Origin of the sequence: Pseudodesulfovibrio thermohalotolerans, from assembly GCF_021353295.2 — a bacterium.
Taxonomy (GTDB): Bacteria; Desulfobacterota; Desulfovibrionia; order Desulfovibrionales; family Desulfovibrionaceae; genus Pseudodesulfovibrio; species Pseudodesulfovibrio thermohalotolerans.
Window position 1 is genome coordinate 3,303,253 of sequence record NZ_CP120635.1, and the last position, 57,109, is coordinate 3,360,361.

At 60.6% G+C, this 57,109-nt stretch carries 54 protein-coding genes, 1 tRNA gene, 1 pseudogene and 1 riboswitch (2 of these 57 running past the window's edge); of the genes and pseudogenes, 31 read left to right on the top strand and 25 right to left on the bottom strand.

The features are described 5' to 3' along the window. The 3 genes from LF599_RS15505 to LF599_RS15515 all read left to right on the top strand — a co-directional run. A protein-coding gene (locus tag LF599_RS15505; protein ID WP_279521417.1) for a molybdopterin-containing oxidoreductase family protein crosses the window boundary here: on the top strand, positions 1-772 show its 3' end. 1,253 nt of this gene lie to the left of the window's left edge; the window shows 772 of its 2,025 coding nt (coding positions 1,254-2,025); the start codon falls outside the window, past its left edge; the stop codon is at positions 770-772. A 102-nt stretch (positions 773-874) separates the two neighbouring features. Next, positions 875-2,140, top strand: a complete 1,266-nt coding sequence (locus LF599_RS15510) for an alpha/beta fold hydrolase (protein ID WP_279521418.1) — start codon at positions 875-877, stop codon at positions 2,138-2,140. Next, positions 2,137-2,937 carry an MlaA family lipoprotein gene (locus tag LF599_RS15515; protein WP_279521419.1) on the top strand — a complete coding sequence of 267 codons (801 nt, stop codon included), beginning with the start codon at positions 2,137-2,139 and terminating at the stop codon, positions 2,935-2,937. Before LF599_RS15510 ends, LF599_RS15515 begins: the two co-directional genes overlap by 4 nt. 94 nt (positions 2,938-3,031) lie before the next feature. On the opposite strand, the gene LF599_RS15520 is transcribed toward LF599_RS15515, so the two are convergent. Then, positions 3,032-3,871 (bottom strand): LysR substrate-binding domain-containing protein, encoded by an 840-nt coding sequence (locus LF599_RS15520; protein WP_279521420.1) that lies wholly within the window; start codon positions 3,869-3,871, stop codon positions 3,032-3,034. Positions 3,872-3,983: 112 nt separating this feature from the next. Here LF599_RS15520 and LF599_RS15525 point away from each other — a divergent pair, with 112 nt between their 5' ends. Beyond that, entirely contained in the window at positions 3,984-4,562 is a 579-nt protein-coding gene (locus LF599_RS15525; RefSeq protein ID WP_279521421.1) for a flavodoxin family protein, read from the top strand. Between the two features lie 79 nt (positions 4,563-4,641). Here the strand turns inward: LF599_RS15525 and LF599_RS15530 are convergent, their stop codons facing one another. The 5 genes from LF599_RS15530 to lepA all read right to left on the bottom strand — a co-directional run bounded on the left by LF599_RS15530 (position 4,642) and on the right by lepA (position 11,252). Continuing rightward, the gene (locus LF599_RS15530; protein ID WP_279521422.1) at positions 4,642-6,063 is read right to left on the bottom strand and encodes a carbon starvation CstA family protein; all 1,422 of its coding nucleotides are present in this window, start codon (positions 6,061-6,063) and stop codon (positions 4,642-4,644) included. 136 nt (positions 6,064-6,199) lie between these two features. Next, positions 6,200-7,900, bottom strand: a complete 1,701-nt coding sequence (locus tag LF599_RS15535; protein WP_279521423.1) for a LytS/YhcK type 5TM receptor domain-containing protein — start codon at positions 7,898-7,900, stop codon at positions 6,200-6,202. A 9-nt stretch (positions 7,901-7,909) separates the two neighbouring features. Next, positions 7,910-8,689 (bottom strand): LytR/AlgR family response regulator transcription factor, encoded by a 780-nt coding sequence (locus LF599_RS15540; RefSeq protein WP_279521424.1) that lies wholly within the window; start codon positions 8,687-8,689, stop codon positions 7,910-7,912. Positions 8,690-8,801: 112 nt separating this feature from the next. Continuing rightward, positions 8,802-9,422, bottom strand: coding sequence for a signal peptidase I (gene lepB / locus LF599_RS15545; protein WP_269942968.1), 621 nt, complete (start codon positions 9,420-9,422; stop codon positions 8,802-8,804). Positions 9,423-9,446: 24 nt separating this feature from the next. Continuing rightward, positions 9,447-11,252, bottom strand: coding sequence for a translation elongation factor 4 (gene lepA, locus LF599_RS15550; RefSeq protein ID WP_269942969.1), 1,806 nt, complete (start codon positions 11,250-11,252; stop codon positions 9,447-9,449). Positions 11,253-11,607: 355 nt separating this feature from the next. Between lepA and cfa the strand changes: the two genes are divergently transcribed. Continuing rightward, entirely contained in the window at positions 11,608-12,762 is a 1,155-nt protein-coding gene (cfa, locus tag LF599_RS15555; RefSeq protein WP_279521425.1) for a cyclopropane fatty acyl phospholipid synthase, read from the top strand. 367 nt (positions 12,763-13,129) lie between these two features. Here cfa and LF599_RS15560 read toward each other — a convergent pair whose 3' ends face one another. Further along, positions 13,130-13,618, bottom strand: a complete 489-nt coding sequence (locus LF599_RS15560; protein WP_269942970.1) for a PocR ligand-binding domain-containing protein — start codon at positions 13,616-13,618, stop codon at positions 13,130-13,132. Positions 13,619-13,762: 144 nt separating this feature from the next. Here LF599_RS15560 and LF599_RS15565 point away from each other — a divergent pair, with 144 nt between their 5' ends. The 6 genes from LF599_RS15565 (at position 13,763) to LF599_RS15590 (ending at position 19,183) form a co-directional block, all read left to right on the top strand. After that, positions 13,763-14,638 (top strand): YitT family protein, encoded by an 876-nt coding sequence (locus LF599_RS15565; protein WP_269942971.1) that lies wholly within the window; start codon positions 13,763-13,765, stop codon positions 14,636-14,638. Beyond that, the gene (locus LF599_RS15570; protein WP_279521426.1) at positions 14,639-15,463 is read left to right on the top strand and encodes an SAM hydrolase/SAM-dependent halogenase family protein; all 825 of its coding nucleotides are present in this window, start codon (positions 14,639-14,641) and stop codon (positions 15,461-15,463) included. It begins immediately after the preceding gene. 1 nt (position 15,464) lies between these two features. Then, positions 15,465-16,196: an adenosylcobinamide-GDP ribazoletransferase gene (locus tag LF599_RS15575; RefSeq protein WP_269942972.1), complete on the top strand. Its 732-nt coding sequence runs from the start codon at positions 15,465-15,467 to the stop codon at positions 16,194-16,196. 134 nt (positions 16,197-16,330) lie between these two features. Beyond that, positions 16,331-16,765 (top strand): hypothetical protein, encoded by a 435-nt coding sequence (locus LF599_RS15580; protein ID WP_279521427.1) that lies wholly within the window; start codon positions 16,331-16,333, stop codon positions 16,763-16,765. A 144-nt stretch (positions 16,766-16,909) separates the two neighbouring features. Continuing rightward, entirely contained in the window at positions 16,910-17,887 is a 978-nt protein-coding gene (gene sppA, locus LF599_RS15585; RefSeq protein WP_279521428.1) for a signal peptide peptidase SppA, read from the top strand. Between the two features lie 105 nt (positions 17,888-17,992). Continuing rightward, positions 17,993-19,183: a pyridoxal phosphate-dependent aminotransferase gene (locus LF599_RS15590; RefSeq protein ID WP_279521429.1), complete on the top strand. Its 1,191-nt coding sequence runs from the start codon at positions 17,993-17,995 to the stop codon at positions 19,181-19,183. Positions 19,184-19,811: 628 nt separating this feature from the next. Here the strand turns inward: LF599_RS15590 and ilvD are convergent. Both ilvD and ribB read right to left on the bottom strand, forming a co-directional pair. Beyond that, entirely contained in the window at positions 19,812-21,473 is a 1,662-nt protein-coding gene (gene ilvD, locus LF599_RS15595) for a dihydroxy-acid dehydratase (protein WP_279521430.1), read from the bottom strand. 293 nt (positions 21,474-21,766) lie between these two features. After that, on the bottom strand, positions 21,767-22,423 hold the full coding sequence (gene ribB, locus LF599_RS15600; RefSeq protein WP_269943022.1) for a 3,4-dihydroxy-2-butanone-4-phosphate synthase: 657 nt from the start codon (positions 22,421-22,423) through the stop codon (positions 21,767-21,769). Positions 22,424-22,549: 126 nt separating this feature from the next. Beyond that, a riboswitch (FMN riboswitch) is annotated at positions 22,550-22,697 on the bottom strand. A gap of 145 nt (positions 22,698-22,842) precedes the next feature. Between ribB and LF599_RS15605 the strand changes: the two genes are divergently transcribed. The 5 genes from LF599_RS15605 (at position 22,843) to LF599_RS15625 (ending at position 26,854) form a co-directional block, all read left to right on the top strand. Next, a complete protein-coding gene (locus LF599_RS15605) occupies positions 22,843-23,199 on the top strand; it encodes a hydrogenase maturation nickel metallochaperone HypA/HybF (RefSeq protein WP_269942975.1) in 357 nt (118 codons plus the stop codon). A 15-nt stretch (positions 23,200-23,214) separates the two neighbouring features. Next, complete coding sequence (gene hypB / locus LF599_RS15610; protein WP_279521431.1) at positions 23,215-23,874, top strand: hydrogenase nickel incorporation protein HypB; 660 nt, start codon at positions 23,215-23,217, stop codon at positions 23,872-23,874. Positions 23,875-24,028: 154 nt separating this feature from the next. Beyond that, positions 24,029-25,360, top strand: a complete 1,332-nt coding sequence (locus LF599_RS15615) for a sigma-54 interaction domain-containing protein (protein ID WP_279521432.1) — start codon at positions 24,029-24,031, stop codon at positions 25,358-25,360. Positions 25,361-25,515: 155 nt separating this feature from the next. Next, the gene (locus tag LF599_RS15620; protein ID WP_279521433.1) at positions 25,516-25,866 is read left to right on the top strand and encodes a NifB/NifX family molybdenum-iron cluster-binding protein; all 351 of its coding nucleotides are present in this window, start codon (positions 25,516-25,518) and stop codon (positions 25,864-25,866) included. Between the two features lie 112 nt (positions 25,867-25,978). After that, positions 25,979-26,854: an Mrp/NBP35 family ATP-binding protein gene (locus LF599_RS15625; RefSeq protein WP_279521434.1), complete on the top strand. Its 876-nt coding sequence runs from the start codon at positions 25,979-25,981 to the stop codon at positions 26,852-26,854. Between the two features lie 134 nt (positions 26,855-26,988). Here LF599_RS15625 and LF599_RS15630 read toward each other — a convergent pair whose 3' ends face one another. Beyond that, complete coding sequence (locus tag LF599_RS15630; protein ID WP_279521435.1) at positions 26,989-28,080, bottom strand: N-acetylneuraminate synthase family protein; 1,092 nt, start codon at positions 28,078-28,080, stop codon at positions 26,989-26,991. Positions 28,081-28,082: 2 nt separating this feature from the next. Then, complete coding sequence (locus tag LF599_RS15635) at positions 28,083-28,730, bottom strand: winged helix-turn-helix transcriptional regulator (protein ID WP_279521436.1); 648 nt, start codon at positions 28,728-28,730, stop codon at positions 28,083-28,085. Positions 28,731-29,245: 515 nt separating this feature from the next. On the opposite strand from LF599_RS15635, the gene LF599_RS15640 reads away from it, so the two are divergent. The 7 genes from LF599_RS15640 (at position 29,246) to LF599_RS15670 (ending at position 36,938) form a co-directional block, all read left to right on the top strand. Continuing rightward, a complete protein-coding gene (locus LF599_RS15640; RefSeq protein ID WP_279521437.1) occupies positions 29,246-30,982 on the top strand; it encodes a long-chain-fatty-acid--CoA ligase in 1,737 nt (578 codons plus the stop codon). 346 nt (positions 30,983-31,328) lie between these two features. Beyond that, a complete protein-coding gene (locus tag LF599_RS15645) occupies positions 31,329-32,504 on the top strand; it encodes an ABC transporter substrate-binding protein (RefSeq protein WP_279521438.1) in 1,176 nt (391 codons plus the stop codon). 117 nt (positions 32,505-32,621) lie between these two features. Then, complete coding sequence (locus LF599_RS15650) at positions 32,622-33,533, top strand: branched-chain amino acid ABC transporter permease (protein ID WP_279521439.1); 912 nt, start codon at positions 32,622-32,624, stop codon at positions 33,531-33,533. 16 nt (positions 33,534-33,549) lie between these two features. Then, complete coding sequence (locus tag LF599_RS15655; protein WP_279521440.1) at positions 33,550-34,644, top strand: branched-chain amino acid ABC transporter permease; 1,095 nt, start codon at positions 33,550-33,552, stop codon at positions 34,642-34,644. 10 nt (positions 34,645-34,654) lie between these two features. Then, a complete protein-coding gene (locus LF599_RS15660) occupies positions 34,655-35,422 on the top strand; it encodes an ABC transporter ATP-binding protein (protein ID WP_279521441.1) in 768 nt (255 codons plus the stop codon). Further along, entirely contained in the window at positions 35,419-36,156 is a 738-nt protein-coding gene (locus LF599_RS15665) for an ABC transporter ATP-binding protein (protein WP_279521442.1), read from the top strand. The genes LF599_RS15660 and LF599_RS15665 overlap by 4 nt, the downstream gene beginning before the upstream one ends. Positions 36,157-36,320: 164 nt before the next feature. Further along, the gene (locus tag LF599_RS15670) at positions 36,321-36,938 is read left to right on the top strand and encodes an SH3 domain-containing protein (protein ID WP_279521443.1); all 618 of its coding nucleotides are present in this window, start codon (positions 36,321-36,323) and stop codon (positions 36,936-36,938) included. A gap of 192 nt (positions 36,939-37,130) precedes the next feature. On the opposite strand, the gene LF599_RS15675 is transcribed toward LF599_RS15670, so the two are convergent. From LF599_RS15675 to dsrA, 7 genes are all read right to left on the bottom strand, one after another. Further along, on the bottom strand, positions 37,131-37,625 hold the full coding sequence (locus tag LF599_RS15675; protein ID WP_279521444.1) for a peptidylprolyl isomerase: 495 nt from the start codon (positions 37,623-37,625) through the stop codon (positions 37,131-37,133). Between the two features lie 104 nt (positions 37,626-37,729). After that, positions 37,730-38,083: a hypothetical protein gene (locus LF599_RS15680; protein ID WP_269942981.1), complete on the bottom strand. Its 354-nt coding sequence runs from the start codon at positions 38,081-38,083 to the stop codon at positions 37,730-37,732. 4 nt (positions 38,084-38,087) lie between these two features. Continuing rightward, positions 38,088-39,218 carry a DegT/DnrJ/EryC1/StrS family aminotransferase gene (locus LF599_RS15685; protein ID WP_279521445.1) on the bottom strand — a complete coding sequence of 377 codons (1,131 nt, stop codon included), beginning with the start codon at positions 39,216-39,218 and terminating at the stop codon, positions 38,088-38,090. Positions 39,219-39,305: 87 nt separating this feature from the next. Next, on the bottom strand, positions 39,306-40,670 hold the full coding sequence (locus LF599_RS15690; RefSeq protein ID WP_404823720.1) for a cobyrinate a,c-diamide synthase: 1,365 nt from the start codon (positions 40,668-40,670) through the stop codon (positions 39,306-39,308). 115 nt (positions 40,671-40,785) lie between these two features. Beyond that, positions 40,786-41,034, bottom strand: a complete 249-nt coding sequence (locus LF599_RS15695; RefSeq protein WP_269942982.1) for a dissimilatory sulfite reductase D family protein — start codon at positions 41,032-41,034, stop codon at positions 40,786-40,788. Between the two features lie 65 nt (positions 41,035-41,099). Further along, on the bottom strand, positions 41,100-42,245 hold the full coding sequence (gene dsrB, locus LF599_RS15700) for a dissimilatory-type sulfite reductase subunit beta (RefSeq protein ID WP_279521447.1): 1,146 nt from the start codon (positions 42,243-42,245) through the stop codon (positions 41,100-41,102). 18 nt (positions 42,246-42,263) lie between these two features. Next, a complete protein-coding gene (dsrA, locus tag LF599_RS15705; protein ID WP_279521448.1) occupies positions 42,264-43,583 on the bottom strand; it encodes a dissimilatory-type sulfite reductase subunit alpha in 1,320 nt (439 codons plus the stop codon). Between the two features lie 376 nt (positions 43,584-43,959). On the opposite strand from dsrA, the gene LF599_RS15710 reads away from it, so the two are divergent. Both LF599_RS15710 and LF599_RS15715 read left to right on the top strand, forming a co-directional pair. Continuing rightward, positions 43,960-44,628 carry a YkgJ family cysteine cluster protein gene (locus LF599_RS15710; protein WP_279521449.1) on the top strand — a complete coding sequence of 223 codons (669 nt, stop codon included), beginning with the start codon at positions 43,960-43,962 and terminating at the stop codon, positions 44,626-44,628. 11 nt (positions 44,629-44,639) lie between these two features. Beyond that, positions 44,640-44,894, top strand: coding sequence for a hypothetical protein (locus LF599_RS15715; protein WP_269942984.1), 255 nt, complete (start codon positions 44,640-44,642; stop codon positions 44,892-44,894). 340 nt (positions 44,895-45,234) lie between these two features. Here the strand turns inward: LF599_RS15715 and LF599_RS15720 are convergent, their stop codons facing one another. The 3 genes from LF599_RS15720 to LF599_RS15730 all read right to left on the bottom strand — a co-directional run bounded on the left by LF599_RS15720 (position 45,235) and on the right by LF599_RS15730 (position 47,345). After that, positions 45,235-45,669: a Fur family transcriptional regulator gene (locus tag LF599_RS15720; RefSeq protein ID WP_279521450.1), complete on the bottom strand. Its 435-nt coding sequence runs from the start codon at positions 45,667-45,669 to the stop codon at positions 45,235-45,237. Between the two features lie 21 nt (positions 45,670-45,690). Beyond that, a complete protein-coding gene (locus LF599_RS15725) occupies positions 45,691-46,659 on the bottom strand; it encodes a metal ABC transporter solute-binding protein, Zn/Mn family (RefSeq protein WP_279521451.1) in 969 nt (322 codons plus the stop codon). A 191-nt stretch (positions 46,660-46,850) separates the two neighbouring features. Further along, a complete protein-coding gene (locus LF599_RS15730) occupies positions 46,851-47,345 on the bottom strand; it encodes a GlcG/HbpS family heme-binding protein (RefSeq protein WP_269942989.1) in 495 nt (164 codons plus the stop codon). A gap of 366 nt (positions 47,346-47,711) precedes the next feature. Between LF599_RS15730 and LF599_RS15735 the strand changes: the two genes are divergently transcribed. The 5 genes and pseudogenes from LF599_RS15735 to LF599_RS15755 all read left to right on the top strand — a co-directional run bounded on the left by LF599_RS15735 (position 47,712) and on the right by LF599_RS15755 (position 53,897). Further along, positions 47,712-49,001: an acetamidase/formamidase family protein gene (locus LF599_RS15735; protein ID WP_279521452.1), complete on the top strand. Its 1,290-nt coding sequence runs from the start codon at positions 47,712-47,714 to the stop codon at positions 48,999-49,001. Positions 49,002-49,424: 423 nt separating this feature from the next. Continuing rightward, the gene (locus LF599_RS15740; protein ID WP_279521453.1) at positions 49,425-49,718 is read left to right on the top strand and encodes a type II toxin-antitoxin system HigB family toxin; all 294 of its coding nucleotides are present in this window, start codon (positions 49,425-49,427) and stop codon (positions 49,716-49,718) included. A 2-nt stretch (positions 49,719-49,720) separates the two neighbouring features. Continuing rightward, complete coding sequence (locus tag LF599_RS15745) at positions 49,721-50,896, top strand: ImmA/IrrE family metallo-endopeptidase (RefSeq protein WP_279521454.1); 1,176 nt, start codon at positions 49,721-49,723, stop codon at positions 50,894-50,896. A 395-nt stretch (positions 50,897-51,291) separates the two neighbouring features. Further along, positions 51,292-52,457: pseudogene (locus LF599_RS15750) on the top strand (IS3 family transposase). A 378-nt stretch (positions 52,458-52,835) separates the two neighbouring features. Beyond that, on the top strand, positions 52,836-53,897 hold the full coding sequence (locus LF599_RS15755; protein ID WP_269942321.1) for an IS110 family RNA-guided transposase: 1,062 nt from the start codon (positions 52,836-52,838) through the stop codon (positions 53,895-53,897). Positions 53,898-54,159: 262 nt separating this feature from the next. Here LF599_RS15755 and LF599_RS15760 read toward each other — a convergent pair. Further along, positions 54,160-54,246, bottom strand: a tRNA-Leu gene (locus LF599_RS15760). 184 nt (positions 54,247-54,430) lie between these two features. On the opposite strand from LF599_RS15760, the gene LF599_RS15765 reads away from it, so the two are divergent. Next, entirely contained in the window at positions 54,431-55,114 is a 684-nt protein-coding gene (locus LF599_RS15765) for a DUF554 domain-containing protein (RefSeq protein ID WP_269942995.1), read from the top strand. Between the two features lie 118 nt (positions 55,115-55,232). Here LF599_RS15765 and LF599_RS15770 read toward each other — a convergent pair whose 3' ends face one another. From LF599_RS15770 to LF599_RS15780, 3 genes are all read right to left on the bottom strand, one after another. Further along, on the bottom strand, positions 55,233-55,739 hold the full coding sequence (locus LF599_RS15770) for a hypothetical protein (protein ID WP_279521455.1): 507 nt from the start codon (positions 55,737-55,739) through the stop codon (positions 55,233-55,235). A 127-nt stretch (positions 55,740-55,866) separates the two neighbouring features. Continuing rightward, positions 55,867-56,775, bottom strand: a complete 909-nt coding sequence (locus tag LF599_RS15775; RefSeq protein ID WP_279521456.1) for an AEC family transporter — start codon at positions 56,773-56,775, stop codon at positions 55,867-55,869. Between the two features lie 75 nt (positions 56,776-56,850). Further along, positions 56,851-57,109, bottom strand: the final stretch of a protein-coding gene (locus LF599_RS15780; protein WP_279521457.1) for an N-acyl homoserine lactonase family protein. 491 nt of this gene lie beyond the right edge of the window; only the last 259 of its 750 coding nucleotides appear in the window; its start codon lies off the right edge, out of view; its stop codon occupies positions 56,851-56,853.

A 57,109-nucleotide genomic window follows, 5' to 3' on the forward strand; every position in this document is an offset into this window, starting at 1 on the left:
GGGCGCGAGCTTCCTGGAGACGGGCGACATCTACCGCTGCTACGGGCACAACCATATCCAAATCGCGCGGCCCGTGATCGCACCGGTGGGTCAGGCCCGCCCCATCCTGGACACCTTCCAGGCCTTGGCGGCGCGGCTGGGCTTCGACGAGGAGGTCTTCTCCCTGACCGAGGAGCAGTGCATCGAACGCATCCTCGCCGAATCCGCCGACTCCCCCTTCATGGACGGCGTGGACCTCGACGCATTGCGCCGGGGCGAACCCGTCCGCCTGAACATCCCGGCCAACCCCTTTGAGCACGGATTCAAAACCGCGTCCGGCAAGGTGGAGTTCTACTCCCAATCCATGGCGGACCAGGGCCTCGATCCCCTGCCCGACGGCACGCCCGTGCGCGACCCCGAAGGCGGCGACGCCTACCCGCTGGAGTGCATCACCCCGCCCCACCCCCTGCTGCTCAACTCCGCCTTCAACGAGATCGAATCCATCCGCGAAAGAACCGGCGGCCCCAAGGTGCTCATCCACCCCGATACCGCCAAGACGCGGGGCATCGAACAGGGCATGGCCGTCCGGGTCTTCAACGGGCGCGGCCAGATCACCGCCCTGGCCGAAGTGACCGAGGACACCCGCCCGGACCTGCTCGTGATCGAGGGGCTACACTGGCCGAACACCCGGCCCGGCGCGGGCTCCAACCAGCTCACCAGCCAGCGCATCACGGACATGGGCAACACCTGCGCGTTCCACTGCAACAAGGCGGAGGTGGAACCGCTCGAATAGGACCGGAGGACGGAAGCCCCCTCGCCAAGGACGTTGCTTTTCCCGGAGAGGCGGGCTAACAGGCTGCATTGCCGGATTTGCCAGACGGAAACAGGTCACCAAATGCGAACACTCTGCGCCCTCACCCTCTTTCTTTTACTCCTGCCGTCCTTTGCCTCGGCCGAGGAACAGCCGTACCCTTTCGACGACCCGTACCGGGCCACGGTCCTGGGCACGCCCGCGAAGCTGCGCTACCAGTTCGCTGCCCCGGTCCTGCCCGACGTCCGGGCCATCCGCATCGAGGGCCGCAATGTCCCGGAAGTCTTCGAATACAGCCGGGACATGAACTTCTCCACGGCCCTTCAGGACCACGCGGCCCCGCTCATCTTCATCATCGCGGGCACCGGCGCGGAACACAACTCCGGCAAGATGTTGTTTCTCACCGAGGTGTTTTACGAGGCGGGCTATCATGTGGTCGCCCTGTCCTCGCCCACGCACATGAATTTCGTGGTCAGCGCGTCCACCCACGGCGTGGCCGGATACGTCCCCTTCGACGTGGACGACCTGAACCGGGTCATGGGCTGGATCAGGGAGGAACTGGCCAAGGAGTGCGAGATCACCGGCTACAGCCTGGCGGGCTACAGCCTGGGAGCCCTGCACGCGGCCTTTCTGGCCAAGCGGGATGAGGAGACGCGCGAATTCGGCTTCCGGAAAGTGGTCATGATAAACCCGCCCGTATCCCTGTACCGCTCAGTCAAACGCCTGGACTCCTGGCTGACCGAGGAAAACCTGGGCCGAACCTCGGTACACAACGAGATCGCGGGGTTCATCGACAGGTTTTCCGACTACTACCTTCACGCCGAAGTTACCGACCTGGACGACGATTTTCTCTACGACATGATTACGGACATCAACCTGGACCGGCGCGACTTCAAGACCCTGATCGGAGCAGCCTTCCGCGTTTCCTCCGCGTCCATGATCTTCTCCTCGGACGTCTGCCTGCGGGCCGGATACCTGGTCCCGCCCGGCCACTATCCGCTCAGGACGGCCTCGCCGCTCCTGGGCTACGCGCGGCAGGCCTTCGACATCTCCTTCGAAGACTACCTGAACGAATTCCTGCTGCCCTACCTGCGCTACAACGACCCCACCGCCACCCGGTCCGGCGTGCTTGAGCGGTCGAGCCTGGAATTCATCCGCGACTGGCTCGCCGAAACGCCCAAGGTCGTGGTGGCGGGCACCCGGGACGACGTCATCCTGGACGCGGCGGACGTGCGTTTTCTGGAAACGGTTTTCGGCGAACGGGCGCATTTGTTCGAGCACGGCGGCCACTGCGGCAACATGATGCACCCGGCGTTCGTCCGGACGCTGAAGGAACTGGTGCAACAATGAGCTTGCGCGTGTTTTCCCTGTTCCTCCCGGCCGTCCTGGTCCTGACGATCATGAGCGGCTGCGGCCCCAAGGTCGTGGACGTGACCGATCCGCAGGCTGGCCTTGAGCCCACGGGATTCCAAACCCCGGTCCACCACTGGCCCGAGGAGAACTCGAACTCGTGGATATTCCTCGAAGTCGACGACCCGTGGGAACCGATGAACCGCAACCTGTACGAGATCAACGCCACCCTGGACAAATACGTCATGCTTCCGGCGGCCACCCTGTACAAGGTCTTCATCCCCTCGGTCGTGCGCTCCGGAGTGAAAAATTTCATCGCCAACCTCAACGAGATGCCCGTGGCCTTCAACAGCGTGCTCCAGGGGCGCATGGAAAAGGCGGCCATCTCCTTTTCGCGTTTCCTTATCAACTCGACTTTCGGACTGCTCGGCGTCCGCGACCTGGCCTCCCGCAACAAGAAGCTGCCGCGCCAGAGCGAGGACTTCGGCCAGACCCTCGGCTATTGGGGAATAGGTTCCGGCCCGTACTTCGTCATGCCCATCCTGGGTCCGTCCAACGTGCGCGACGCCGCCGGGTTCGGCGGGGACATCCTGATCCTCTATGCGGAAATGACCATGGTCTATCAAGCGACGGGCATTGAGAACAACCGCCCCCTGGACATGACCGACCTCATCCTCCGGGGCATCAACCTGCGCGCCAACACGGCCTTCAGCTATCACTCCACCGGCTCGCCCTTCGAATACGAGATGGTCCGCTTCATCTACACCAAGAAACGGGAACTGGACATCCAACGGTAGACGGCCGGACCGCCGCCGGTCCGGAACGTTCCCTGTTGGGGAAGCGAAGACGGCCGTCCCCGAACGGAGGGGCCGCCTAGCGGGACGCCCCGCGCTATTCGTGAAACGCGGCGACGAGGTGTTCCCGGAAGCAGGCGACGTGTTCGGGAACCGGAATGCGCGCCATGTGCAGAACGGCGCAGGACGGCGGCAGCGCGGGCAGGCCGTGCCGCCCGTCAAGGCCGACCAGATCATGCGGGAGCGTCCGCTCGATGGCGGGCGTTATCGCCAGTCCGGCCCGGGCCGCGTCGAGAACACCGGACAATCCCCGACTCACGCAGACGACCCGATAGGGAATCCCGGCTTCCGCCAGGGCGCTGAGCGCCCAGTCCCGGAAGAGGCACCCCTCCTCCACGGCCAGGGGAAGACGGCTGGCTCGTCCCGGGTCGAATCCGGGCCGGGCCGCCCAGACCAGCCTGTCGCGGCAGACCACCTGCCCGCCGTCATGGGCATCGGTACACAGGCCGATATCCAACTCGCCCCGGTCAAGGCCCTTTTTGACCACGTCGCTCGTCCGGCAGTGCATCTCCACGACGACGTCCGGGTGGTCCCCCGCGAACCCGGCGAGCAGTTTCGGCAGCAGCCCCATGGTGTAGTGCTCGGGGGAGCCGAAGCGGATGACGCCCTTGAGCCGCGCGTCGGAGAGCGACAGGACGGCATCGTCGTGGCGCCGCACGATGTCCCGCGCATGGCCAAGCAGCCGCTTTCCGTCCGGGGTGAGCCTGGCCTTCTTTCCGTCCCGCACGAACAGCGGCCTGCCGACCTCTTCCTCCAGCCTCTTGATCTGCACGCTCACCGCGGACTGGGAACGGTTCACTCGGCCGCCCGCCTTCGTAAAGCTTTGGGTGGCCGCAACCGCGAGAAACGTGCGCAGGTATTCTATGGGCAACTGCATTCGATGATTTTTATTCATCGTTTTCAAAAAAACAATTCATTTCACAGATTATTCTGACCGGCCTAGAGTTGCCGCCGATCGATTGCAACCGCAACGTCCCAAGGAGGGAAAAATGCGCATATTGACTTTGCTCGGCAGCCCGAGGGCCGGAGGGAACACGGCGAAAATGCTGGAGGCGGCCGAATCCGAATTCAAACGGCGGGGCCATGGCGTGCACCGGATTCACGTGGCCCGCAAAAAGGTCGAAGGGTGTCTTGGGTGCAACAAGTGCCGGAAGGTTCCCGACCGCATCGCTTGCGTCCAGAAGGACGACGGTGCGGCTATACTGCAAGACATGATTGATGCGGACATGGTCCTGTTCGCCACCCCGGTGTATTATTGGGGCATGACCGCCCAACTCAAGGCCCTGGTGGACCGGACCAACGCGCTCATCACCCGGTACGGCGAACCGGATCAGACTTCCCTGGTGCGGGGAAAGCCCGTGGCCCTGCTGGCCACAGGAGGCGGAATATATGAAAACAACCAGCTCGTCTTCGAGGCCTTCCGAAAAACCGCGGCCGCACTACAGGCCGAACTTGTCGGGGAACTGCACATCGGCGGCTGCACGGAGCCGGGCGACATGACCGCCGAGACCCGTTCACAAGGGGCCGAGTTCGCCGCCCGGATTCTCGCACGGGTGGCGTCGAGATAGGCGCGCCACGCGAAAAGGCCCGCTCCTCTCGGAGCGGGCCTTTCTTTTATGCGATGCCTGTCGTGCCTGTTGCGGACGGCTAGGCGGAGGTTTCTGCCACGGACTTGCCGGAGAAGACGTACTTGAAGAGGAAGGCCGCGAAGATGGCGGCGGCGCCCACAAGGCCGATAATCACGGAGGTGTCGTAGGACAGACCGAAACCGATCTGGGCGTTGGCGATGAAGGTCACGCAAACGGCGGTCATGAAGACGGCCGGGATGGTGGCGATCCAGTGCAGCTTGCCGCGCTGGGCCAGATAAGCGGCGGAGGTCCACAGGACCAGGGCGCTCAGGCACTGGTTGGAGAAGCCGAAGTACCGCCAGATGGTCGAGAAGTTCTGGGTGGAGATGACGTAGCCGATGACGAACAGCGGGATGGAGATCATCAACCGCTTGACGGCGGCATCCTGCTTGACCTTGAAGGTTTCGGCCACGATCAGGCGGGTGGACCGGAACGCGGTGTCGCCGCTGGTGATGGGCAGGACGATGACGGCCAGGATGGCCAGGCCGCCGCCGACGGTGCCGAGCAGGGAACGGGAGACTTCGGCGACCACTGCGGAGGGGGAGCCAGCGGCGACGACCGAGGACAGGGCCTGGGGATTGTCGTAGAAGGAAATGCCCAGCGCGCACCAGACCAGGCCGATGATGCCTTCGATAATCATGGAGCCGTAGAACACGGCGCGGCCCTGGCGCTCATTCGCGACACAGCGGGCCATGAGCGGGGACTGAGTGGAGTGGAAGCCGGAAATGGCGCTGCACGAGATGGTGATGAACAGCAGCGGCCAGATGGGCTTGTCGCCGGGGTGCATGTTGTTGAAAGCCAGGTTCGGCAGGACTTCGTGACCGGAGAACATCAGGGCGATGAACAGGGACACGGTCATGGCCAGGAGCAGGAAGCCGAGCAGCGGGTAGATGCGGCCGATGATCTTGTCGATGGGCAGAATGGTCGCCAGGAAGTAGTAGCCGAAGATGGCGATAACCAGCAGGCCGGTGTCGATGCCGGTCAGTCCGTTGAGCAGCTTGGCCGGGGAAAGGACGAAGACCACGCCGACCAGCATGAGCAGGATGAAGGAAAACAAACGCATGACCTGGCGGGCGGACATGCCGAGGTATTCGCCGACCACTTCGGGAATGGACGCGCCGTTGTTGCGCAAGGAAAGCATTCCGGAGAAATAGTCGTGGACCGCGCCGCCGAAGATACAGCCGATGACGATCCAGATCATGGCCACGGGGCCGTAGAGAGCGCCCAGGATGGGGCCGAAAATGGGACCGATGCCCGCGATGTCGAGCACCTGGATAAAGATGAGCTTCCATTTGGGCATGACCATGTAGTCGATGCCGTCGGCCATGGCCACGGCCGGGGTGACGCGGTTCTCGTCAGAACCGAAGATACGATCCACGAACGTGCCGTAGATGAAATATCCCGCGATGAGCAGGGCTACGCATCCGAAAAAGAAAAGCATGTTTCACAACCTCCGATGAAAAGTTACGCCGCCGAGCGGCGACTTCCTTTTAGGAGGTTTCGGGAGGAGAATGCGACGGTTCCCGTCGGAACCGACCGTTTCGGAGTCTGAACAGACGTATACCCGGTTCGAATGGTCAGCGCCGGTCGGGCACCTGAAGCACGATGGTGGTACCCTTGCCGGGAACGCTGTCCACTTTTGGCGCGAACTGGCGGCCGTAGATGTGCTCCATGCGGCTCAGGCAGTTGCGCATACCGATGCCGCCGGTGGCCGAATCGGCGCACTCGGGATTGAGGACCCGGTCGAGGGTGGCGCGGTCCATGCCCACGCCGTCATCGGCCACGCGGATTTCGAGATGCCCGTTCTCGCGCCGCGCGCTGACCCTGACCATGCCGCCCCGCTCCCGGCCGAGCACGCCGTGCCGGATCGCGTTCTCCACCAGGGGCTGGATAATCAGCGGCGGGATGGGCCAGTTGCCGCACCCGTCCTCGACCTCCGCCTCCACCTGGATGCGGTCGCCGAAGCGGGCCTTCTCGATGGCCAGATAGGAGCGTACCTGCTCCAACTCCTCGCTCAGGGGAATGAACCCCCGGCTCAGGTCCAGGTTGCGGCGCATATACAGGGACAAATCCATGAGCAGATCTCTGGCCCGCTCGGAATTGGTCCGGCAGAACGAGGCGATGGTGTTCAAAGAGTTGAACAGAAAATGGGGGTTGATCTGGGCGTGCAGCCTGCGGATTTCCGCGTGGGCCAGCATCTGCTCCTTGATCTGGATGTCCTCCAGCTCCACCTGGGTGGAAAAGAGATTGGCCAGCCCGTTGGCCACCTCGAAGAGGGTGGCGTTGAGCGGCCGCTCGCGGCTGCCGTAGAACTTGAGGGTGCCGACGATCTCGTCATTTTTCTTGAGCGGAACGATGATGGCCGACGTCATGGGGCAGTCGGCCTGGTTGCAGCCGATGGCCTCCGCGCTGTGAAGGAATGTGGGCCTGCCCGTCCTGACGACCTCCCGCGTGGCGGTGGTGCGGATTTCCCGTCCGGGCAAATGGTGATCGGCCCCGGCTCCCACGTGGGCCAACACGTCCCGGGTGTCGGTGATGGCCACCGCGGCCACGCCCACCCGGGTGAATATGATCTCGGCAGTGGCCGCCGCAGTCTCGGGCGAAAGCCCCATGCGCAGATAACTGACGGCCATGTTGGCGATGTCCAGGATGATCTGGGCGTGCAGGGACTCGCGCCGGTCGCGGTCGCGGGAAAAAAGATTGATAACCTCCACGAACAAGGCCGCGCCAAAGGCGTTGACCAGGAGCATGGGCGGGGCGATGAGCTTGACCAGCTCCCACGCTTCGGGGAACGGCCTGGACATGAGCAACAGCAGCCCCATGTGCATGGCCTCGCCCGCCAGGGCCAGGACAGAGGCCGCCCGCCAATTCAGGGCCGCCGCGCCGTATCTCCAGGCCACCATGCCGGCCGCGAATCCCTCCAGAGCCGTGGCGATGCCGCAGGGATACGCGCTGAACCCGTGCAGATCGAAGGCGATGCGGTGCACTCCGGCGATCAGCCCCGCGCCGATGCCCACCACGGGACCGCCGAACAGGCCGCCCGAGATGACCACCATCGCCCGCAGGTTGGCCACGGAGTCGAAGACCGCGTTGCCGGTGTAGGTGCCGAGGATACCGAGCAGCCCGAAAAGGACGGTCACCAGAACCGTGCGCAACCGGCTGCTCCCGCCGGTGAACTGCATGTGCCGCACGGGCATGATGGTCAGGAACAGAAGGACCACGCCCACCATGAGGCCGAACCGCTCGGCCAGAATCAAAATAATTTCAAAGGTGTTCACGGAGTCTCCCTACAGTTCCATGGCGTCCTTGAAGGCCCGCACCCGAGCCTTGCTGACGGTGATCTCGGTCTCGGCCCGGTCGCTCATGGTCAGAACGTATTTGCCGTTGAACCACGGCGCGTAGGTCCGCACCAGGGCGAGGTTGACCAACTGGGACCTGTTGGCCCGAAAAAAGGGGAATCCCTCCAGACGCTCTTCCAGGCGGTCCAGGGTCGCGTCGCAGGCGCAGGGGTAGAGGTTGTCGCGCGTCCCGGCGTGGACCCTGCGGTTCTCGTAATTGAAATAGACGATCTCCCTGGGGCTCAGGAGGATGTTGCGGCCCCCGTGCTCCACGCTGATGCGCGTCACGCCAGGCTTGATGCCCGCGCCCGCCAGCAGCCTGCGCAAGACTTCGCTCGATTCCCTGGTCTCGCTGGCCTCCAGCCGCTTGCGCACCCGGTCGAGGCTGTCCGCCAGCCGCCGGGTGTCCACGGGCTTGAGGATGTAGTCCACCGCGTTCTCCTCGAAGGCGCGAATGGCGTACTCGTCGAAGGCGGTGACAAAGATCACCAGAGGATGCCGCTCCATGGCCATGACGTCCCTGAGCACCGAAAACCCGTCCCGGCCGGGCATCTGGATGTCCAGAAAGACCAGGTCGGGCTGCTTGACGGCGATGGCCTCGACCGCGTCGGCGGCATTGCCCGCAATGCCCACCACGTCAATGTCCGCGTGCGACGAGAGCAGGTAGTTGAGCTCGTCCTGAGCCGGAAGCTCGTCGTCCACCAGTATGGTTCGTATGACATTGTTCATAATCATTCCTACGTGTGGCTTGCAAAAACGAAGTAAGGCATGGGGGCGCGCTTGGCAAGGCCGCAAAAAAGCCGCTCGGGGAGCGGCTTTTTCATTGATGCGGCATGTGGGTCTAGTTCAGCAGGGTTCCGATCCGGTTGAACCGGATATCGGTGACGGAGCCCCAGGACCAGTAAATGACCAGGGCCTTGCCGACGATCTTGCTGCGCTTGACCGGCCCCCACCAGCGGGAGTCGTAGGAGCCTTCGCGGTTGTCGCCCATGACAAAGTACTCGCCCTGCGGGATGACCACCGGGCCGAAGTTGTCACGCACGGGCAGGGTGTCGGCCTTGGTATGGAGCACGTAGGGCTCATCCAGGGCGCGACCGTTGATGTAGACCACTTTATTGCGCACTTCCAGGGTCTCGCCCGGCAGGCCGATGACCCGCTTGATGAAGTCCTTGGACTCGTCCTCCGGGAACAGGAAGACGACGATGTCGCCGCGCTGCGGGTCGCCGGTCTTCATCAGCACCTTGCCGTCGGTGGTGTCGAGCCAGAGATTGGAAGGCAGGCGGACGTCGTAGGCGAACTTGGAGACCAGCAGGTGGTCGCCGATCTGCAGGGTCTCAAGCATGGACCCGGACGGAATCTTGAACGCCTGGACGATGAAGGCCCGGATGACAAAGGCCAGAAGAAGGGCCACGACAATGGCCTCAAGGGTATCACGAAAAGATTTGAGCGAGCTTTGAGTCATGGGATTCCTTGTTGGATGCGCCGACTAGTCCTCATCGGCTTTCAATACGGACAGGAACGCTTCCTGGGGGATTTCCACGTTGCCCATGCGGCGCATACGCTTCTTTCCCTCTTTCTGCTTTTCCAGCAACTTGCGCTTCCGGGTGATGTCGCCGCCGTAGCACTTGGCGGTGACGTCCTTGCGGAAGGGGGCGTTGCGTTCCTTGGCAACGATCTTGTTGCCGATGGCGGCCTGAATGACCACCTCGAACATCTGGCGCGGAATGCTGCGCTTGAGCTTCAATGCGAGCGAACGGCCGATGCGGGCGGAGTTCTCCCGATGCACGATGCACGAGAAGGCATCCACGGGATCGCCGTTGATAAGAATGTCCAGCCGGACCAGGTCGGCCTCGCGATAGTCGATAACCTCGTAGTCGAGGGAGGCGTAGCCCTTGGTGGACGACTTGAGCTTGTCGAAGAAGTCGTACATGACCTCGGCGAACGGCATCTCGTAGGTGATGACCACGCGCGAGGAGGTGATGTAGGCGATATTCTTCTGGATACCCCGCTTCTCTTCGCACAGGGCGAGCACCGCGCCAACGTACTCGTTGGGCACGTGCACTTCCAGGCGCACGAACGGTTCGCGGATGGCCTTGATGCGAGTCGGGTCCGGCAGCTTGGACGGGTTGTCGATAATCAGCTCCTCGTCGGTCACGGTGAGGACCTCATAGATGACCGACGGGGCGGTGGTAATCAACCGGGCCTCGAACTCGCGCTCAAGCCGCTCCTGAATGATCTCGATGTGCAGAAGGCCCAGGAAGCCGCAGCGGAACCCGAAACCGAGAGCCTGGGAGGTCTCCGGTTCGTAGGTAAAGGCCGCGTCGTTGAGCTGGAGCTTTTCCAGGGCCGCCTTGAGCGTCTCGTATTCGGAGGGCTCCACCGGATACAGCCCGGAAAAGACCATGGGCTTGACCGGCTTGAATCCGGGATACGGCGTTGCCACGGGGTTTTCGGCCAGGGTGATGGTGTCGCCCACGGGCGCGTCGCCAAGCTCTTTCATGGAGGCGCACAGGAAGCCGACCTCGCCAGGCCCCATCTCCTTCAAGTCCTTGGCCTCGGGCATGAACGCGCCCAGCCGGGTGACCTCGAAGACCTTCCCGCTCGAATGGATCTTGATGCGCTTGCCCTTCTTCAGCGTGCCGTCGATGATCCGGAAAAGGACCACCACGCCCTGATACGAGTCGTACCAGGAGTCGAAGATAAGCGCCTTGAGGGGAGCCTGCGGATCGCCCTTGGGCGGCGGCAGCAGGTTGATGACCGCGTCCAGGACTTCCTCCACGTTCTTGCCGGTCTTGGCCGAAACCATGATCGGATGGGAGCAGTCCAGGCCGATGACCTCCTCGATCTCTTGCGCCATGCGCTCGGGATCGGCGCTGGGCAGGTCGATCTTGTTCAGCACCGGGATGACCTCAAGGTCATTGTCCAGGGCCAGATACACGTTGGCCAGGGTCTGGGCCTCGACGCCCTGAGTGGCGTCCACCACCAGAAGCGCGCCTTCGCAGGCCGCGAGCGACCGCGAGACCTCGTAGGAAAAGTCCACGTGGCCAGGCGTATCAATGAGGTTGAGGATGTACTCGGTCCCGTCGTGGTCGGTATACGGAATGCGCACGGTCTGCGCCTTGATGGTGATGCCGCGCTCGCGCTCCAGCTCCATCTTGTCCAGGTACTGGTCCTTTTTCTCGCGGTCGCCGACCATGCCGGTGATTTCGAGGATGCGATCCGCAAGCGTGGACTTGCCGTGGTCAATGTGGGCAATGATGCTGAAATTGCGTATTTTATCGATCTTGCTCATAATTTCCATTCTATAGGGAATTTACCGCCGGACAAGGCGTTAGACCCCGTCCGTGGGGCTGGAATGGTCTTGTAAGGCATTTGCATCCGCTTGTCTAATATATATAGGTGATGATCCCCGACATCCGGCGGCCAAACAAGGCTGCCAGACCGGAGAAAAGACGCCGCAAGGCCGAGATCCACGCCCGCCGCCCGCAGGAACCGCCATGGTTGGCGGACAAATTTGCAAAGGACCTGCCGATTCCGAACTCCCTCTTGTTGCCGGACTCACGAAGTGCTATGTTCGCCATAAACAGCATGAATGCCCGGAGCGCGGGAGAAAAGAAACCGGGCACATTGTGCAAGGAGTCTTCAAAATGTCTGCAAGCAGAGCGATCCTGGCCGACCTGCTGACGGAGGCCGGCGTGGCGGTGGACGGCGATCATCCATGGGACATCAAGGTTTCGGACGAACGCCTCTTCCATGACATCCTTCTCAGGAAGAACCTGGGACTCGGCGAGGGGTACATGCGCGGGTGGTGGAACTGCGAGCGCGTGGACGAATTCATCTTCCGCGTGCTTAAAACCGGAGCGGAGGAACGAGTGCGCGACTCCTGGCGACTCTTGGCCAAGGCCCTGCCCGCCCTGCTCCTCAACATGCAAAGCCTGTCGCGCGCCCGCGTTGTGGCCAAACGGCATTACGACCTGGGCAACGACCTGTTCGAGGGATTCCTCGACCCGTACATGCAGTACAGTTGCGCCTACTTCAAAGGCATGGACGGCTGCGCGGACCCGCTGTCCGACGACAAGTCGTCCCGGGACCTAGAAGAGGCGCAACGGGCCAAAATGCGCCTCATCTGTGAAAAGCTGGAGCTTGCGCCCGGTGACCGGGTCCTCGATATCGGCTGCGGGTGGGGCGGACTGGCCCGGTTCATGGTCGAGGAGCGTGGCTGTAAAGTGGTGGGCGTCAACATCTCCAAACGGCAAATAGAATTCGCCCGCGACTTCTGCGCCGGGCTGCCCGTGGAGATTCGCGAAACAGACTACCGGCTGCTAAACGAACCCTTCGACAAAATCGTGTCCGTGGGCATGTTCGAGCATGTGGGCCCACGGAACTACGGCGAATTCATGGATACCGTGGCCCGCTGCCTCAAGCCGAACGGCCTGTTCCTGCTCCACACCATCGGGGGCAACACCACCAGCCGAAGCATCGACCCGTGGATTTCCACCTACATCTTCCCCAACGGCTGCCTGCCCTCCGTCGCTCAGGTCTCACGGGCCTCGGAATCGCACTTCGTCATGGAGGACCTCCACAACTTCGGCCCCTTCTACGACCGCACCCTCTTGTGCTGGCTGCGCAACTTCCGCCGCTCCTGGCCGAAACTGCGCGGCAAATACGGCGACCGCTTCAGACGAATGTGGGAATATTATCTCCAATCCTGCGCGGGCGCGTTCCGGGCAAGGGACATCCAACTGTGGCAGTTCGTGTTCTCTCCCGCCGGCAGACGGCAGCCGGAATGCAGGATGGGGTAGCGCGGGTCCCAGGCCGGGGAGAGAAATCAGGTGAGGAAGCCGCCTTCGACGGATTGGTCCGATGATTTCGCCTCTGGCGGCCAAAGGGTCATAACCCTTTGGAAACCCCTTCTCGCCTTCGGCGGAAACAACCATTAAAGGAGTTGCGGCCAACCGCCCTTCCGGAAGTTCATACCACGCAAAACGCCCCGAAACCGTCATGGTTTCGGGGCGTTCTTATTACACACACAACACACCGCCCTTCAGGGCGGCAACAGGGTTGCAAGGGGCACGCCCCTTGCCCGCCGGAGGCAAAATCACCCGTCAAATCAGCCGCAGGCGGCTTCAAAATCTGATTTCAACAACCCAAAGACACTGATCGCCAAAACTATTTCAGCAGCCCGTCGATCCGCTCGGTGATGAACGCCTGGATTTCGGCCAGTTGTTCCTCGGTGACGGTCCGCACGGTCTTGGTCTTTTCGGCGATGTCCTCTTCACTCAGGCCGCTCATCATGCCGATGGTGAACTCGTCCACTTCCTCGTCGGCGGGCACCAGGCCGCAACCGCCCACGCCGCCGACGACTTCGCCGTCCACAACCACGGGCACGCTCACGCGGACCATGCCGCCGTCGCAATACTCGACGAACGGCTCACCCTTCTTGAGCAGTTGGGTGAACATCTGCCCGGCCGTGGCGCAGATGGCGCCGAACCCTTTGTCGTCGTCGCGAATGGCCCGGCACAGGTCGTTGCCCCAGGTGTTGCCGAGCAGACGATGGCCGTCGCCGTCCATGATGTCGGCATTCAGGCCGAAGCGGTCGTGCAGTTCCTGCTGCAACCGGGCCAGTTCCTCTTCCGATACGAGATCCTTGAGCGTCATGAAAAACTTCCTTAAGGCGTTGTTCCGGGAAAAATCCCCACCTCGTTTACAGGGAATCGGTACGGTCCGCAAGTAACGGGCGACCTCCGTTTTTTGGTTTTCACCCTCCGCAAAACCCGCTAGAACATGTGGCGGAGAACGACTATGACCAATACCTTCAAGGACAAACTGCGCGGCATGACCTTCGGAGTGCCGTGGAACATCGCCCTGCTGACCCTGGGCTCATTTCTCATCGCCTTCTCGGTCAAGGCCATCGCCGTGCCGCACGGCCTGCTGACCGGCGGCATGTCCGGCATCTCGCTGCTGTGCTACTACGCCTTCGGCGGGCTGACCACGGGCCAATGGTACTTCGCCCTGAACCTGCCCGTGTTCATCCTGGGCTGGGTATTCGTCAGCAAGCGATTCTTTTTCTATTCACTATACGGGATGGTCATCTCATCGGTCTTCATCGACGTCATCCCCTACTCCCTGCACATGGACGACATCTGGCTGGCGGTCATCACCGGCGGCGGGATCATGGGCGCGGGCGTGGGCATCGCCCTGCGCTCGCTCGGCTCCACCGGCGGATCGGACATCCTGGCCGTGATCTGCAAGGAAAAGTTCAACATGTCCATGGGCTCCTTCGAATTCTGGTTCAACATGATCGGTTTCGTGGCGGGCTTCGTCTATCTGGACATGAACATCGTTTTCTACTCCATCGCCATGACCTTCGTCATCGCCTTCGGCATCGAGTACGTGCTGGGCATGTTCTCGGAGCGCAAGATGGTCATGATCGTCTCGGAGCATCACGCCGCCATCAACGCGGCCATCCTGACCGACCTGGACCGGGGCGTGACCATTCTGGAAGGAACCGGCGGATACACGGGAGAAGAGCGCAAGGTGGTCATGACCATGGTTTCGTCCATCCAGCTCAAGGAGCTTGAGGAGCTGGTCTACACCATCGACCCGGACGCGTTTTTCATCATGGGCTCCGGCTTTCACGTCCAGGGCCAGGGATTCTCGTCAAGAAAGGTGTACTAGATGATCTTTGCCGCCGAAAAGAAAGGCGCCCCGCCGCCCCGGACCATCGGTCTGATTTCAGACTTCGGCCTGACCGACCCTTACGTGGGCCAGGTCAAGGCGGTCCTGGCGCGCAAGGCTCCCAACTGCCCGGTGGTGGACATCTCCCACAACGTGGTCCCCTTCAACGTGGCCCAGGCCGGATTCTTCCTGGCCGCCAGCTACGAACATTTCCCGACGGACGCCGTCATCCTCGCCGTGGTGGACCCGGGCGTGGGCACGGACCGGCGCATCGCCTGCCTCCAGATAGGCAACCGGCTGCTGGTGGCCCCGGACAACGGGCTGCTCACCCTGGCCCTGAACCGCGCCTGGTCCGATGTGCGCGCCTTCGACCTGTCCAGGGCCATGGACGCGCCCGAAAAGGTCTCGCACACCTTCCACGGCCGGGACGTCTTCGCCCCGCTGGCCGCATGGCTCGCCCTGGGCGGCAGGCCCGAGGGCATCGGGCCGGAAATCGACCCGGCCGACCTGGTCACACGCACCTGGTCCCAGCCCGAGTTCGGGCCCGGCAGGGTTCGCGCCCACGTGCTGCACATAGACCGTTTCGGCAACTGCGTGCTCAACCTGGAAGCGGGCGGCATGGGCTCCCCCGAAGGGTTGCGCATGGAATCCCCGGCGGGCGGGCCGCTGGCCTACGCGACGCGGTACGCGGACATGCCCGAGGGTGAACCCGGCCTGCTCGAAGGCAGCCAGGGATTTCTTGAACTCGCCGTGAACCAACGGTCCGCGGCCAAGCGTTTCGGCCTGTCCATGGGCGACCCCGTGGAACTGGCCTGGGAGGCATGACATGCTGCGAGACTTCGTCGACACCCTCGGTTTCCTGACCCGGCTGGCACCGGCCAGGGTCATCCCCGAATCGGCCATGAACAGATGTATGCGCTGGATGGCCCCGGCGGGCCTGGTCCTGGGCACGGTCATCGTCCTGCCCCTGTGGCTCGGCCTGTTCGGCGACTCGCCCTGGGTTCAGGCGTGGCTCATGGTGGCGGCCTCCATCTTCCTCACGCGCGGCCTGCACATGGACGGCCTGGCCGACGTATGCGACGCGGTGACCACCCACACCGACCCGACGAGATTCTGGGAAGTGGTCAAGGACAGCCATACCGGCGCATTCGGCGCCATGGGCCTGGTCATGGCCGTGGCCGGTCAGATCCTGCTCTTCCACGCCATGCTCGCCCGAGGCGAATACTGGGCCGCGGCCTGGGCCTTTGTCCTGGGCAGGGCCGCCGCGGTCTGGCTCGGCTACCACGTGCGCCATCTGGTCCGTCCCGGCCTGGGCAAGCTGTACATCGACGGGGCCACCCTCGGCGTGGCCCTGGCCACCACCGTGTTCGCGTTTGCGGCGGGCATAATCATGGTCGGATTCGCCACGGCCCTGGCCTCCACGGTCATCGCCACGGCGGCCCTGCTCGGCCTGTTCCGGCTGGCGGACAAGGTCGGCGGCGCCAACGGCGATTTCCTGGGCTGCGCCGTGATCCTCGGCGAACTGGCCGCAGGGCTGGGCTTCGCCCTGGTCTCCTGATTCCGAAACACCGAACCCGTCTCAACAATTCTTATCATTCGCGGGCCGTTTCCTGGCCCGCGCCTTGCTGCATCCCGTTATCGAGTTGCCGACGGCAGATATTGCCGCCATCACCTTTAACCAAGGAGCAGAGCATGAGCATCACGGCAGTGAGCGGCTCCGGCGCATCCTATGGGCTTGCCGAAATGATGCAGGCCCAACGGGTCAGCCAGACGAATTCCGATGAAACGGCAACGTCCTCCATGAAGAAGAAGGAGGGGGACGGGGACGGCAACGGCTTCGTTCAGGCAATGGGGCAGGAAACCGACGCCCCTGCGGCCGCGTCCGGAAACAGTCAAACCGTGCAAGGCGCTTCCGGCGACGAAGGCGGCGAGTCATCGTCCGACGAGGAGGAGTACGACACCTACGACCTCAACGAGGACGGCGTGGTCACCGTGGACGAACTGCTTCAGGCGTTCCGCCAGGGCGACACAAGCGTGCAGGCCCTGTTCGAGGGCTCGGGCGGCTCCTCCGCCCTCCTGCAACGTCTCGCCAGCCAGGCCTACGAGGCCCAGAGCACGGTAGTTTAACCTTTTCGGAAACGACCGGAAGGCCCGACCGACGGCATCTCCCTCAGGGAGGAGAGAGATGCGTGTCGAGCCCTCCCCCTTGGCAAGACTCCCCGGCCCCGGTAGGATGGCTCCCGTAACCCGAAAATCCCGCCGGAGGTCCTCATGCCGTCCAGAACCCTGGCCGCCCTGGCCGTACTGTTTCTGCTGCTCCCGGGCTGCGCGCCCAAAATCAAGATTTTCGCCTCCCAGGCCACGGAACCCCTCAAGGAATACGTGGTGGACGGCGAGGGCGAAGGAAAGATCGCGCTCGTGCATCTGCGCGGCTTCCTGACCACCCAGCCCGCCCGGGGGATGCTTCGCTCCCAACCCAGCCCGGTGCAGGAGCTGGTCAACAACCTCAAGCTGGCCGAGGCCGACGACGAGGTGGGAGCCGTGGTCGTGGCCATCGACTCCCCGGGCGGGACCGCCACCGCCTCGGACGTCATCTACCACGAGCTGACCGCCTTTCGGGAGCGCACCGGCAAGCCCGTGATCGCGGCCATGTTCGACGTGGCGGCCTCGGGCGGATATTATGCGGCCCTCCCCGCCGACTGGATTCTGGCCCACCCGACCACCATCACCGGCTCCGTGGGCGTGGTCTTCATGCGTCCCAAGCTGAGCGGCCTCATGGACAAGGTCGGCGTGGACATGGAGGTCTCCAAGTCGGGCCGCGACAAGGATATGGGGTCTCCCTTCCGGCCGTCCACCGACGAGGAAAAAGCCCTGTTCCAGGGAATCATCGACGACATGGCGGGACGATTCCACGAACTGGTTCGAAAACACCGCCATCCGTCCCCGGCCGATTTCGAGACGATCAAGACGGCCCGCGTGTTCACCGCGAACCAGGCCCTTTCACTCGGCCTCATCGACCAGGTCGGATACATTCAGGACGCCTTTGCCAAGGCCCGTTCACTGGCCGGACTTCCCGAGGACAGCCGTGTGGTCACCTACCGCCGCGACCTCTATCCCGACGACAACCCGTACAACACGCTCGACTCGGCGGAACCGTACAAGCCCAGCCTCCTGGGCGTGGACGCCTCCTTCCTCATGCCTCCGAGGGCCGGGTTCTGCTACGTATGGGAAGGGGGCGTCACGCGGTAGGCGCGCCCTTGCCGCGTTCACCCGTTCGCCGAAGGCATCTCATATTGCAGGCGGTGGTTGTTTGCCGTAGGGTAGCGGCTTCATCTGATCTCAAGGAGTTTTCACATGCAGCTTATTTCCAGCCAGATAGCCGGGTACATGACGCGATCCTCCTGGATCCGCAAGATGTTCGAAGAGGGCATCGCCCTGAAGAAACAATTCGGCGAGGACGCGGTCTGCGACTTCAGCCTGGGCAACCCGGACCTGCCGCCGCCAGCAGCCATCAAGGAAGGCCTCCTGGAACTGGCGCAGGAAGCGGACAAACCGTTTTTCATGGGCTACATGCCCAACTTCGGCTACCCCGACGTCCGCGAGAAGCTGGCCGCCGAGGTCTCCAGGGAACAGGGAACGCCCGTGCCCGCCGAATCCCTGGTCATCACCTGCGGCGCGGCGGGTGCCCTCAACTCGTTTTTCCGGGCCGTGCTTGAACCCGGCGACGAGGTCATCACCCCAGCCCCGTTCTTCGTTGAATACGGCTTCTACTGCGAAAACCACGGCGCGAAGCTCACCCCGGTCCCGGCCAAGCCCCTGACCTTCCAGCTCGACCTGGAGGCCATGGACAAGGCCATCTCCGACAAGACCCGCGTGGTCATGCTGAACTCGCCCAACAACCCCTCGGGCGCGGTCTACGACAGGGCGTCCCTTGAAGGACTGGCCGCCATCCTCGAAAAGCACAACGAGGGACGCGAGCGGCCCATCTACATCCTGGCCGACGAGCCCTACAGGTTCCTCGCCTTTGACGGCGTCGAAGTGCCGAGTCTGCTGCCCATCTACAAATATTCGGTGGTCTGCTCGTCCTTCTCCAAGAACCTGTCCATGGCGGGCGAGCGCATCGGCTACGCTCTCATCAACCCGGCCATGGAAGACATGGCCACCCTGGTGGGCGGCGTGGTGCTGGCCAACCGCATCCTCGGCTTCGTCAACGCCCCGGCCCTGGCTCAAAAGCTCATGGCCCGCGCGCTCGGCTCGGGTGTGGACATCTCCATCTACGACCGCCGCCGCAAGGCCATGGCCGAAGTCCTCGATTCCGCGGGCTACGAATACACCATGCCCAAGGGCGCGTTCTACTTCTTCCCCAAGGCCCCCGGCGGAGACGACGTCAAGTTCTGCGCCGCCCTGCAGGAGGAAAAGATTCTCGCCGTGCCCGGCTCCGGCTTCGGCTACCCCGGCTTTTTCCGGCTCTCCTTCTCGGTGGAGGACAAGATCATCCCCCGCTCCCGCGAAGGATTCGCCGCCGCCATGGCCAAGTTCAAATAACGGTCCGCATGACCGAAGAAAAAAAGGGACGCCTCAGGGCGTCCTTTTTTTTGGGAAGAAAACATGGTCGGCAGGGCCACATCGAAGGGGGACGGAAGCGGGAGTTGAAACCGCGCCCGGCGGGAATGGCGGATGATTTCGCCTTCGGCGGACAAGGGCGCGCTTTCTCGCATCCCGGTGCCGCCCTGTGGGCGGGAGGTGCCGGTCCGGTTTCCCGGGGAGGGGGCCGCCGTTTTTTGGTCGACTGCGGCGACTCCATGTTCCCTTCCGCGAAGTCCAAAAATTTTGCCCGACACCCAGGATTTCAGCGGCGAGTTTAAAAAATTGTACCCCAAGACCTTTCCAATAAAACTCGCACCCGCTTTTTGTTTTACTTTCAACTTACTGTAATACTGGTATAAACGAAAAATATTTTCGTTTTCCAACAGATTGGCACGGCTGGTGCAATAAGAAAAGCATCTTCCTTATTTTTGCACCGAGAAGACTCCCAGGCCTCCGCAAGGAGGCCTTTCTCGTTTCTGGGGGGCTGCTTTAAACGGCGCGTTCTCAACAAACGGGCAAGGCAAACAAAAAAAAGCCGGTTCGGGCAACCCCGAACCGGCTTTCATACGTTATCCGAATACGTCGTCTATTTCGCGTAGACCGCGCCGTGCGCGGCCGAGGAGACCAGCTTGGCGTAACGCCGCAGGAACGGGGACTTGACTTCCTTGACCAGGGGCTTGTGGGTCTTCCGCCGCTCTTCGAGCTCGGCCTCGTCCACCAGCAGATTGATCTTGCGAGCCGGAATGTCGATCTCGATCCGATCGCCCTCGCGGATCAGGCCGACCGGGCCGCCCGCCGCCGCTTCGGGGGAGATATGGCCGATGGCCGCGCCGCGCGTGCCGCCCGAGAACCGGCCGTCGGTGATGAGCGCCACGGACTCGCCCAGCCCCATGCCGGAAATGGCCGAGGTCGGGGTGAGCATCTCACGCATACCGGGGCCGCCCTTGGGGCCTTCGTAGAGAACGACCACCACGTCGCCGGGCTTGATCTCGTTGCCCAGGATGGCGGCCACGCTCTCCTCCTCGCTGTTGAACACCCGCGCGGTGCCGGTGTTCCGCATCATTTCAGGGGCCACGGCGGACTGCTTCACGCAGCATCCGTCGGGCGCGATGTTGCCGTACAGGATGGCGATGCCGCCCTCTTCGGAATACGGGTTGTCGATGGGCCGGACGATCTCGTGATTGGTCACGCGGGCCTTCAGGTCCTCCAGATTCTCGCCCAGAGTCTTGCCGGTGACGGTCATGACGTCCAGGTTGAGCAGGTCCTTCTTGACCAGCTCGCTCATGACGCCGGGGATGCCGCCGGACTCGTCCAGGTCCTGCATGTAATGCGGACCGGCCGGTGCGAGCTTGCACAGGTTCGGCGTCTTCATGCTGACCTTGTTGAACACTTCGAGGGAAAGATCGAGCCCCGCCTCGGCGAACAGCGCAGGCAGGTGCAGGGTGGTGTTGGTGGAGCAGCCCAGCGCCATATCCATGGTCACGGCGTTGTGCACGGACTTCTCGGTGACGATGTCGCGCGGCCGGATGTCGCGTTCGAGCATCTCCATGACCTGCATACCGGCCTTCTTGGCCAGCCGGACGCGGGCGGACATGACCGCCGGAATGGTGCCGTTGCCGGGCAGGGCCAGGCCGATGGACTCGGCCAGACAGTTCATGGAGTTGGCCGTGAACATACCCGCGCAGGAGCCGCAGGTGGGGCACGCGCCAGCCGTGTATTCCTCCAGCTCCTCCTCGGTCATCCGGCCCGCGCGGACCTTGCCCACGCCCTCGAACACGGTAATCAGGTCCGAGGTGTTCCTGTGCCCGGCCAGCATGGGACCGCCGGACACGAGCACGGCCGGGATGTTCAGGCGGAGCATGGCCATGAGCATACCGGGAACGATCTTGTCGCAGTTGGGAATACAGACGATGGCGTCAAAGGGATGGGCCGTGGCCATGATCTCCACGGAGTCGGCGATGACTTCGCGGCTGGGCAGGGACATCCTCATGCCTTCATGGTTCATGGACAGCCCGTCGCACACGCCAATGGCCGGAAATTCCATCGGGGTGCCTCCGGCCATGCGGATGCCCGCCTTGACGGCCTCGGCAATGGTGTCCAGATGCACATGACCGGGAATGATCTCGTTCTGGGCGTTGCATACGCCGATCAGCGGCCTGTCCATCTCTTCGCGGGACAACCCGGTCGCATACAACAGCGATCGGTGCGGGGCCTTTTCCAATCCACCAGTCATTTTCTTGCTTCGCATCTGATACCTCTTGGTTAAGAAATTCGGACGGACAGTTCACTACCGATACGGTGCGGTTGTCAACGTTTTTGCCGCAGGAGTCCTGGCCGAAAAGGCTGGAGAACAAGGCTGCCACGCGGGCGGGACATGACGCGCGCCCCTCCGCCGCAAGCCATCCCCTCTTCGTCACAGTATTTTTCGCCGAGCAAACCCTTGCCGCAAAGAGAAAGGCCCCGCCGGGCGAAACGGCGGGGCCTTTGATTGCGGAGGTGAAGAGATTGTTGGTTGTTCCGCCGTCCGGCGGAAGGAAGGCCCTAGGCCGCGACCTGCTTCTCCCGAATCTTGCGGTAGGAAGCGATGTCGTCCACGGTGCAAACGGTCATGTTGTGCTTGCGGGCGAAGGTCACGATTTCAGGCTGACGGGCCATGGTGCCGTCGGGGTTGGTCAACTCGCAGAGCACGCCGCACGGGGTCAGGCCCGCCAGGCGGGTCAGGTCGACCACTGCCTCGGTGTGGCCGCCGCGCTCAAGCACGCCGCCGGGACGGGCGCAGAGCGGAAAGACATGGCCGGGGCTGGCCAGATCGCCGGGCTTGGCGTCCTGGGCGATGGCCGCCTTGACCGTGGCCAGGCGATCCGCTGCGGAAACGCCGGTGGTCACGCCCTCCACAGCCTCAATGGATACCGTGAAGGCGGTGTTGTAGCGGCTGCGGTTGTTTTCGACCATCATGGGCAGACCAAGGGACTTGATCTTCTCCTCGGTCATGCAGAGACAGACAATGCCGCTGCACTCGCGGATAAGCATGGCCATCTGAGGAACGGTCAGGGTCTCGGCGGCGAAGATGAGGTCTCCCTCGTTTTCGCGTTCGATGTTGTCGGTGACCAGAACGCCCCGGCCGCGCCGGAGGGCCGCCAAGGCGTGCTCGACCCGCGACATGGGGCCGCCGAACTGTTTGAGTAAAGGCTGATCCATCATGTTTCTTCTCCTTAAATGAAGAGTATGAATGAATCAGGGCGCATAGACAGACCGACGAGCACTTCCGCGCCCGACGGACAGCCGAATTTCCAACGAAATCGTCGGGCAACGGCTGCGAAACTGCCTCATTCTCTTCATTCCGGACTATAACCGTCGGCCCCGGATTTACACCGGGTCTGCTCGTCCCTCTCCACCCGGAGAGGCGCTCGCGGGCTGACTGGCAAGCCAGATCACCGCCGGTGGGGACTTCCACCCCGCCCTGAGAACAAGTTGGTTTTCGTCATATGCCCCAACTGACTCGCAAGTCAACCGATACGGATACATTTCATAGGGGTTTTCCGCCAATGGGTCCGGGTATTGCCGGAAGCAGGAAAACCCCCTTGATACCATAGGGAAATCGGTGTAGTGCGTTCTCCATGCATGAAATGTCGATTGTCGAATCCATCCTTGGCATCCTGCGCGAAGAGATGGTCAAGTATGACGGCCAGAAGCTCACGAAAGTGACCATCAAGAACGGCAGACTTGCCGGAGCGGTCACCGAATCCCTTCAGTTCGCCTGGGAAGCGCTCATTCCCGGCGGAGAATTCGACGGAGCCGAGCTAGAAGTCATCGAAGTGCCGGTGAAGGTTGCCTGTGGCGAATGCGGAGAGATCTTCAGCCCGGAGCACACCCGATGTATGCCCTGCCCCAAGTGCGACGCCCTGCTGGGCCACGAGGTGCTGGAGGGCAAGGAACTGCTCATCGACTCCATCGAAGTGGACGACCAGCAATAAAGACAAGGAGAAACCATGTCCAAGGAAGTGACCATAGTTCGCAATGTTCTCGAAGCCAACGACAGGCTGGCTGACGAGTTGCAGAAGAAATTTCGGGTCAAGAAGATCCTGTGCCTGAACCTGATGAGTTCGCCGGGCGCGGGCAAGACGACCCTGCTCGAACGGACTCTGACCGACCTCAAGGACGAGTTCAAGATGGCGGTCATTGAAGGCGACCTGCAGACCGACAACGACGCCCAGCGCGTTGCCGCCACCGGCGCACAGGCCGTGCAGATCAACACCGAGGGCGGCTGCCACCTGGATTCCGGCATGGTCATGGACGCACTCAAGGCCATCGACACCGACGATCTGGACATCCTTTTCGTGGAAAACGTGGGCAACCTGGTCTGCCCGGCAGAATTTAACGTGGGTGAAGACTACAAGGTCACTCTCCTGTCCGTGGCCGAGGGCGACGACAAGCCCGAGAAATACCCGTTCATGTTCCACATCTCCGCGGTCATGCTGCTCAACAAGGTGGACCTGCTCCCCTACGTGGATTTCGACCTCCAAAAGGCCGAAAATCACGCCAAGAAGCTGAACAAGGACATCGAGGTCATGCCCATCTCCGCGCGGACCGGCGACAACATGGAGCAGTGGTACGAGTGGCTTCGCAAGAAGCGCGCCGAGAAACTGTAGTCGACACGCTTCACAGCCGACTATGAACGACAGGGCCGCCTCAGGGCGGCCTTTTTTCATGCCCCGTTCCTGCCTGGCAGTACCCGGACAAAGTGGGCGAATTTTTCGCCCATCACCTCTTGGCAAGCAGGCCGGACGGATGTAGGGTCGGCCCATGCCGTTCCCAAAAGACCTACCGCTCGAAGCCGTGTTCGCGTCCATCGCCGACGGATTGTTTACCGTGGACGCGGACTGGAACGTGACCTATTTCAACGAATCCGCGCAGCGGATCACCGGCATTTCCAGTGATGACGCCCTGGGCCGCAAGTGCTGGGACGTGTTCCGCTCCTCGCTCTGCGACGGCCAATGCGCGCTCAAGTCCTGCATCCGCAAGGGCGGGCGCATCGTCAACAAGTCCATCTTCATCGTCCGCTCCGACGGCACCACCCTGCCCATCGCCATCTCGGCCTCGCCCCTGAAGGACAACGACGGCAACGTGATCGGCGGGGTGGAGACCTTCCGCGACCTGACCGACATCCACGTGGCCCGGCAACAGGCCAAGGACATATACAGGTTCGAGAACATCGTGGGCCGCAGCCAGGCGTTGGAAAAAATATTCCGCATCCTGCCGCAGATCAGCCGGTCCGAGGCCACGACCCTGCTGCTGGGCCAGAGCGGCACCGGAAAGGAACTTTTCGCCCGGGCCATCCATTCCCTGAGCCCGCGCCGGGACGGGCCGTTCGTCGCGGTGAACTGCGGCGCGTTGCCCGACACCCTGCTGGAATCCGAGCTGTTCGGCTACAAGGCCGGAGCCTTCACCGACGCGCGCAAGGACAAGCCGGGCCGGTTCGAACTGGCCGACGGCGGCACGGTCTTTCTGGACGAGATAGGCGACATGCCCCAGAACCTCCAGGTCAAACTCCTGCGCTTCCTCCAGGAAAAGACCTTCGAGCCGCTTGGCGGCCTCACTCCGATGCACGCCGACGTGCGCGTGGTAGCCGCCACCAACCGGAATCTGGAAGACGCCGTGGCCGAAGGGACGTTCCGCCAGGACCTCTTCTACCGGCTCAACGTGGTCACCCTGACCCTGCCCCCGCTGACCGAGCGGCAGGAGGACCTGCCCCTGCTCATCGACCACTTCCTCGCCGAGTTCAACGGACTGCGCAACAAGGCCATCCGGGGCGTCAGCGAGGACGCCATGCACGTGCTCATGCGCCACGACTACCCTGGCAACGTGCGCGAGCTGGAAAACATCCTTGAATACGCCTTCATCCTCTGCCCGGACGGATTCATCCAGGTGGAGCATCTCCCGGAATACCTTCACCCGGCCAAGCCCTCCGCCGATGCGCCCGACGGGCTGTCCGGGACCATGGACGCCATCAAGCGCCGTGCCGCCAGGGAAGCCGTGCGCCGCAACAGCGGCAAACGCATGGCCGCGTGTCGCGAACTCGGCATCACCAAAGACACTTTGCGCCGCCTGCTGGTCGGTTCCGATCAGGGCGAATAATTCGCCATCACCTTACATTTCGGGCGAATAATTCGCCCAACAGAACGACCCTCTACAATTTAACATATTGAATTTATTATGATTTTAATTTGGCACAGTCCATGCTTATTTAAAAACAACCGGTTCGGGTCCTGCCGGACATTTGGAGAGAGACGATGAAGACGGATTCCGCCAAGCTGATCTGCCTGGCGTGCTACCAGGACCGACTGGCGTCCGTGTGCGAGAACGCGGACGGATACAAGCTGTTTGAAATACGTGACGACAACTTTTACCCCGCAGGCCTCCTATCCCTTCCCTCAAAGGACCCTATGGACAGGACATCCGCCATATTGGCCTGCGGGGTAACCATTTTTTTGTGCGGGGCCATCCGCAACCGGACCCGGCACGCCCTGGAGCGAGCCGGAATCACGGTCATCCCCTGGCTGACAGGCACCGAGAATCAGGTGCTCGAAGGCTACCTCCACGATGGCCTCGCCGAATTGACCATGCCCGGAGCGACGGTTTGACTTTTTTCGGGCCATGGTTATCTCTCTGTGACCCGGCCGCGACCGTTCGCCGGTTCGGGACCTGCATGTACTTCTAAGGCGGCTTCGGGTCGCCGTTTTTCAGGAGAATAGTATGAGTGGTTGTGAAGGATGTTCCTCCGCCTCGCCTGACGGAACCTGTACCAGCACCACGGGCTGCGACAAGCCCGAAGAGCAAAAACTGCAAAAGACCCTGGGCCGCATCAAACACAAGATTGTGGTTATGTCCGGCAAGGGCGGCGTGGGCAAGTCCACCGTGGCCGCAAACATCGCCGTGGCCCTGTCCCTCGCGGGCAAGAAGGTCGGTCTGCTCGACGTGGACGTGCACGGCCCAAGCGTGCCGCGTCTGCTCTCCCTCAAGGGCCAGCAGCCGCACATCGGCGACCAGGTCATGGAACCTGTGCCCTGGAGCAAGAACCTGTCGGTCATGTCACTCGGCTTTCTGCTCCAGGACGATCGCCAGGCCGTCATCTGGCGTGGTCCGGTCAAGATAGGTCTCATTAAACAGTTCGTCGAAGACGTCATGTGGGGCGATCTCGACTACCTCATCGTCGACTGCCCTCCGGGAACCGGCGACGAGCCCCTGTCCACCATGCAAACCCTCGGCCCCACCGCCATGGCCGTCATCGTCACCACCCCGCAGGGCGTGGCCATCGACGACGTCCGCCGGTCCGTGTCCTTTGTCGGCGAAGTGGGCAACCGCGTGCTCGGCATCGTTGAAAACATGTCCGGCTTCGCCTGCCCCGATTGCGGCAAGGTCCACGACATCTTCAAGTCCGGCGGCGGCGAAGCCCTCGCCAAGGAAGCGGGCGTCCAGTTCCTCGGCCGCATCCCTCTCGATCCGGCCGTGGCCGAATCCGGCGACGAAGGCTACCCCTTCATGAAAGTCCACCGCGATACCGCTACAGGCAAGGCCATGGAAAAGATCATCGCTCCTGTCCTCGCCCTCCCCGACCCGCCCAAGGCATAGTCGGACGCAGCGTCAAGAATCAAGGCGGCCGCGCATTGCGCGACCGCCTTTTTTTGCGCCCCGGTTTTCAAAGGCGCAAAAAAAAGTGTGGACGCATCCCGCGCCCACACTTTTTCACGACTTGTGTATTCGTCCTAAGACGAAGCGGCTCCGGCGCAAGCGGACTGAGTAAGCCTGAGGGTATCCCATTGGGCGGGCTCCTCGTGCTTGACGGGGCGATTGAGGGCTGCGCCGAGGACTTCGTCCCAATGGACCGGGGAGATGCCCACGCGCGGGCAGCGGGTGGTCAGGTCGGCCTCGGTGAGCACGTGCCCGGCGGGCAGGTCCCGAGAAAACACGATGCACTTGCGAAGTTTTTTGGCGGCGGCCTGTTCATCGGGGAAGACGACCTTGCCCTTGACCTGGACGGCCTTTTCGACCTCGCGGATCATGGTCACCATGGCGGCCAGCTCGGCAGGTTCGAGAGAGGCCTGGTGATCGGTGCCCTTGAGGGTCTTGTCCAGGGTGAAATGGCGTTCGACCACGCAGGCGCCCAGAGCGGCGGCACCCACGCTGGGGCCGATGCCCTTTTCATGGCCGGAATAGCCCACGGGCACGCCATAGCGTTCGCGCAGGGCGTCCATGACGGGCAGGCCGATATGTTCTTCCGGGCAAGGATAGGTGGAATTGCAATGCAGAAGGATGATGTTGTCGTGGAAGGCGCGGATCTCGGCCATGGCCACGTCGATATCATCCAGGCCGCTCATGCCGGTGGACAGGATGACAGGAATGTCGGCCTTGGCGTATTTGCGCACCAGGGGGACATTGACGAGTTCGGCGGAGCTGATCTTGAGCAGCTCCACGTCCAGTTCGAGAATCTGGGCCAGGCTCGGATCGTCCCAAGCGGAGGCGAAAAAGACGAGGCCGAGGGATTCGCTGTACTCCTTGAGCCGGGCCATCTGATCGATGGACAGTTCAAGGGCGTTGCGATGCTCGCCGTAGGTGGGGCCGAAGCTGTTGGGGCCGGTATAGGGCGCGGCCCGTCCCTGACGGGTAAGCAGCGCCTCGCTGTCCCGCTTCTGGAACTTGACTCCCTGGACTCCGGCGGCAGCGGCCTCGTCGAGCATCCGCTTGGCGATGTCGAATTCGCCCTGGTGGTTGTTGCCGATTTCCGCGACCACGAAGCAGGGATGCCCCTTGCCGATAGTGACGCCCGAACGCAATGTGACGGATTGGATCTGTTTCATAATCAGAATCTCACGATTTGAAATCCGCGCTTTTCGGAATAGGGCTTGATCTGTTCGTATATCTCGCCCTGCTTGCCAAAGGAGGTGATGACCACGGCGTCGCAGTCCACCTGATCCAGGACATGCGGTGCGGAAACCACGTGCCCGTTGAAAATCTGCCCCTGTTTCCTGGTATCGTTGTCCAGCAGGGCCTTGACGCGAAAGTCCGTGCCGCGCAGGGCGGACAGGACCACTTCGCAGGTCTCGGACGCGCCAAAAAGCGCGAGGTCCCGCTTGCCTTCGCTTTCCAGGCCTTTCAGCTTGTCCAGCACAAATTCCTTGATGGTGGAGTAGAGTCGGACGGTTTCCGAGGAATAATCGGAAAACATCCGGCGACGCGACCGACGCCCCTCTTCCGTCAGGGTATATCGATAGCTCTTGCCGTTGACCGGCAGGAACTCGACAAGCCCCTCGGACTGCAACTGTTTGAGGTACTGATTGACCATGGCCCCGGACAAGTGCAGTTGCCTGCCCAGCTCGAACTGGGACAGGCTGGAGTCCCTCGACAGGGCGTCCAGGATGGCCAGCACGCGGGTGCTCTTGCTCGGCCTGAGGTAGCACCCCTCGGTTATCAGCATTCCGGTCACCACTTTTTCAGCGTGTTCTGCCATGCAACGTCTCGGTCGTTCGTTCGGTCAATGATTCATTCGCTTGGGTGGCGTCCGGCTCTTCGAGAGGTTTTCACTCTAGGCAAGGCCCGCCTTCCCTGTCAACTCGGCCCTTCTCGCGCTTTCCAGCCCGAATCCGCGCCGCCCGCCAACGCTCTGCCCGCCGATCGATCGTTGACATACTGAATAATCGGCGTTTTCCGGCTCCGACTTTAGCCGACGGGCAACGATTTCCCCCGAAGAGGACGTGCGCCGATAGTTGCAAGGATTCTGCCAAGCTCGGACTTCACCCCGTTGATCGCACGAAGGTCACATCCAACACCCCGCAAAAACGTGATTTTATTTTTCCATTGCGCTGCTTGCCAGATTCGATCCCGGGCGATCGGTTCCTTCCCGGCTCCAATCGTCAAAAGTTCGACCCCCTGTTGTTTGAAACACGCCGTATTGACCCCGTGTCCGGGCTATTATACGTTCCCGGCACATTTTCACCACCGAAACTCCCTTGAAGGAACCGTCTTATGGAGCAAATCGACCGTCCCTGGCTCAAATCATATGATCCGGATGTTCCGCCGACTCTGGATTACGAAAAAATTCCGCTGTTCAAGTTTCTGGATAGAGCGGCGCACAAGTGGCCCAAACGCAAGGCCATCGTTTTCCGCAACTGGTCGATAACCTACGCCAAGCTCAAGACGCAGACCGAAATCGTCGCGGCCAACCTCCGCGCCGCAGGCCTCCGCAAGGGGGATCGGGTGGCGCTCATGCTGCCCAACCTGCCACAGTCCATTGTCGCCTTCTGGGGCGTGCTCCGCGCCGGAGGCGTAGGGGTCATGACCAACCCCCTGTACATGGAAACCGAGATCATCCACCAGTTCAACGACGCCGGAGTGCGCTTCTGCATCACTCTGGACCTGCTCTGGCCCAAGCTCTCCAAGCTCCGCGATTCCCTGCCCGTAGAAAAATTCTTCGTGACCACCATCGGCGAGGGACTGCGATTCCCCCTGAACCTGCTCTACGCCCTACAGGCCAGAAAAAGCGGCACCAACCGCAAGGTTCCCTTCGACGGCAGGACCGTGTTTCCCTTCAAGTCCCTGACCAAGGGACACGAACGGTTCACCAACGAACGGGTGGACGCCGAGGACACCGCCCTGCTGCAATACACCGGCGGAACCACGGGCGTGGCCAAGGGCTGCATCCTGACCCATTCCAACATCGGCGCGAACATGCAACAGTGCCAGTCCATGATGCACACCCTGGGCAAGAAGCGGGAGACATTCCTCGGCATCCTGCCCTATTTCCATATATATGGGCTGACCACCTGCCTGACCTGGCCCACCAGCCTGGGCGCGACGCTCGCCCCGTTCCCCCGCTACGTGCCGCTGGACGTGCTCAAGGGCATCGACAAGCTCAAACCCACTGTTTTCCCCGGCGCGCCCGCCCTCTACATCTCCCTGCTCCAGCAAAAGGACATCGACAAATACGACCTCCAGTCCATTGAGGTCTGTGTGTCCGGCTCCGCGCCCATGCCCGTGGACTACATGGAACAATTCCTGAAGCGTTCCGGCACAGCCATCACCGAGGGATACGGACTGACCGAAGCCTCGCCGGTGACGCACTTCAATCCGTTGCAGGGCAAAAGCAAGAACGGCTCCATCGGCCTGCCCTTCCCCGACACGGACGCCAAGATCGTGGACATGGAAGTGGGCGGCGACCCCCTCCCCCCGGGCAAACGCGGCGAACTGGTCATCCGCGGCCCGCAGGTAATGAAGGGGTACTACAACCGTCCCGACGCCACGGCCGACGTGCTCCGCAACGGCTGGCTCTACACCGGCGACATCGCCACCATGGATGAAGAAGGCTACTTCTACATCGTGGACCGCAAAAAAGACCTCATTATCTCGGGTGGTTACAACATCTATCCCCGCGAGATCGACGAGGTTTTGCACTCCCACCCCAAAATCAAGGAGGCCGTGTCCGTTGGCATCCCGCACGAAGGCCGAGGCGAAATCGTCAAGGCTTTCGTGGTGGTCCAGGACGGCGAAGATCTGTCCCGCAGCGACGTCATCGGCTTCTGTCGCGAAAAGCTGGCCAACTACAAGGTCCCGCGCCAGGTGGAGTTCCGCAAGGACCTGCCCAAGACCATGGTAGGCAAGGTCCTGCGCCGCGCCCTGCGCGAGGAGGAAGAGGCCAAGGCGGAGGCCAAACGGAAACGCAAGGCCGAGCGCAAGGCCGAAAAGGACGGAAAGTCCGGCGAGTAACGACCGGCCTCCCGGCCGAACACGATCGCAAGAAAGCCGGTTCCCTCTGGGGAGCCGGTTTTTTTGCGTCCGAAATCTTGCAAATTCCGGTTGATGGTGACCCCACGGCCCGCTTCGGCGTCTTATTTTGAATCTTTTTCTAACATTAATGGAAAAAATCACGCGGAAAATAATTTCATTTAGCGAAATATCGACCCTTGAATTTTCAAAAAGTGTGCATTTAACTCAATCATACCGGGCCATTTGCAAAAATGTACTTTAGAAAAAACCTTTCTCTCATATTCCTTTTCGTGTATGAAACATCACTGTTTAGACCAGTAACCATATTCCTATGAGAGGAGGAGTAATGAAACTGAGTTTGCGCAAGATGGGCCTGCTGGCCCTGGCTCTGGTGCTGAGCTTTCTGATGACCGTCCCGGCCTTTGCCGCCGACACCATCAAGATAGGCTTCAACCTGCCCCTGACCGGCGACATTCCCGAAGTGGGCGACGGATCGAAGAAGGCCGCCGAGATGTACCTCAAGGACATCAACGAAGCAGGCGGTCTTGAGGTCGGCGGCAAAAAGTACATGCTGGAATTCATCTACATGGACAACGAGTCCAAGGCCGAATCCGCCGTCAACGTGGCCCTGAAGCTCATCGAGCAGGAAGACGTCGTCGCCATCATCGGCCCCAACTCCTCCAAGCAGGCCGTGCCTGCGGGCGGCACCTGCAACGACAACCGGACTCCGATGATTACCCCGTGGTCCACCAACCCCGACACCACCAAGGACCGCCCCTGGGTCTTCCGCGCGGCCTTCCTGGACCCGTTCCAGGGCCCCGTGGCTGCTGACTTTGCGGCCTCCAAGTTCGGCGCCAAGACCGCTGCCGTCATTTTCGACGTTTCCAACGACTACTCCAAGGGACTGGCCGAAATCTTCAAGTCCGCCTGGGAAAACAAGGGGCTCGGCCCGGTCGTGGCCTTCGAGTCCCACGGCACCAAGGACCAGGACTTCTCCGCGCAGTTGACCACCATCATCAAGGCCAACCCGGACTTCATCTTCGTGCCCGACAACTACAACCAGGTCGCCCTGATCGTGCAGCAGGCGCGTGACCTCGGCTACAAGGGTCCCTTCATGGGTTCCGACGCCTGGGGCACCCCCGACCTCATCAAGCTCTGCGGCGAGCAGTGCTACGGCAACTACTTCTCCACCCACTACGCGGCGGCGGGCGCCACCGGCGCCACCAAGGTCTTCATCGACCGCTACCAGAAGAACTACGGCTCCACCCCGGCCGACTACGCGGCCCTGACCTGGGACTCCATCGGTCTGCTCGTCCAGGGCATCCAGAACGCGGGCAAGGTCGAGTCCAATCCGCGCAAGGAGCGCCAGCTCATCCGTGACGGCCTGGCCGCCATCAAGTCCTTCGACGGCATCACCGGTACGTCCAAGTTCGACGAGCAGGGCGACCCGATCAAGTGCGCCGTCGTGGTCAAGATCTCCGACAAGGGCGAGTTCGTTTTCGAACAGTCCGTCTGCCCCTAGCGGCACGACTTCAGTTCAGGTGAGCGGGGGCCGGCGGCCCCCGCTCTTTTATCCCCCGCCGAGACCCTCGGCACACCTTGGTCCAGGACCCAAAGACATTCTCCAGGGAAGGCTACCGTGGATTTCATTATTCAGAACATCATCAACGCCTTGCAGTGGGGCAGCTTCTATGCGCTCATCGCGCTGGGCTACACCCTGGTTTACGGCGTGCTGCGCCTGATAAACTTCGCCCATGGAGACATCTTCATGGTCGGCGCATACATTGCATTTTTCGTGGCCGGATTCATGCTCGGCCCGGCGCTCGGGCTGTCACCCATGGCGACGTTCCTGTTCGCCGTGCCGCTGACCATGTTCCTGACCGCCTGCGTGGGCGTGACCCTGGAGCGCATCGCCTACCGGCCCCTGCGCCGCAAGGGCGCGCACCGGCTCTATGTGGTCATCACGGCCCTCATGTGCGGCCTGATCCTCGAATACTCGAACCTGGCAGTGCTCGGCGCGAGCCGCCTGAAATTTCCCGAGCTGGTCGAGAAGACCATCTGGAACCTGGGCGGCGTGACCCTGACCAACCTCAAGGTCATCGTCATCTTCGCCGCCGTGGCCGTCTTCGTCATCCTCAACTTCATCGTCACCAAGACGAAGATCGGCATGGCCATGCGCGGCATCTCCTACGACAAGTTCGCCATCCCGCTCATGGGCATCCCCATCGACAGCATCATCGTCTTCACCTTCATCCTGGGTTCGGGCTTCGCCGGGCTGGCCGGTCTGCTGTTCGCCATGTCCTACCCGGTGCTGGAGCCGTTCATGGGCATGATTATCGGCTGGAAGGCATTTATCGCCGCAGTCGTCGGCGGCATCGGAGACATCCGGGGCGCGTTCTACGGCGGATTCCTGCTCGGCTTCATCGAAGTGGGCGTGGTCACGGTGTTCCCGTCCACCTACCGGGACCTGTTCGCCTTCACGATCCTGCTCATCATTCTCTGGATGAAACCCACGGGACTGTTCGGAATGCCGCAGTCCACCAAGATCTAGCGGGGCACGCGCGAATATGCAGAAATACACCTTCAACATCCTGATGGCAGCCTTGGCCGTGGCCCTGCTCGCCATGGCGCAACTCCGCATCATCGACAACTACATCCAGGCGGTCATCATGTTCGTGGGCATCAACATCATGATGTCCACCTCGCTCAACCTGGTGAACGGCAACATGGGCGAGTTCACCTGCGGCCACGCGGCCTTCATGTGCGTGGGCGCCTACGTGGCCTCCATCCTGTCCGTTCTCTGCTTCGGCTCCAAGTTCGGCGACCCGATCTTCCCCGAAGTAGCTTCCTTCTTCGTCTTCCCGTTCATCATCCTGCTCGGCGGCGCAGTGGCGGCGCTCTCGTCCATCCTGGTGGCCCTGCCCTCGTTCAAAACACGCGACGACTACCTGGCCATCATCACCATCGCCGTGAACTACATGGTCATCTCGGCCATCGAGAACATGGACTGGGTCGGCGGATCGCGCGGCTTCCAGGGTATGAAGGACACGGCCTGGGCCATGGTCGACAGCACTCCTGCATGGCTGGCCGGGGAAAACGACTTCCCCTGGATCCTGCTCTACGTGATCCTGTTCACGGCCTTCGACATCTGGGTCATCCGCCGCTTCATCACTTCCACGTACGGCAAAGGCGTCAACGCCGTGTGCCAGGACGAGACAGCAGCCGAAATCATGTCGGTGAACACCAACAAGATCAAAACCGTGAACTTCATGATCTCGGCCGGGCTGGCCGGGTGCGCGGGCGGCCTGTTCGCTCACGTCATCGGCTACGTCAATCCGCAGTCGTTCAACATCCTCAAGTCCACCGAGGCCATGGTCATGGTCTACCTGGGCGGCATGGGCTCCCTTTCGGGCGCGGTCATCTCGGCGATAGTCTTCACCGTCCTGCTGGAAATCCTGCGCTCCCAAGCGCTTATAGACTTCCTGCTGGCACCGGCGACCTTCGTGTTCCCCGACTGGGAACCGTCGGCGGGCGTCATCAAGTGGGTCATGATTCCCCTGCTTCTTGTCCTGATAATGCAGTTCAGGCCGGAAGGCATCATGGGCAACAAGGAGTTGTCGGACGTGTTCCCGAAACTCAAAAAATTCTACACGTTCAAATAGGGGGCTGTTCATGACACTGCTCAAAATAGACAGCCTCACCCAACGTTTCGGCGGTCTCCAGGCCGTCAGCGAGTTCTCGGTGGACATGCAGGGCGGCGAACTGATGGGCCTCATCGGCCCCAACGGCGCGGGCAAGACCACCATCTTCAACCTGATCTCCGGCTTCTACCAGCCCACCGAGGGAACCATTACCTTCGACGGCAAGCCGACCGCCGGTCTCAAGCCGCACCAGGTCACCTCCATGGGCGTCGCCCGAACCTTCCAGAATATCAGGCTGTGGCACGACATGACCGTGCTGGACAACATCCGCATCGCCCAGCACTACAGGCTGGGCTACTCGGTCTGGGATTCGGTGATCCGGGGCAAACGCTACCACGCACGCGAAGCGCGCATCCTTGAAATAGCCGAGGAGCTGCTCGAAGCCATGTCCCTGACCGACGTGGCCATGGAGCTGCCCAAGAACCTGCCCTACGGCCTCCAACGCCGGGTGGAGATAGCACGGGCCATGTCCATCCGGCCCAAGCTCCTGCTCCTGGACGAGCCCGCGGCGGGCCTGAACTCCAAGGACGTGGAGGAACTCATCACCCTGGTCCGCTGGATCCACGAGCACTTCAACATCACCATCTTCATGATCGAGCACCAGATGAAGGTCGTCACCTCCCTGTGCCAATGGATCAAGGTCATCGACTTCGGCGCGACCATCGCCGAAGGCACCCCCGAAGATATTCAGAGCAACCCGGCCGTCATCAAGGCCTATCTTGGAGACGACAACATATGACTACTCCCCTACTCGAAGTCGAGAACCTGTACGTCAAGTACGGCAACATCGAAGCCCTGCACGGCATCTCCTTCACCGTGGGCGAAGGCGAGATCGTCACGCTCATCGGCGCCAACGGCGCGGGCAAGTCGACCACGCTCATGTCCATCGCCCAACTGCCCCCGCCCGAAGCCCCCAAGGTCATCAAGGGCGACATCCGATTCAAGGGCAAATCCATCCTCGGAATGCCCGCGGACAAGGTCGTCTCCGATCTCCACATGGCCCTGGTTCCCGAGGGACGGCACATCTTCGGCAACCTGACGGTCGAGGAGAACCTCAAGCTGGCCACCTATTCCCGCAAGGACGGACAGGTCGAGATCGACCGCGACTACACGCGCGTCTACACCCTGTTCCCGCGCCTGGACGAGCGTAAGAAGCAACGCTCCGAGTCCCTGTCCGGCGGCGAGCAACAGATGCTGGCCGTGGGCCGTGCGCTCATGTCCGGTTGCCGGGGCATCATGCTCGACGAGCCGTCCATGGGGCTGGCCCCCCTGCTCATGTACGACATGTTCCGCACCCTCAAGGAATTGAACGAGGAGGGCATGACCATCCTGCTCATCGAACAGAACGCCAATCTGGCGCTCAAGTTCGCCCACCGAGGCTACGTCATCGACACCGGAGAAATCGTGGCCCAGGGTTCTTCCGCCGAACTCATGGAGGACCCAGAAGTCAAGAAGGCGTACCTGGGCGGCTGATGCCCGCACACGATTCCGGGGCCGCCCCGCACTTGTAGGCGCGCCCCGGGACCGGTTCTTTCGTTCAAACCCTCCGCCCGGCACGACATGGCACGGCTCCTGCTTTGGCACGGGCACGGGAAATATTTTCCCGCGACCGCGAAAACAACACCATGGAGAACGCCATGTCGACCGCAGCCATCGGATCGGACCTGATAACCGGCACATACACCCTGCTCCGCGCATCGGTGGAGGAAAAACAGCTCTACCAGCAGGCCGAGGAGCTGACAGACGAGTCCAGCAACGGCAATGCTTCCGCAGGCCTGACCTCGGAAATCCTGTCCATCCTGAACCAGATTCCCAAAGGGGACGACAACCGCCTCTCCTTCCAGGAGGTGGAAGACTACCGTGAGGACCTGGGGGACAAGTGGGACGAGTCGGTCATGGCCGACCTGAAGGAACTCGGAGTGGACGTCTCCTCCGAAATCGCAATGACTTACGACCCGACCACGGGCAAAGTCACCGTGCCCGCAGGCACGGCCGATGCCGACATCATCAATCGGTATTTCGAGGACAACCCCGACAAGGTCGAAGAATTCAAGAACATCATTCAACTGGGCAAACTGACCACCACGGCGTCGACCAATCTTTCCCAAAACGATTTGCTGACCAGCTTGCAACAACAGAGCATGGCCTGGTGGTTCGCCGACAACACCGACCCGTCCACCTGGTTCGATGGCGGCGGCCTGCTGGCCTTCAGCGGGGGAAGCTCCGCCTACACCGGTCTGAACCTGATGGTCTGATCCGGTCGCAAAGGCTGCACTCCGCAACAGACCGACAAAAAGAGGCGCGCCATGCTCAAAGCATGACGCGCCTTTTCTCTTTTCTGGGAAGGGCGGGCCGTCCAGCGGCCCTCGCAAACACTTTCCCCGGGGTTTCGCCCGGCGTTCGCGCCTGCGATAAAACGTCCGTGCGGCTTGCGCCCGGACCGAATGCTACTCGACCACGTAGGCCTTGTTGATGACTACCGGCTCAACCGGCACATCGTCGTGGAAGCCGTGGCGGCCGGTATCCACATCCTTGATCTTGTCCACGGTGTCCTGGCCTTCGACGACCTTGCCGAACACGGCGTATCCCCAACCCTGAGGGGTCTCGGAGGAGAAGTTCAGGAAGCCGTTGTCCTTGACGTTGATAAAGAACTGGGAGGAAGCGGAATGCGGATCCATGGTCCGGGCCATGGCCAGGGTGTACTTGTCGTTGGCCAGACCGTTGTTTGCCTCGTTCTTGATGGGCGCGCGGGTCGCCTTTTCCTTCATGTCCGGGTCCATGCCACCACCCTGGATCATGAAGTTGGAGATGACGCGGTGGAAAATGAGGCCGTCGTAGAAGCCGTCCTCAACGTACTGCTGGAAGTTGGCCGCACTCGCGGGGGCCTTGTCGAAATCGAGCTCGATGACGATGTCGCCCATGGTGGTTTCCATTTTAATCATGAATACGCTCCTTTGTGCCGGGACTCGCCCGACGTGATGTCTTTTGGGGATTTTCCCCTTATCAAAGCCCGCCGCGCCTGGCAAATCAGGACGCCGGGCGGGGTCTACTGCCCGGCTTCGGGCACATCCGTTACCGTGCCCTTGACTGCCGGAACGTCGACCCGGGGGTCGTAGAACATGTCGAGATCGTCGTCGGCCGACTCCGCCCGCCGAACCTCCCGGACCGATCCCTCGGCCTTGAAGGTCAGCAGGGAGCCGAGCTTCATGACGTTCCGTTCAATAACCAGTTCCGCCTGGGGCTCCACGATCTCGGCCTGCTTGGCGGAACGGGGGCCCTCAGGGGTAAAGTCCACGGGCGACGGACCGTCCAGGAAGCCCGTGACCACATAGGCCAGCGCCACTCCCGCGGCAACGGGCTTGAGCACCCGCACCATCCCGGCCCACGTCCACCAGACCACGCCGCTACCCCTCGATAACCTTAACGATGGTCTCCTGATCCTCGGCGGTCAGGTAGGGATGCATGGGCAGGGCGAAGATGCGCGAAGCCACATCTTCCGACACCGGGAAATCGCCCTCCTTGTAGCCAAGGGAGGCAAACGTCTTCTGCAGGTGCAAGGGCTTGGGATAGTAGATGCCCGTGGGAATGGATGCCTCGGACAGCTTGGCCATGACCTCGGCGCGCTGCTCGGAATCCCGCGCCAGCACGCAATACTGTGCCCAGACCGAGACATTGCCCTCGGGCACGGAAGGCGGAGTCAGCCCGTCCACGCGGGACAGAAGCTCGGCATAGCGGTTGGCCACTTCCTGACGCTTGGCGATCTCGTCGGGGAAAATCTCGAACTTGGCCAGCAGCACAGCGGCCTGAATGGAATCGAGCCTGGCGGTCAGGCCGAGCCTGTCGTTGTCGTACTTGTGCGAGCCCATGCCGTGCACCCGGATGGAGACCAGCAGCTTGTGCAGCTCCTCGTTGTTGACGAAGACCATGCCGCCGTCGCCGTAGCAGCCCAGAGGCTTGGCCGGGAAAAAGGAGGTGCAGGCGAGATCGCCCAGGGAACACACGGACCGGCCCTTGTAGGTTGCGCCAAAGGACTGGGCCGCGTCGACCAACAGGAACAGCCCGGAGTTGTGGGCCAGAGGCTCGATGGCATCGTAGTCGGCGGGTTGGCCGAAGATATCCACGGCAATGACGCCCTTGGGGGTGAGTTCCTTGCGGTTTTCCTTTACGTGGCGAATCTTGCGCCGCAGGTCGTCGGCGTCAAGGTTGTAGGTCACGGGGTCGACATCCACGAAAATCGGGGTTGCGCCGAGCAGGGCCACCACTTCGGCCGTGGCGATGAAGGTAAACGGAGTGGTGAAAACGGCATCGCCGGGGCCCACGCCCAACGCCATGAGGGACATGAGCAGCGCGTCGGTTCCGGAGGAGCAGCTCACGGCGCGGGATACGCCGGTGTATTCGGCCAGACGGGTTTCAAGTTCGCCGATTTCCGGGCCCATGACATAGGCACCGTGCTCAAGCACGGTTTCAATGTTGTCCTTGATCCGATTTTCTATCTGCCTGTACTGCGTTTTCAGGTCGATGAAAGGTATGCTCATTTACAGCTCACTTTTATGGCTTTAATGTAAGAATGGGTGATTGTGTACCGGCAGTGTCTCACGAAAGAACGTGCCGAGACAAGAAATTTACTGTCCGCCGCCCTTTCCGTACGCGGCCGCGGCGGCCACGAAACGGTTGGCCCAGCCAGGGACGGCAAGGGCGTGAATGTGATTGTATCCGGCCCAGGTATTCCGGTGCAGGAACCCGTCACGACCCAGCGCACTGCCCTGCCCCCGGCACATGCGCAACCCGTGCCGCAGGTCCGCCGCGCCGTCGGACACGCACATGGAGTAATGGAATTCATGGCCCAGAATGCGTTCGCCCCGGGGGAAAAAGACGGAGTCCTCCACCACCTCGGCCTCGGTGTAGCCGAGTCCCTGCGGACGCGGACAGAACGCTGTGCCCAGCGGAAACACACCCGCCATCTTGTGCGACGCCCCGTCGACTTCAAGCGTGTCGCACAGGACCATGAACCCGCCGCATTCGGCGTAGATGGGCATCCCGGCCTCGGCTCGGGAGTGCAGGTAATCAAGGGCCGGACGATTGGCCGCAATGCGCTCCGCAAAAACCTCGGGAAAGCCGCCGCCCAGATAGAGGCCGTCGACCTCGGGCCAGGGTTCGCCATCGAGCAGGCTGACGCGCACCAGTTCGGCCCCGGCATGTTCCAGGGCCTCCAGATTTTCAGGATAATAGAACCACAGGGCCGCGTCGTGGACGTAGCCGATGCGGGCCGCCTTCGCAGCCGCCGGGCCGGGGAATACGGGAGCCGGAGCAGGACCGAAATTCGGTGCGGCGTCGGCTACAGCGGCAATGCCGTCAAGGTCCAGCCATTCCTCGGCCAGATCGGCCAGCCGGTCCAGATGGCCGGCGCCATCGTATTCCTGGTCGGACATGAGCCCCATATGCCGTTCGGGGATGGGATTCGCGCCCATCTTGGGCAGCACCCCGAGGACCGGTACATCGCTGTAGGTCTCCATGGACCGAAGCAGAACCGAGCGATGCCGTTCCCCTGCCGTGCGATTGAGGATGACGCCCGCCAGATTCAGCCCCGGTTCGAACCCGGCGCACCCCTGCACCACGGCGGCCACGGTGCGGGTCATCTTGGTGCAGTCGATCGCCAGAATGACGGGGCAGTCGATCATGCGGGCCAGCTCGGAGCTGGAACAGGTGCCGCGCTCGTCCATGCCGTCGAACAGGCCTCGGTTGCCTTCGACGAGGCTCAGGTCCGCGCCTGCGGACTTGTGATAGAAGACGGAGCGGATGATCTCGCGGGAATGAAAAAATGGATCAAGGTTCGAACAGCCGCGCCCGGCAGCCAGGCCGAGCCACTGCGCGTCGATATAGTCCGGCCCCTTCTTGAACGGGGCCACGACACGCCCCGCCCTGCGAAAGGCGCGCGCCAGGGCCAGAGACACTATCGTCTTGCCGGTGCCGCCGGACAAACCGGCCAAAAGTATGCGAGGAACGGATTCGGGCACGTTTGAATGAGGGCTTATTGAACCAAGAAAGCCTTGCCCGTCATCTACTCGACGAGGGCAAGGCTTGAAAAGCGATCAGGACGGAAGACTAGTCTTCGCCCTCGCTGTGAGCCTGCTTGCCGACACCGGCCAGGCCGTACATGGTGGTGGACCCGGAGGACCAGAACACCATTTTCTCTTCCTGAACCAGCTGGGTCAGGAGCTTTTTGACAGCGCGGCTCTTCTCATCCGGGAAAAGCTTAGTGAAGTCGTTGAAGTAGAACTTGGTCTTGCTCTTGGACTTCTCTTCGCAAAACTTGATGATTTCAGCTTTTGCAGCTTCGGGATCGAGTGCCATGATGGACTCCTTCTTTTTCTAAAGCCGGGGTACGGCTGAGAGCCGTACCCCGGTGCTTCATTTTTCTACCACTTGAACTGAGTGGTCTGACGCCAAGTGTAGTACGCCGGATCACGGAAGTCATCAATCAGATGCTCAGTGAAGGGCAGCTCGCATTTCTCGAAGAAACGCTCCCAACCGATGCGGTTGGCCCAGTCGCCCAAACGTTCGTACTTGTTGGCATCCTCGGCGTAGGTGTCGAGGATCTTCTTGATCACCTTGGTCATCGTGGGCCAGCGAGGCGGCTCGTTGGGCACGTAGGGAACCACGACCTTGGAGAAGGCGGGCTTGGTGATGCGGTTGGAGATCTTGCCGCCGACCATGATCGCGATACCGTCGCCCTCGCCATCGGACAGGGGCAGGGACGGACACATGGTGTAGCAGTTACCGCAGAACATGCAGCGTTCCTGCTTAATGGCGACGGTCTTGTAGGTCTCGCCGTCGATCTCAACCTTGGACGGACGGACTGCACCGGTGGGGCAGGCGGCCACGGCCAGGGGGATTTCGCACAGGTTGTCCAGGTACTGGTGGTCGATGATGGGCGGTTTGCGGTGGATACCGAGAATGGCGATATCGGAGCAGTGCACCGCGCCGCACATGTTCAGACAACAAGCCATGGAGATGCGCACCGGGGCGGGCAGCTTCATGTTCTGGAAGTCATCGAACACGACGTCCATGGTAGCCTTGACGGTACCGGAAGCATCGGTGGCCGGAGTGTGGCAGTGGACCCAGCCCTGGGTGTGAACGATGTTGGTCACACCGGCGCCGGTTCCGCCGACCGGGAACTTGTGGGAGCCGCCGGGGAACGTCTGGCCGTTCAGGTAAGTCTTCAGTTCCTTGGCGGCCTCTTCGGTCTCGACCTGGAACTCAAGGTTGTTACGAGTGGTGAAACGGACGTAGCCGCCGGAGAACTTGTCGGCGATTTCGCAGATTTCACGGATATGAGTGACGGACATCAGGCGGGCGGTACCAGCGCGGACGGTGTAGGTCTTGTCGCCGGACTCGGCCACGTGCAGCAGGATGCCGGGCTCGATGATCTCATGGTAGTCCCATTTACCAAAGTTCTTTTTGATAACCGGGGGCAGATACTCGCCGAAGTGACGAGGTCCGATGTCGGAAATCCGACCTTCCATCGGTTTGTCGGGATTGTACCCGGAAGAAATAAAAGCCATATTGATTCACTCCTCTTTTTAGCGCTGGTGGCGCTTGCGGAATTCGTTGATATCGCGGTCCCAACCACCTTCGACGTCTTCGGCTTTCCAGAAGATGTAGGGGTTGTGGCGAGGTTCCTGAACCTGGCGGGCGTCAACGGGAACGCCGGCGGCGTCGATCAGGGCAGCCATGCCCAGACGCTTCATGGTCTCGCCGATACGCTCACGGTTCTTACCTTCTTCCATCCACCAATCCCAAATGTTCTCGATGAGGTCCTTGATGGCCTGGTAGTCGTCGTCCTTGTTCACTTCCATGAACGGAACGAGCAGGGAACCCATCTGGGGACCGTCGAGGATCGGGGCCTTGGCGCCGCACAGAACCGAGCAGCCGCGTTCGTCACCGACTTTCAGGGCGCGAGGCATGGTGTTGATGCAGTGCATGCAACGGACGCATTCCTTGTGGTCGATGGCCAGCTTGCCATCTTCGTAGGAGATGCAGTTGGACGGGCACAGGTCAACGACTTCCTTCTGGATGTCGAACGCACCCCAATCACGACCAGCGTGGGCGCCGGCGTTGGGAGCGATTTCGCCGCCGACGTAGGCGGCAACGGCTTCCTGATCGACCTTGATCGGATCCTTCCAGGTACCGATGAAGGACAGGTCGGAACGGGCGATGGCGGCAACGCAGCCATTGGGGCAGCCGTCGAACTTGAATTTGAACTTATAGGGGAACGCCGGACGGTGGAGTTCGTCCTGGTATTCCTGGGTCAGGTTGTAGCACAGCTCCTGGGTGTCGTAGCAGGCGTACTCACAGCGGGACATGCCGAGGCAGGTAGCGGGGGTACGCAGGTTGGAGCCGGAACCGCCGAGGTCGATTTCCAGGTCATGGGTCAGTTCCCAGAAGATTTCCTCCAGCTGCGGAGTGGTGGTGCCCAGGAACACGATGTCGCCGGTGGCGCCGTGCATGTTGGTCAGACCGGAACCGCGAAGTTCCCAGATCTTGATCAGATTGCGCAGCAGCTCGGTGTTGTACCACTTGCCGTTGGGCTGAGCCACGCGGACGGTGTGGAAGTGAGCGACGCCGGGGAACATCTGGGGCTGGTCACAGTAACGGCCGATAACGCCGCCGCCGTAACCGAAAACGCCGACGATGCCGCCATGTTTCCAGTGAGTTTCGCCGTCGGTGTACGACATTTCGAGGACACCCAGCAAATCATCGGGACAATCGACGGGGATCTGGTAATCCAGACCCTTCTCGTTCTTGGCTCGAGCGTCGGCCTCCTGTTTAATGTCGGATACGAAGCTGGGCCACGGGCCGCTTTCCAGCTGATCCAACAGAGGAGTTTTGTGTTTCGCCATTCCCTTAACCTCCATAGTTTGATTAAGATGTTGCCATCAACCATTATTGCGCCCGGGCCGGCAAATGGTGAAAAAATCACCTGAAGCCAGAACGCCTTTTCCTACGTAACGCAACTACCTGGAATAACGGCAATTGCGCCAATATTCACAAGGTATGCAGGGCTGACAATGTACTGAACCCTTCGGTTTTCTGTCAACCGAAATATCCAAGAACCCATTGTCAATCCTCAGCTTGCGGACTCAATGGACTACCTGATTCAGGGGGTGTTCGCCACCCCGACCTTGCCTTCGCGGCCGAGCCGGAGTATCGGTCCCTTGGACAGGATATTGACCGCCATAACCGTTACAGCAAAAGGGTCTAAGGAGCAACACAAACTTGCAGATTCAAAACACTAACGCCCCCCGCTGCCGCCGCTGCGGACAGTGCTGCCGCAAAGGCGGCCCGGCCCTCCACGTTCAGGACCTGCCGCTCCTTCAGGACGGCTCCATCCCGCTGGCCGACGTTGTCACCTTGCGCGCCGGTGAATGGGTATACGACCAACCCGCGCAACAAGTCATGCCGCTCTCTTCCGAGATGCTCAAGATCAAGGGACGCGACGGAACCTGGACTTGCCTCTACCTGAGTCCCGAAAGCAACACTTGCGCCATCTACGCCACCCGTCCTGCCGAGTGCGAAGCGCTGTTCTGCGAAGACGTGGCCCCGCTGCGGGCCATGTACGAGGAGGAGCGGCTCACACGCGCCGACCTGCTCCCCGAAGGACACCCCCTGCTCGAACTCATGGCCGAACACGACCGGCGGTGCGATCCCCGGCGCATGGAAGAGCTGGCCAAGGCGGCCCGCGAAGGCGACGGCCAGGCGGGCGAAGAGCTCAAGGAGATGGTCGTATATGATATTGAAATGCGTCGCCTCGTTCCGCAGAAATCCGGCATGTCGGCGGAACTGAACGACTTTTTCTTCGGCAGGCCCCTGCACGTGCTCCTCGGCGGCATGAGCGTCAAGGTCTACCACTCGGGCGACACGGTCCGCTTCAACTTTCAAGCTTAGGAGGACACGCCATGAAAGACGAACTCGGCGTATACTACACCCCGTCCCTGCAACACCCCGAAGTGCGCATGTATGTGCGCGACAACCAGGGCGAGATAGAATTCCGCCTCTACAACCCCGACGAACCCATCATCTGGGAAAAGCACCAGTGGGTCCCCTACCAGGCCATTGAAGCCGCCGCCGTCATGTTCCGCGAGAAGAACACCGATCGCAACCCGCTGGCACTCTACGACCTCGACATCGCCCGCAAACTTCTCGAAGATTAGCGCCCTCGGCAACTTGATTCGAACACCCGCAACCCCACGCCGCCCGGACCCTCCGGGCGGTTTTCTTTTGCTAAATGGGAATTTTTCCCAGAAAGGAGGAAGCAACAACAGGAGCTTCCCCTATTGTCTTCATGGTGAAAGTGTGAGTGTATGACACCGTTCATTGAGAACAATTGTTTTCCCGGCAATCCCCGCCGGGAACTCCCCCCGAAAGGCTCCAATCACCGCCATGGAGCCTTTCTTTTTGCCTGTTGTCACATGCCGCCATGAACGATCGGGCGCGCAGGCTCTCCCCCGCAAAGGCCCGCCGTCCGCCGCAAACGGCCCCATCAGCGGGAACCTACGCTCCCGCCGCACGGGCGCAATCGCGGCACAAGCCCTCAAGAACAAGGTCCACATGGCTAACGAGTAGGCCAAGGGAGTCGGCCACGGCGGACTCGTCGAACCGGATGGCCTCGTTGGCGATGCATTGAATCCGCCCGCAGCCGGTGCAATGGAAATGGCTGTGCGCTCGTCCCACGCAATAATGCTGTGCCCGCTCGCCCGAACTGATTCGATTGATCGCGCCCTTCTCCGCCAACAGGTCGAGAATGCGGTAGACCGTGACCCGGTTGAGCTTGTGTTCGCGCAGGACCTCGGCGAGGACCTCTCCGGCGGTCACCGGGCCATGCCCCGCGGCCACGGCGGACACAACCATGATACGATTGAGGGTCGGCTCCAGGCCCGCCCGTTCGAGCAGTTCCCGAGCGGCCTCGGCAGAATCGAGCAGCGTCATGACGGCCTCCTGGACATCGCGTCAGCTCAAAGCGCGTCCGAACGCCTCGGCCGCGTGCAGCAGGTTGCCCTTCCAGTCCTCGGCCAGCGGATCGAGGGGAAGGACCCGTGCGTTCAGCTCGGAGGCGATTACCTCTGCGCTCCGCTTGGAGAACTGGGGCTGGACAAAAACCACGGTCACCCCGAGCTCCCGCCCGTGCTCGATGATTTCGGCCAGATGCCTGGGGCTCGGCTCGTTGCCGCCCGCCTCGATGGCCACCTGCGTCAGGCCGTACCGCTGGGCGAAGTATCCCCAGGAGGGATGAAAGACCATGAAGGCGCGCTTTCCCACCGGGATGGCCGCCATGGCCTCGGCGATGGTCGCGTCCAGCTTGTCGAGCTCATTCAGAAACGCCGCCAGGTTCGCCTCGTATTCGGTCTTGTGAGCCGGATCGGCCCGAACCAGCCCGTCGCAGGTGTTTCGCGCTATGGTCTTGACCCGCACGGGATCGAGCCAGATATGCGGGTCGAGAATCCCGTGGTCATGTTCATCCGAGTGCGCGGCCGCATGATCGTGCCCCTCGTGCTCGGCCTCATCATGATGGTGCTCGGCCTCATCATGATGGTGCTCGGCCTCGTCATGATGGTGCTCGATCATGGGGATCTTGTCCACGCCCTCCTGGGTGCGGACCACCAGCATGTCCCTGTTCGCCCCCTTCAATTTGGGCAGCCAGACGTCTTCCAGATTGATGCCGATGGCGAAATAGACCTGCGCCTTGGCCAGGGCGGCCATTTGCCGGGGAGTGGGCTCGTACATGTGCGGGTTGGCCCCGGGCTGAACCAGCACACTCACATCCGTCAACTCCCCGCCGATGCGCTCCACGAAATACTTCTGCGGCAGGATGGACACGAACGCCCGCACCTTGCCCGCCGCCGACGCGGGACCGGCCCAGGCCAAGGTCAACCCGAGCGCGACCAGAAACACCTTTTTCACCATATCGGAAACCGCCATGACACCCTCCATGGGTTGAAGTCTCGCCTTGCCCGATTCGAGCAAGACAATTGCATGGTGCAACTTGGTTGCATCGCTGTCAACAGCCTTGCGGCACTTGCTCCGCTTCTCACCTTGCGAAAGGAGCGCGGCCCGGACCGGGAGATTCCCCGGACCGGGCCGCACAGTGTTCGGATTAGCAGAAACGGAAGCTACTTGATGACCGCCGCCCCGGCCATAGCCACACTTTCGTCTTCGTCCACGGTGCCGCCGGACACGCCGATGGCTCCTATGATGACGTTGTTTTTGTCGACGAGCAACACGCCGCCCGCGAACAGGATCAGGCCGTCATTGCTGACCTCGATACTGTAAAGTGACTCGCCGGGCTGGGATGCGGCACCCAGGGTCCGGGTGGACATATTGAAGTACCGGGCCGTCACGGCCTTCTTGATGGAGATGTCGATGCTGCCGAGAAACGCGTCTTCCTGGCGATAGAACGCCTTGAGATTGCCGCCCGCGTCCACGATGGCGATATTCATGGGCACCTTGATTTCCTCGGCTTTCTTCAACGCGGCCTGAAGTATCGTCTGCGCCTGGACCAAAGTGACATCCCCGGGGAGGGTCTTGACGGGCCCCTCGGCAAAGGCGGGCACGGAAAAGAGCGCGACGGCGAAAACGAGAAACGCGGAAAACATGATTTTTCGCATAAAATCCTCCTTGCTGTACGAATCGCCGCCCGGACTTTTCGACTCCCCTGCGGAACCAAAGGCAATGGGCGGCAAATTATTTTACAAATTACACCCATGAAAACAGCAAGGCAACAAATCGATAAATAAAAACGTCACCTCCATCGGACACTACATGATGGCGAATCGGGCAATGCTTTCATGCACCGCTCCGGTATATTACATAAACAAAAATCCGCCTGTTGTTTTTGACATATTCTTCTGCCGGAAGGTTTGCTTTAAGCCGGGGAGTGCATATATTGAAAATCAGGATTCAATCGCCTTCGAAAGCGGGGTTGAGTCGATCTCGCGGCTGAAAGGCAACATTCAGACAAGGAGAGATACCACATGGCCAGTAAGACAGTGTTCGTAAACCAATTCACCAACGGTATCCTCGGCCCCGACGAGTCCATGCTCGGCCCCGTTGAAGACGGCGGCGTCATCATAGCCAACACCGCTCCGGGCTGCTGGGGGCCCATGCTCACCCCGGCCATCCGCGGCGGCCACGAAGTGACCCGGCCCGTACAGGTCGAGGGAGCCGAGCCTGGCGACTCCATCGCCATCCGCATCCTGTCCATCAACGTGACCTCCCGTTGCACCGCTTCGGGCAACGACACCACGTTCGCCGACCGATTCCTGGGCGACCCCTATGTTGCGGGCAAATGCCCCCAGTGCGGCACGTTGTACGAGGAGACCTGCGTGGAAGGCACCGGCCCCGAGTGCGTCAAATGCGCAAAATGCGGCGCTCCGGCGGCTCCTTTCGCCTTTACCAACGGCTACACCATCGCCTTCAACGACAAAGGCACCTTGGGCGTGACCCTGAACAAGGAAGCCGCGCAAAAGGCTGCCGACGACGCCCGGGAAAACATGTGCATCCCGGATAATTCCATCCAGAACCCGGTGGTGGCCATGGCCCCCAGCGACCTTCCGGGACTGGTCGCCAGAATGATTCCCTTTGTGGGCCAACTGGGTGTCGTGCCCGTGCGGAACACCCCGGACTCCCACAACGCCCGCGACCTGGGCTCCTTCCTGGTGGATGCGCCGCACGAATACGGCATCACCCAGGAGCAACTGGACGATGTGACCGACGGCCACATGGACATCAACCGCGTGCGCGCGGGCGCTGTGCTGATCGCCCCGGTGCGCGTGCCCGGAGGCGGCGTATACGTGGGCGACATGCACGCCATGCAGGGCGACGGCGAGATCGCGGGCCATACGGCCGACGTATCCGGCGTCGTCACCATGCAGGTGTCCGTGCTCAAGGGCGTCACCTGCGGCGGCCCCATCATCCTGCCCGTGTACGACGACCTTCCGCTCCTGGCCCGCCCCCTGAACGACGAGGAAAAGCATCAGGCCATGCTGGAGGCCGAGAAATGGGGCGTCGCCCTGGAAGAATCGGCCCCCATCTCCTTTGTCGGCTCCGGGCCGACCCTGAACGACGCCACCAGCAACGCCCTGACCAGGGCCGCCGAATTCCTGGACTGCACGGTCCCGGAGGTCATGAACCGCGCCACCATCACCGGCAACATCCAGATCGGCCGCGCCCCCGGCACCGTCACAGCCACCTTCCTGGCCCCGACCGCCAAACTACGCGAAAAAGGCGTCTACGACCTCATCCGCACCCAATACGGCCTGTAATCCCAGAGCCAAACCACGCAACCCCTAAAAAACATGCGGCGTTTCGCTGGAGAGCGAAACGCCGCTTTTTTTGTAGAGCATCCCTCACGCCTGTTTCCCTTGGAAAAAGTCCATGAGATACCGCCCTCCTGCCGAGGTGCTCCCCCCGAAAAAAACAAAAGAGCCCCGAACAAAAGGGGCTCTCCATACGGTCGCGAATTTAATCGGCCTAAAATTTGGCAGGGGAGGGACGTGAATATGTAACATAACCCATTGCTTTAACTTAAGTAATTAAATTCGATCTCAAAATCTACGCACAAACCTACTCACAATGTCGAACGCACATTAAGGTCGCACACGACAAGTTCCCAATTCATGAACTTTTCCTGTTGACTTTTTTTGGGAACCAACTATGTTCTGAACAGGAGGCAGCAAGAGACAGACATGAGAATAATCAGTCGGGCGACACTACGCGAGTATGGGGACAGCCACGCTGACGCAAAAGATGCGCTTGACTCTTGGTTCCATGAAGTTCGCAAAGAGGACTGGAAAACTTGGACCGACATTAAAGCCAAGTACCCTTCTGCTTCCCCGCTAGGCAATGACAGATACGTTTTTAACATCAAAGGAAACACCTACAGGATTATTGTCGTAATAAATTTTGTTGCTAAGATTATTTATATTCGCTTTGTCGGCACTCATGCTGAGTACGACAAAATTGATGCAGAGAAGGTGTAATTATGATGAAGCTGATCAAAACTAAGCAGGATCACGAGTTGGCCCTTAAGCGTATTGAGACGCTCCTTGCAGACAGTTCTTCCCAGGAAGCAATGGATGAACTCGAACTGCTTGCACACCTTGTCGACCAATACGAAGAGAAGGAATTCCCGATCGACTTCCCCTCCCCTGTTGCTGCAATCAAGTTCCGCATGGACCAACTCGGTCTCAAGCAAAAAGATTTAGTCTCTTACATTGGGAGCAAGAGCAAGGTCTCTGAGGTGCTGAACGAAAAGCGTCCCCTTACCCTTGAGATGATGAGAAAGCTGAATAGCGGGCTAGGCATCCCCGCCGAAACACTTCTTCAAAGTCCAAAAGCAGAATTTCCAAAAACATACACTGACTTGAATTGGGAGCAATTTCCGCTTCGAGAATTAGTTAAAAGAGGGGTTGTTGAAGCGAAGCATATAAAAGAACGTGCCGAGGAGGCTATGAGAGGCCTCATCCATGCTGCGGGCTCTCCCCAACTTGCAAATGCCTGTCTTAGACAGGGCTCTTGGAATGGCAAAACAGCAGACTGTTACGCAACTCTTGCCTGGGAACTAATTGTTCGAGCTCGCGCTCGTGAAGTTGAGCTTAGCACAAAATACAGACATGGCTCTTTCACCGAAGCACACATGGAAAAGCTCGCCCACTTAAGCATATACACAGATGGACCCAAACTAGCCGTCGAATATCTCGCCAGATATGGGATAATCCTTTTAACTGAGCCTGCAATAAAGGGGACTTACCTTGATGGTATAGCTCTTCTATTAGAAGACGGGACACCTGTCGTTGGATTGACCCTCAGATTAGATCGAATTGACTATTTCTGGTTTACCCTAATGCATGAACTAGCTCATATCATCAAACACTTAACGCCTGAGCAATCTTCAATTATCGACTTCAAAGATGGATCTTCAGCAAAAGACACTGAGGACGAAGCCAATACAATTGCCTCCAACGCCCTAATCCCTGCTGAACTCTGGACTAACAGCAAAGCAAAGCAACGTGGCAGCAAAGTTGGAGTTCTGGAGCTTGCAGAACAACTGGAAATTCACGAAGCAATCGTAGCAGGAAGAGTCCGAAAAGAAAGAAACAACTATCGCGTCCTTTCTGGATTGGTTGGGCAAAAGCAGATTCGCAAGTTGTTTTGGTAAATAAAGAATCTCCCCTATGTTGGCGCATAGAGGAGATTATCCCGAAATCCAAACCGCTGAGGCCGGATCGGGCACCCTTGGCAGGGCAGAGATGAACTCACACCATCTCTCTACCCACTGAACCACTCAGAGTCAAGAAATACGCCTCGTAGGGAGAAGTTCAATGCAGAACTCGAACTCTACTGGCAAAGTGTTGATCTTTCGCTGGACCCGCAGATGTCCGAAAACTGGTAAGATCATCCGCGCAAAGAAGCGCCCCTTTCCCCTGTGGGTAGACGCAGAGCGCTAATCATCAGCACCCCGCTTCGGCGGGGTTTTCTATTGCCCTAGAGGTGGTAGCGGTTTTTTGGACAGGTCATTAAGGTGGAGTCCGACGACGAGGAGGACTTCAGACAATGTCCAAGAGAAGACGCTTTTCAGCAGAGTTCAAGGCCAAGGTTGCGCTTGATGCATTATCGGGCGAAATGACGCTTTCGGAGCTGGCCAGCAAGTACAAGGTTCACCCCAATCAAGTCTCGACTTGGAAGAAGCAAGCCAAGGAACTGATCGTTGCTGGCTTTTCCGACAAAGTTCAAAGCCGTAAGGCCCAAGAAGAAAACGATCTCAAGGAGCTGCACGCAAAGATCGGTCAGCTCACAATCGAGACTGATTTTTTACAAAAAGCCTTCGCTCGGAAGTGACGCATGAGCGGAGGCGGCAGATGGTCGACAAGCATCATCCGTCACTGAGTATATCGCGCCAATGCCGCATGCTGAGCATGCTTCGCTCGACGTACTATTACAGGCCCAAGGGCGAGAGCTAGTTCAATCTGCGGTTGATGCGCCTGATTGATGAGCAGTTCCTGGAAACGCCATTCTTCGGCAGTCGCCAGATACGATACCATTTAATCCATCTTGGCTATGCCGTTGGTCGTCGCAGAGTACGACGCTTGATGTGTAAGATGGGGTTGTCAGCGATCTACCAAAAGCTAAGGACGACAGTTCCGCATCCAGAGCATCGGGTGTACCCTTATCTGCTGCGAGGACTGCGAATCGACCGACCAAATCAGGTCTGGTGTGCCGACATCACGTACATCCCAATGAAACGAGGCTTCTTGTACCTCGTGGTGATTATGGATTGGCATAGTCGTGCTGTCTTGTCGTGGCGCTTGTCGAACACGATGGAAGCCGACTTTTGCGTTTCAGCCTTGGAGGACGCAATCAATCGTTATGGCGTGCCTGAGATCTTCAACACGGATCAGGGCAGCCAGTTTACCAGTTACGACTTTACAAGGTCGCTCAAGAAGACAGGCATACGCATCTCCATGGACGGCAAAGGCCGCTGGATGGATAACGTCATGATCGAGCGCTTGTGGCGCAGCATGAAATACGAATGCGTGTATTTGCAGGAATTGGAGACAGGAAGCCAGGCCCGAATGGAATTGGCGAGATGGTTCAGGTTCTATAACTGGCAACGTCCGCATTCAGTCTTTGACGGAAAGCGGCCAATGGAGATATATCAGGACACCCCCATCCCTGGGGGGCTAGCCCCCCAGGGATGGGGAGCCCGTCAGGCGGCATAGTAAGTACCAGGCTCCACCTTAATCCTGCCGCCAAACTGTCCGAACAACCGGGACCACCTCTCCATATCGAAGGGAAAACAGACAAAGAAGCTCTTAAAAACTTAAAAAGCCATATCGTAAACCATTGCGAAGGGGTTCTTGTTGAAGACTCCCCCAAAGACAACAAACAAATTAAGCGTCTCCGAATCACTGAAAATTGCATCGAAGAAAACCCCTTCCTGCCGATGTCTTAACAGATCGCCTCATTCAAGCCTCTTTCCCAAATTTTGTGGCAATTTTGTAGCAAAAGCAGATTTCAACCAAAAGAAATACCATGTCGGCACTCCCAAGTTTTGCTGGTAACAGTACCAGTGAACCCCAAAACCAAGGGAGGCCGACATGGCAAAGCTCAAAGTATCATCTGTTCATCGGTTTGTTGAAGCGTTTTCCGGCGAGAAGGTATGGATAGGAGTGGACGTCCATAAGCTGAGTTTCAGCGTGGCTTTGCTCAGACCTGATGGTGCCGTGAAGGACTGGACTTGTCCGGCTGATGCAACAGCACTCACCCGGCTTGTCATGTCATTACCTGTTGAGGTTGGCGCGGTTTGCTATGAATCTGGACCGACTGGCTTTGAGTTGGCCAGGAGCCTCGAAGCAGAAGGTGTTACGGTTGTCGTTGCTGCGCCAAGCCGAATCCCGCGCCCCATTACCGCTACCAACAAGACCGACAGCCTGGACTGCCGCAAACTGGCAGAGCTGGCAGCCTCCGGCCTGATCAGACCAATCGCCATTCCTTCCGTTGAAGCTGAAGCCTTCCGTGCTCTTGAGCGTCGAAGGCATCAGCTCACCGACTCTCTTCGTCGAGCTAAACAACGGATTCGTTCACTTCTTCTTTATCTTGGAGCGCAGGAGCCTGCCGATCTGGACCATTGGAGCAAGGCTGCCATACTCACACTTCATCAGGTGGAACTTCCTTCGGGGGCAAAAGAGACTCTTGAAAGCTTGCTCGATGAACTGGAGTACTTCGCTTGTGCACAACGCAAAGTGGATCAGCGTTTGCGAATAAGCATCCGGGAACAAGACGAGGCAAGACGTATTGCCGCCATGAGGTCCGTTCCCGGCGTTGGCGAAGTCGTGGCCACGACTTTTGCGGCAGAGGTTTACCGCCCGGAACGTTTCAATCGCAGCGAAGAGGTGACAGCTTACCTGGGCCTTGCGCCAGTGATGCGGCAAAGTGGAGGCAGCAAGGGTAAGGCAACACTTCGCCCGGTCGGTCAAAAGCGATTACGAAGTTTACTGATTGAAGCAGCTTGGGTGTGGAAGCAGCGAGATGAGTGGGCCAGGGAGTTCTACAACCGAATTTATAGCCGACATGGTGTGGCACAAAAAGCAATAGCTGCGCTTGCTCGTAAATTGGCCGCGCTTTTGTGGAAGCTCAGCTTACCTGTAACGCAGTCGTAAACAAAGATCGCGGCGGGGCTTTGGTGGCGTAGACCACGAAAATAGAAATGGCGATCTTAAACTGATTTACGTACCGAATAGGTACTTGGTGCCGTAGAGCACGAATAAGAAAAGGAATACAAACTAATAGCCGTTATGGTGAGGGTGGAGTCTGGCCTAAGAAATAGGGAAATCGAGTAAATAGGGAGTCCTTGACATGGGGCCGCATAAGAAAAGGCCCCCGAAACATTTTTAAAAATGCTCCAAGGCCCTAATTTTATTCTGGTACCAGGGGAGGGACTCGAACCCTCACAGTATCGCTACCGGCGGATTTTGAGTCCGCTGCGTCTACCAATTCCGCCACCCTGGCGTGAGAAGGGTTATCCATAGGGCAGGGGGGAGCCTTCTGTCAATGATCTTGTCGGGCGGAATGTGGCCGGGGCGGGTGTGTACGGGGTATTTCATACTCGGCGGCGCATATTTCTTGTCACGCGGACGACTTGGTGGTAGCTCCCCGAATGCGGTTCATATTCGTGTCGAAGTGAGGACAAGTCATGCTGCCCATCGGTTCCATCGTCAACGCCTGCGCCATCATCGGCGGCTCCCTGCTCGGCTGCCTCCTGCAGTCGCGCTTTCCGGAGCGCATCCGGTCCATCGTGTTCCAGGGGCTGGGGCTGTGCGTACTGCTCATCGGCATTCAGATGGCGCTGAAGGTGCAAAATATCCTCATCGTCATCTTCGCCGTCCTGCTGGGCGGCATCACCGGCGAGTGTCTACGGCTGGACACGCTGTTCGAGCGGCTGGGCAACAGCTTCAAGAAGCTGGTCCGGTCCAAGAACGCCACATTCACGGACGGGCTGGTGACCACCTCTCTGCTCTTCTGCATCGGGGCCATGGCTATTGTCGGCTCCCTTGAGGAAGGCATCCGGGGCGACGCCACCATCCTCTACACCAAGTCCATTCTCGACGGCTTCGCGGCCATAGCCTTTGCCGCCACCTACGGAACCGGGGTCATCTTCTCCTTCATCCCCGTCCTCCTCTACCAAGGCTCCATTACCCTCGGCGCCTCGTTCTTCCAACAGTATTTCTCGGACCTGATGATCGCCCAGATCACCGGCTGCGGCGGACTGCTCATCGTCGGCATCGGCATCAACCTGCTGGAGCTGACCGAAATCCGATTGGCCAACCTGCTCCCCGCCCTGGTCTATGTCGTTGTTTTGACCTACTTCCTCGGCTGATCCTCCCAGGTAACGCCCATGGGGCGCATCGCCCCCAACATCGGACCGCGCCAACAAAAAAAGCCCGCCTGGAACCAGACGGGCTTTTCACTGGACGAAAGGGAATCCGCCGCGCGGACTATTTCGCGGCTCCCGCCTCGGGCAGCTTCGCGCCTTTGGCCGGTTTTTTCTTGGAACCGCAACCACCACAGCCCATGGTCTTCTTGACCTCTTCATCAGGCTCGACCGTGCGGATTTCCACCTCGGACTCGATATGCCCCTTTTCAATGGCGTAGGCTATGCAGTCCTCAAGGATCTGCTGGCAATGCTCGGTGGGAATGAACTCGCCGACCATGGCCCGCTGGAACTCGGGCCGATCAAAAGGCTCGGCCCATTCCTTGTCGCGGAAGGACATCCACGGGCCGATCTTCGGGGTGTCGATGGGAGGGGTCGTGGAGCGCATGGCCACTTCCCAGTGGGTGTACTGGTAGATGTCGTCCAGGGTCTCCTCCGGGGTACAGCTGTGCACCTCGCTGGCCTGAAACGAGACGAATACCTTGAAGCCGATGGCCAGTTCCTTGAACACACGGCCGAACTGATCGCTACGGGACGCCTCGACGAGATACTCTCTGAAATCTTTAGCCATTACTCACTCCTTATGGTGCCTAGAACAGGAATCAGCGGCATACTCACTCAATTATCCCTCTAAATCAAGGGGTTTCGCCCTACGCTGCACCCGATTGCGGCGCATCCGCGCATTTCTTTCGACGCCCCTACCCGAGCACGCCGAGAATGAGGGGCATGGTCACGGCAGAGAGCACGGTCTGGACCGTGATAATGAGCGCCATCACCTGATGGTCGCCGCCCATTTGCCGGGCGAGAATGAAAGCGGACACAGACACCGGGATGGCCGTGTAGATAAGCGCCGTGGTCAGGGCCAGCCCCTCCACACCGAAAAGGCGGGCGCAGCCGTAGGCCGCCAGGGGCAGAGCCACGAGATGGGCCAGGGAGGCCAGAACCACGGGCAGAGTGGACGACCCCAGCCCTTCGAAACGCAGCCCGGCGCCCACGGCCAGAAGGCCGAGCGGCAGGGCCGCCTTGCCCAGGATGGCGAGCAGGCTCGCGACCACGCCAGGCAGGGGAAGGTCGAGAAAGCTGATGGTCATGCCCACGACACAGGCCAGAATGAGCGGATTCTTGGCCAGCTCGATCCCCACCCTTCCGAGTCCGCTGCCCTGCTTGCCGTGGCGCGACAGGACCAGAACGCAGAGCACGTTGACGAGGGGAATGAGGGTCAGCATGGCCACGGCGGACAGGGTCATCCAGTCCGGACCGAGCAGCACTGCCGCCGCCGACATGCCCACATAGGTATTGGGCCGGATGGCTCCCTGAAAGATCGAGGTAAAGACCGGGCCGTCCAAACGGAACATGGTCCGAGAAAAGACCAGGAACGCGCCCACCAGACAGACCGCCGATGCCACGGTCAGAGCCAGGTTCAGCGAGGAGGCGTCGAAGTGCCTTCCCGAAAGGCCGCTGACGAGCATGGCCGGAAAGAGCACGTAATAGGTCAGCCGCTCGGAAACGGGCCAGAACCCCACGCCCGGGAAATCGAGACGGTACAGGACAAAGCCGAGGAGAATGAGCCCGAAAATGGGCAAAATGGCGAGGATGACGGGAGACATGACCGGAAAGGTACGCCCGTCGCCGGGTTCATGGCAAGAAAAACGGGGGCTTCCGCTCGGGAAGCCCCCGCAAGCCTATTCGGGGATTGTCTCCATGGACGCCCATTTGGGCTCGTGAAGCGGCAGGACGTAGTCGGCCATATCGCGGGCCTTGAGCAGGATGTCGTAAGCATCGTAGGGGCCGGTGTTGGTGCCCGGGGGAATGACCTCCATCTCCATGGCCTTGACGTCCTTGGGCGGGTCAATATTTTCGAGGATGGTGCAGAAACCGCAGATGAGCACCGATCCCTTCTCCGTCTCGATCTTCACCGACATGCCGCCGGGCGTATGGGCC

Coding starts and splice junctions, on each gene's coding strand:
- LF599_RS15510 (WP_279521418.1), top strand. CDS start 875: ATGCGAACACTCTGCGCCCTCACCCTCTTTCTTTTACTCCTGCCGTCC.
- LF599_RS15515 (WP_279521419.1), top strand. CDS start 2,137: ATGAGCTTGCGCGTGTTTTCCCTGTTCCTCCCGGCCGTCCTGGTCCTG.
- LF599_RS15520 (WP_279521420.1), bottom strand. CDS start 3,871: ATGCAGTTGCCCATAGAATACCTGCGCACGTTTCTCGCGGTTGCGGCC.
- LF599_RS15525 (WP_279521421.1), top strand. CDS start 3,984: ATGCGCATATTGACTTTGCTCGGCAGCCCGAGGGCCGGAGGGAACACG.
- LF599_RS15530 (WP_279521422.1), bottom strand. CDS start 6,063: ATGCTTTTCTTTTTCGGATGCGTAGCCCTGCTCATCGCGGGATATTTC.
- LF599_RS15540 (WP_279521424.1), bottom strand. CDS start 8,689: ATGAACAATGTCATACGAACCATACTGGTGGACGACGAGCTTCCGGCT.
- lepB (WP_269942968.1), bottom strand. CDS start 9,422: ATGACTCAAAGCTCGCTCAAATCTTTTCGTGATACCCTTGAGGCCATT.
- lepA (WP_269942969.1), bottom strand. CDS start 11,252: ATGAGCAAGATCGATAAAATACGCAATTTCAGCATCATTGCCCACATT.
- cfa (WP_279521425.1), top strand. CDS start 11,608: ATGTCTGCAAGCAGAGCGATCCTGGCCGACCTGCTGACGGAGGCCGGC.
- LF599_RS15560 (WP_269942970.1), bottom strand. CDS start 13,618: ATGACGCTCAAGGATCTCGTATCGGAAGAGGAACTGGCCCGGTTGCAG.
- LF599_RS15565 (WP_269942971.1), top strand. CDS start 13,763: ATGACCAATACCTTCAAGGACAAACTGCGCGGCATGACCTTCGGAGTG.
- LF599_RS15570 (WP_279521426.1), top strand. CDS start 14,639: ATGATCTTTGCCGCCGAAAAGAAAGGCGCCCCGCCGCCCCGGACCATC.
- LF599_RS15575 (WP_269942972.1), top strand. CDS start 15,465: ATGCTGCGAGACTTCGTCGACACCCTCGGTTTCCTGACCCGGCTGGCA.
- LF599_RS15580 (WP_279521427.1), top strand. CDS start 16,331: ATGAGCATCACGGCAGTGAGCGGCTCCGGCGCATCCTATGGGCTTGCC.
- sppA (WP_279521428.1), top strand. CDS start 16,910: ATGCCGTCCAGAACCCTGGCCGCCCTGGCCGTACTGTTTCTGCTGCTC.
- LF599_RS15590 (WP_279521429.1), top strand. CDS start 17,993: ATGCAGCTTATTTCCAGCCAGATAGCCGGGTACATGACGCGATCCTCC.
- ilvD (WP_279521430.1), bottom strand. CDS start 21,473: ATGCGAAGCAAGAAAATGACTGGTGGATTGGAAAAGGCCCCGCACCGA.
- ribB (WP_269943022.1), bottom strand. CDS start 22,423: ATGGATCAGCCTTTACTCAAACAGTTCGGCGGCCCCATGTCGCGGGTC.
- LF599_RS15605 (WP_269942975.1), top strand. CDS start 22,843: ATGCATGAAATGTCGATTGTCGAATCCATCCTTGGCATCCTGCGCGAA.
- hypB (WP_279521431.1), top strand. CDS start 23,215: ATGTCCAAGGAAGTGACCATAGTTCGCAATGTTCTCGAAGCCAACGAC.
- LF599_RS15615 (WP_279521432.1), top strand. CDS start 24,029: ATGCCGTTCCCAAAAGACCTACCGCTCGAAGCCGTGTTCGCGTCCATC.
- LF599_RS15620 (WP_279521433.1), top strand. CDS start 25,516: ATGAAGACGGATTCCGCCAAGCTGATCTGCCTGGCGTGCTACCAGGAC.
- LF599_RS15625 (WP_279521434.1), top strand. CDS start 25,979: ATGAGTGGTTGTGAAGGATGTTCCTCCGCCTCGCCTGACGGAACCTGT.
- LF599_RS15630 (WP_279521435.1), bottom strand. CDS start 28,080: ATGAAACAGATCCAATCCGTCACATTGCGTTCGGGCGTCACTATCGGC.
- LF599_RS15635 (WP_279521436.1), bottom strand. CDS start 28,730: ATGGCAGAACACGCTGAAAAAGTGGTGACCGGAATGCTGATAACCGAG.
- LF599_RS15640 (WP_279521437.1), top strand. CDS start 29,246: ATGGAGCAAATCGACCGTCCCTGGCTCAAATCATATGATCCGGATGTT.
- LF599_RS15645 (WP_279521438.1), top strand. CDS start 31,329: ATGAAACTGAGTTTGCGCAAGATGGGCCTGCTGGCCCTGGCTCTGGTG.
- LF599_RS15655 (WP_279521440.1), top strand. CDS start 33,550: ATGCAGAAATACACCTTCAACATCCTGATGGCAGCCTTGGCCGTGGCC.
- LF599_RS15660 (WP_279521441.1), top strand. CDS start 34,655: ATGACACTGCTCAAAATAGACAGCCTCACCCAACGTTTCGGCGGTCTC.
- LF599_RS15665 (WP_279521442.1), top strand. CDS start 35,419: ATGACTACTCCCCTACTCGAAGTCGAGAACCTGTACGTCAAGTACGGC.
- LF599_RS15670 (WP_279521443.1), top strand. CDS start 36,321: ATGTCGACCGCAGCCATCGGATCGGACCTGATAACCGGCACATACACC.
- LF599_RS15675 (WP_279521444.1), bottom strand. CDS start 37,625: ATGATTAAAATGGAAACCACCATGGGCGACATCGTCATCGAGCTCGAT.
- LF599_RS15685 (WP_279521445.1), bottom strand. CDS start 39,218: ATGAGCATACCTTTCATCGACCTGAAAACGCAGTACAGGCAGATAGAA.
- LF599_RS15695 (WP_269942982.1), bottom strand. CDS start 41,034: ATGGCACTCGATCCCGAAGCTGCAAAAGCTGAAATCATCAAGTTTTGC.
- dsrB (WP_279521447.1), bottom strand. CDS start 42,245: ATGGCTTTTATTTCTTCCGGGTACAATCCCGACAAACCGATGGAAGGT.
- dsrA (WP_279521448.1), bottom strand. CDS start 43,583: ATGGCGAAACACAAAACTCCTCTGTTGGATCAGCTGGAAAGCGGCCCG.
- LF599_RS15715 (WP_269942984.1), top strand. CDS start 44,640: ATGAAAGACGAACTCGGCGTATACTACACCCCGTCCCTGCAACACCCC.
- LF599_RS15720 (WP_279521450.1), bottom strand. CDS start 45,669: ATGACGCTGCTCGATTCTGCCGAGGCCGCTCGGGAACTGCTCGAACGG.
- LF599_RS15725 (WP_279521451.1), bottom strand. CDS start 46,659: ATGGCGGTTTCCGATATGGTGAAAAAGGTGTTTCTGGTCGCGCTCGGG.
- LF599_RS15730 (WP_269942989.1), bottom strand. CDS start 47,345: ATGCGAAAAATCATGTTTTCCGCGTTTCTCGTTTTCGCCGTCGCGCTC.
- LF599_RS15735 (WP_279521452.1), top strand. CDS start 47,712: ATGGCCAGTAAGACAGTGTTCGTAAACCAATTCACCAACGGTATCCTC.
- LF599_RS15740 (WP_279521453.1), top strand. CDS start 49,425: ATGAGAATAATCAGTCGGGCGACACTACGCGAGTATGGGGACAGCCAC.
- LF599_RS15745 (WP_279521454.1), top strand. CDS start 49,721: ATGATGAAGCTGATCAAAACTAAGCAGGATCACGAGTTGGCCCTTAAG.
- LF599_RS15755 (WP_269942321.1), top strand. CDS start 52,836: ATGGCAAAGCTCAAAGTATCATCTGTTCATCGGTTTGTTGAAGCGTTT.
- LF599_RS15765 (WP_269942995.1), top strand. CDS start 54,431: ATGCTGCCCATCGGTTCCATCGTCAACGCCTGCGCCATCATCGGCGGC.
- LF599_RS15770 (WP_279521455.1), bottom strand. CDS start 55,739: ATGGCTAAAGATTTCAGAGAGTATCTCGTCGAGGCGTCCCGTAGCGAT.
- LF599_RS15775 (WP_279521456.1), bottom strand. CDS start 56,775: ATGTCTCCCGTCATCCTCGCCATTTTGCCCATTTTCGGGCTCATTCTC.